Here is a 47,226-nt window from a genome sequence, read left to right as displayed (position 1 = left end):
ACACTGAGTAGGTCCATGTCGATCACTCCGATGCCTCCCGACTGTCAGCCGGAGGCGAGGAAAGCATGGGTCAATTCTCAGTGAAAATTTACGCCCCTCCCGGGTCAATTCTCAGCGCAACTCAACATAGCTCAACCATCTTTCGTCTCTGACCCATATTCGTCTTGCCGAGGCTCGTGCCACAAAATCGCGTTCCACCAGCTACTGACCGATCTTGGCTTTGCTGGACGCCTTCGCAGTATGGTCGTCACCGTCACAGGCGGGCCATGTCATCCATCGCCTGACACTTCCACGCGCCGATCATCGTGTGATGGACACCATGTTGGGCTGCCAATTCAGCCAGAGTCAGATCGCTCCGGATCGCGTTGAACTCTGCACTGTAGCGCTTTCTCGTCGTCTTCATTCCAGCCAGTCCTCAGGTCAGGCTGAGCTTGTCACCCTGTCCAAAAAAATCGGCACCACCTTAGGCCGAGGGGCTTAGCCGGCGCTGCAAGAGCGGATTGGCCCTATGCGGAGGCCTTCGCCGCATGGCAGGCTGAATTGATCCGTCAGGAATGCTGCAGTGCTTGCTATCGTTGACGGAACAAGAGCAATGCGCGGTAATCAACCCATTGGCGTCAGCCCAGGTAGTGAAGGGGCATCACCCTGTAACGCCTTATCTATTGCTTCGATCGATAGGGTTGGCGCCAATTCGCGCAGCAGTTCAAAGATGAAATCGCGCTGGATCCGGTCACCACGCAGCAGCGCCCATGTGATGCAGCCTGGGAACAGGTGTCCGGTGGGCAGGGCGATCAGATCTGCGTCCTGTTCGGTCAAGGCCATTTCTGCCATCACGCCCACGCCCAGATCCATGCGCACAAAGGTCTTCATTGTATCGGCATCGCGCGCGGTGCAGGCGATGGTGGGGTGAAGACCGGCTGCGTGAAAGCTGCGGCCCAGTTTGTAATCGTGGCGGGTGATGGTTTCGGCGGCCACCAGCGGCACGTCCGCCAATTCGGCCAAGGTGACTGGCCTCTCGCGCATGGCCCAAGAGTGGGCTGCAGGCACCACCAGCACTCTTTGCCATGAAAACAGGGGGATGGCAGCAAAAGCGGCGGGCCGCTCGCCTTCGGTGCTGACCAAAGCCAGATCGATTTCGTCGCGTTCCAGCATGGCGATACATTCGCCTTCCCCGCCGGGGTGGAGCCGGAATTGCAGATCGGCAAAGCGGCGCTTTAACCGGCGCAAGGCGGGCGGAAGGACAAAACGGCCTAGCGTTTGCGTGGCCGCAATCCGCATCAACCCGCGGGTTTCACGCCGATGGTTGGCGGCCAGCGTTTCAATATTGGCCATTTCGCCCAGCAATTTGCGGGCATGGCCCAGCACCGCCGCGCCACTTGGGGTGGGCTGGCCCAGGCTTTTGCCACGGCGCAAAAAGATCTGAAAGCCAAGCTCTTCTTCCAATTGCTTTAACTGGCGCGACAGCGCCGGTTGCGTGGCATTGAGGCGCGAGGCCGCCAGCGAGATGTTGCAATCGGCATCCATGATGGCCAGCAGGCTGCGCATTTGGGCGAGGTTCATGGGGGCAGCATAGGGTTTGCGGGGCAATCCGGCAATTGCCCGCCATTTATACCATCTGCTTATATCAATAGAGGTATATCGATATCCGGCATCGCCATTACCCAAGCGCGGCTCCCCTGCCTAAACAGCCCACAATCAAGAGGCCAAGGGAGATCCAAGCCATGGGTGAAGCACATTACGACATTGTCTGGCCGCTGGGCCGCACCGCGATCAAGGCCATCGAGGCCAAGCCGCGCATTGCCGATCTGTCCAAGGCGACAATCGCCCATTTGTCGCATTATGGCTTTCGCCATGACGAGATGATCCCGGTCATCGAGGAGACTATGTCGGCGCAATTCCCCGGCATCAAATTCATCGCTCCGCAAGTATTCGGCAACATTCACGGGCCCCGCCATGGCAAGGATGTGCTGCCCACGCTGGGTGAGAAATTGCATGAGCATGGGGTGAGCGCGGTGATCACCGGCATCGGCAGTTGCGGCACCTGCACCCCCGCCGTAGCCCGCGCCAGCGCCGTGGCTGAGCGTGCGGGCATTCCCGCGACCACGATTGTGGCAACCTCTTTCCTGCGTCAGGCGGTGGTGAATGCGCGTGGCGAGGGCATGGCCGATCTGGGCATTTCGGAATTCCCCGGCGTGATCATGACGCAGAGTGACGAGGAATTGCGCGCCAATGTGGCCAATGTGCTGGTGCCCAATATCATCCGCGAATTGACCAAGACCGTTACGGTCGAGGAAGAATTGAGCGAGCCTGCCGCCCGCGACGTGATCTTCTCGGGCGATTATGATGCGGTGCAGGATTTCCTTTACGCCAACCACTGGACCGATGGCCTGCCCGTCACGCCCCCGACCATAGAGCGCGTCGAGGCCTTTCTGCGCTATACCACCCGCGATCCGGGCGAAGTGCTGGGCGTGATCCAGCCTGCCAACCGTGAGGCGACCATTTGGGCCACTGCCGTCAATGGTGTGATGAGCGGCTGCCGCCCCGAATATATGCCCATCCTGATCGGCATTGTCGAAGCGATGTCCGAACCCAATTTCTATGCCCGCGACTTTGGCGCCACCCCCGGTCTGGAGCCGATGGTGATTGTCAGCGGGCCCATCGTGAAGCAGCTTGGCTTCAATTATGGCACCGCCGTGATGCGCGTGGGTCGCCAATCGAACACGTCGATCGGCCGCTTTGCCCGCATGTTCCTGCGCAATATCGTGGGCTTGCGCTTTACCCCCGATGAAAGCGACAAGGCGACCATCGGCCTTGGCATGAATGTGGCCGCCGCCGAAAACGAGGATGCCGTGACCGACATCGGCTGGACCTCTTTCGCGCAGGATCAGGGCTTTGCGCGTGAGGACAATGTCGTCACGGTGCAGAGCGTGATGTGCTCGTCGATCCCGATCTATTCGGCGGGCGATACGGCCAAGGAACATGCGGACCGTCTGGTCGAGATCTTTGGCGGCATGTGCGCGGGCTGGGCCCATACCGGCATCAAGAAGGCCAAGAACTTCCCGCTGTTGCTGATGAGCCCCGGCGTGGCCAAGATCATCGCTCGCGATGGTTGGTCGAAGCAGGATCTGCAAAACTACATCTGGGAAAACACCAGGATCAAGGTCAGCACGCTGTATCGCCACGCCTGGGAACTGGGCTATACCAGCTTTGACCTGAAGGAATTGCATGCCGAGGGCATGGTGTCCGACGCCTATGTGCAATCGGAGGATCCGGAACGTGAAGTGCGCGTCTTCGTGAAGCCCGAGGCCATTGGCATCGTACTGGCGGGCGACCCGGGCCGCAACCAGAGCCGTGGCTATGTCCAGAATCAGAGCCATGGTTATCCCACGGCCAAGAAGATCGTGCTGCCCGACAATTGGGAAGCGATGATCGCTCCGGCTTAAGCGCGAGGCGAACGGGACAGAATAGAAAAGGGGGAGCGTCAACTCCCCCTTTTTTGTTGGTTGGCATGGCGGTTTATTTAACCGCGCACCCCATGCTGTATCGCCTCGATCACCAATTGGCAGGCCGCGTTCAGCACGGCCCCGCGCCGCCGGATCAGGCCGATCTGACGCACCAGTCCCAAGGGGCCGACCGACAATTCGCAGACCAGCCCCTGTGTCATGTCCTGTGCAAAGGGATGGGGGGTGGTCACCGCCAACATATCGGTGCTTTGCAGCAACTGGCGCACAATGCTGACATCGCCGGTTTCAATCGCCACGACCGGTAAAGTCGCGCCCGCCTGCTCAAAGGCATGTTCGATCATCGGGCGGGCCAGCGCATTGGCGCGCGGCATGACCCAGCGTTCCTTGACCAATTCGGTCAGATCGACGGAAGGTTTCTGCGCCAGAGGATGATCGGCGCGTGCCAGAATGGCCAGTCGGTCGTCAAACAGGGGCTGCGTTACCAGTCCGTGGCATTGATGGCTGGGCCTCAATGCGCCCACCACCATGTCCACCTCGCCCTTGCCCAAAATCTCGACCAGATGGTTATAGGAGCCTTCCACCGTGGTGATCCGCAGGCCGGGGTTATCGGCAATTGCTTTGGCAATCGCCTGCGTGATGTGACCGGTGCGGCCCAGAGGTGTGGTGCCGATCACCACATTGCCCCGCACCTGCCCCGGTTCGGCGGCCACTTCGGCCTCCATATGGCGCAATTCGGCAAAGATACGGCGGGCATGCAGCACCAGTTTTTCCGCACTATCGGTGGCGATCATGCCGTCATTGCGGCGATGGAACAGCGCCTGTCCCAGCACTTCCTCCATCCGCGACAGCGCCATGCTGGCCCCGGCCTGTGTCATGCCCATCTTTTGCGCGGCCAGTGAAATGTTCCGTAAAGAGGCCAGATAGGTCAACAGCAGCAATTTGCGCCCATTGCACAGCAAGGTGCCGACCGCATGTGGGCTGTTGCTGAAACCGCGCGGCGAAGGGGTTAGAAAGGGTCGGGCGGCGGTCAGGATTTCCTCCTGAATACGGGTGGCCCTTTGCCTGACACTCTCGCCACAGGCGGTCAGGGTAATGCCGCGTGGTTGGCGCAGGAACAAGGCGCTGCCTAGCGCGCGTTCCAGTTCGGTGATCGAGCGGGTGACGGCCGAAGGTGCCTTGAACAATTGTTCGGCGGCGCGGGCCATGCTGCCGGCATTAGCGGCAAATAGAAAGACGCGCAGATTATGGAGTTGGTGGGCCATCGCCTCACCGGGGAAACCGGTGCTGGCTTGTTCATGGGCCAGCCTTTCAACGCGTGTCAGCCTGCGGGATTTGAAGGGCCGGGTTGGCTGGTCGAAAGCCTGCCGGATGCCGTCGCTATCGGGTTCCAAAGGCGCGGCTGTGGCGCAAGCCTGAATCATGGCAACTCTCTCCTAGGGCTTTTGGAGAGAGTTGCCGATGGTGGGTAAAATTGTCAACAATTATGGTATCAATTTGGCGTAGCCCTACAAAGTGAATGGTAACGAGCGCTGCCTATTTCCCGTGGCATCATACAGGGCATTGGCCAAAGCGGGAATGACTGGCGGCAAAGCGGGCTCTCCCAAACCGCCGGGCGGGAAGTCGGACGGGACGAAGGCGATCTCCACCGGCGGCAGGCGGTCGATCCGGCCAAAGGGGTGATCGTGGAAATTGCTTTGTGCCACGCGGCCGTTTTCGAAGGTGATTTTTGCTCCGTCCAAGGCCTGTGACAGGCCATCGAGGATGGAACCGCGCACTTGCGCCTCGGCGGCATGGGGGTTGACGATCTGGCGACCGACATCGCCCGCCGCCCAGACCTTGCGGACCTGCACATCCTTGCCCTTGACGCCCACTTCCACCACTTCGGCGAAATAGCCGCGATGACAGAAATAGAAGGCAAAGCCGCGCCCGATCCCTTTCCGGTGCGGCACCTTGCCCCAATCGCTCATCGCCATCACCTTTTGCACTACGGCGCGGGCGCGGGCGGTGTGGAAGGAACGGGGCGTTTCCCCTGCCTTGTCCGCCTCGCCATAGACTTTGTCCGTAGTGAACAGGTCGAGTATGAGGGCTGGCAGGCTCCGCCCGCCAGCACGAGCCACCTCGTCCAGAAAGCCTTGAAACACAAAGGCATGGGCATTGGATGTCGGCGCCCGCATTGCGCCCAGCGGCATCACGGTGGGGAACACCGAATGGGTCATCTCGATATCGCGCAGTAAGCCTTCGGGCAGATGGAAGGGCGCCATATTGGCAAAGAATTGCGGGTCCTGCGCAGGGCCGAAGGAGATGAAATGGTTGGTAAAGGCGGTCATCCGCCCCTGATCATCGATCCCCGCCTTGAACTCGTGCCAACCGGCGGGGCGGAAGAAGTCATGGGTGATGTCATCGCTGCGGCTATGCAGCACATTGACCGGACGACCGGACAGTGCGGGGGGCAAGGCCTTGGCAATGGCTCCGGCCTGCGCCATGAAATCGCTCATCAAACGCCGGCCAAAACCGCCGCCGATGCGGGTGACATGCACCACAATATCGGCTTCGGCCACGCCCACGCATTGCGCCACCAGCTTTCGCCCGTTTTCCGGCTGTTGCGCAGGCGCCCAGAAAGTAAGCTTGCCGTCGCGATATTGCGCGGTGCAATTATGCGGCTCCATCGTGTTATGGGCAAGGAAAGGGTAGTCGTAGCGCGCCGAAATCACCTTGGCCGCCTTGGCCAGAGCGGCTTTGGCATCACCTTCCTTGAAAGCCACTTTGCCCCCGCCTGCGTCCAGCAGGGCCTTGGCCCTTGCTGCATAGGCCTGATCACCATGGCCAAGCGCGGCGCTTTCATCCCATTCCAGCACCAGCTTTTCTTTTGCAGCTTGAGCATACCACCAATTGCTGGCCACAATTGCCACGCCATCGGTCAGGCTGTCGACGCTGCTGGCAAAAGTGCCCTTGGCTTGGACGCCTTTGATGGGGATAATGGCCAGAATGCCGCGCATGGCTTTGGCCTGCGTATCCTCCACTTTGCGCAACACCGCGCCGGGCGAGGGCGGCGCGACAAACACTGCGTGCAGCATATCGGGCAGGCGTGTGTCGATGCTGTAGAGCGGTTCGCCTTTGACGATTCGCGGCGTGTCCACGCCCTTGCGCTTCGTGCCGATGATGGAGAAGTCTTTGGGCGATTTGAGCCTGACCTCGGCGGACTTGGCAGGCGTCAGTCGTGCCGCTTCGCTGGCCACGGCGGCATAGGGCAGCGAAAGGCCGGACGCCTTGTGGTATAGCACGCTGGCCGAGGTGGTGATACCATCAACCGCCACGCCCCAGCGCGCCGCCGCCGCCCGCACCAGCATGTCGCGCGCCACCGCGCCTGCCTCACGCATGGGTGTATAGCCCATCATGGTCGACATGGACGCGCCCGAACCTTGCGGGCCGTAACGGGTAGGATCAAGATCGGCCTGTTCCACCCGCACTTGCGCCCAATCTGCGTCCAGTTCCTCGGCCACGATCATCGGCAGGCCGTTATTGATGCCTTGGCCCATTTCGGGGTTGCGGGCGGCAATGGTGATGGTGCCCGATGCATCAATGGCGACAAAGGCGTTCAACACCGCGCCGCTTTCTGCCGCTTCCAGCGGGATGGAAAAATCCACCAGCAATCCGCCACCCACCAAGGCCGAGGCGCGCAAAAAGCCGCGGCGCGAGAGTTCAGCCTGCATGCGCGGTCTCCTTGGCGGCCAGTTCGATCGCCTCCATAATGCGGTGATAGGAAGCGCAGCGGCACAGATTGCCGCTCATCGCCTCGGTGATCTGGGTGCGGGTAGGCTTGGGGTTGCTGGTCAGCAGAGCCGTGGCGGACATGATCTGGCCCGCCTGACAATAGCCGCATTGCGGAGCATCCACCTCGATCCATGCCTTTTGCACCGCCGCGCCCTTGGCGGTTTGGCCGATGCCCTCGATCGTGGTGATCCTGGCGGTCCCCACCGCGCCCACCGGCGTCTGGCACGAACGCACCGCATTGCCATCCAGATGCACCGTGCAGGCCCCGCAAAGTCCCGCTCCGCAGCCAAATTTGGTGCCGACCATGTCCAGTTCGTCGCGCAGCACCCAGAGCAGCGGCATATCCTCTGGCACGTCAACCTGACGCGCCTGTCCATTGATCGAGAGCGTATAGGCCATTTTACAGCCGCCCATATTGCGCCACTGCCGCCTTCAGGCTGCGGAAGCGTTCGATGAAGGGGTACATGGCATGTTCGACATTATCCAACTCGCGCGCCTTAGCCAGAACCTCGGCGGCTTTGGCTTTGGGCACCACCACCACGCCGTCCATATCGGCAACGATAATGTCGCCAGCCTCGATCCGCACCCCGCCAATGGTGACGGGGATGTTCGATCCGGCAAAGCGGAAATGGTTGACCGTGGTCGAGGGCACGACCGAGCGGCTGAACACAGGGAATTGCATTTTGGCCAAGGCGGGCGTGTCGCGCACCCCGCCATCGACAATCGCGCCTGCAAAGCCGCGCGCCTTCATCGTGGTGGACATCAAAGCGCCAATACCTGCGAAATCGTCTGCGCCATCCATGGCCATCACATAGACTGAACCGGGGGCGCCAGCATCAATGGCATCGATCATGCCTTGCTGGGCGGGGCTGCCTTCCTTGTGCTCCTCGCGTCTCAAATAAACCGTCAGCGCGCGACCGGTGAATTTGGCGGTCTGGTTGGGACGGAATTGGTGGGGCAGGTAATTCCTCAGCCCGTAAAGCTGTTCCAGCGCATCGGCCACGCTGGAGGCCTCGACGCGGTTGAATTCGTCGACCAGCGGGTCGGGCGTGACGGTGAGCGCGGGATAGGTGCCCGTCTCCGGCGTTGCGGCCTGCGCCCATGCAGGCGCGGCCAGAAGGGCAATCGCAAGGGTAAGTCGGCGCATGGTGTAGTCCTCTCCGCAGCGGTCAAAGGGCCGGATCGAGCCGGTCTTCGGGATTGATGAAAAGCCATGCCAGCGCGCCCAGCAGGCTGAGGCCAGCGGCAAAGACAAAGCTGGCGGTCCAGCCATAGGTGTCGGCCAGCCATGGTGTGAGCGAGGCGGTCACAACCCCGCCGATCTGGTTGGCCATATTCATCAGGCCCGAGACCGAACCCGCGCTTCGCCCGCCTAGATTGGCCGAGATGGTCCAGAAGGCGCTTTGCGACATGTATAGCGCGCCCGCCCCTCCAGCGAGGAACAAAGTGGCCAGACGTGCATCATCCACTTGCGTGGCCAGCGCAACGAACAGGCCCGCCACGCTCAGCGCGAGGCTGGCGGTCAGGCAGCGGCCGATGCGGGTGCCTTTGCTTGTGCTGATGCGGTCGGCGAAATAGCCGCCAAGGGGAGAGGCTATGGCCATGGCGATGAAGGGCAGCATGCCATAGATGCCGCTGCTTTTGAGATCGAGGCCACGCACGCCCGAGAGATATTTGAAAAACCACGTGAAGAAGATGTAGGCGACATAACCATAGGTGAAATAGGAGAAGGCCAGCAGCGCCAGCGTGCGGTTGCGCAGGATCTGCCCCCAGCCCATCGGCACGGCCTGCGGTGGGCTGCTGACGCCATCGCGGATATAGGCCAATTCGCTTGGCGAGACGGCGGCCATCTGTTCGGGCCGGTCCTTGACCGAGAGCAGCCAGAAGGCCAGCATCACCAAGCCGATCAGGGCGCTGGCGTAAAAGGCCGATTTCCAGTCGGCATGGATCAGAATGGCGGTGATCAGCGGCGGAGCAATCCCTGCGCCGACCCCCACGCCCGCAAAGATAATGCCATTGGCCAGCCCTCTTTCCCGTGCGGGGATCCAGTTGGCGACCATTCGGTTGCTGGCGGGAAAGATCACTGCCTCGCCAAGGCCGAGCAGGAACCGCACCGCGATCAGCAGCGCCATCGACCAACCATAGCCGGCAGGAACCATCGCGGTCGCGGCGGTCAGCGCGCTCCACCACACGATGCCGATGGCGATAACGCGGGTGGGGCCAAACAGGTCGGCAATCCGTCCCGCCAAAGGCTGCGCCAGAGCATAACCGGCGACAAAGCCGCTGAACACGACCCCCAATTGCACGTTGGACAGCGCAAAATCCTGTTGCAGCGCGGCTGCGGCGATCGAGATATTGTTGCGGTCAAGAAAGGAGACGGCGGCAATCGCGAACAACGCCAGAATGATCCGCCAACGCTGTTGCGTCTGCGGCTTTGGGGGCAGGGCAGGCACGGCCACTCCTCTCGTGTTTTATCCGTTTGGTCGGGGTGATAGCAAGTCTGCCCAAACCCTATCCCAACGGATCAGGCATTTCACAGAGGGCATAAAACATTCGCAAGCCTATCCTGCCGCAGGATCGGTTAGGGAAGGGACAAGAGAAATAAGGGAGTGCTTTGACCTATGGCGCTTAGGCTGTTGGCCGGTTTGGCGATAATGGGCGCGGCGTGCCCCCTGGCGGCAGCGCCAGAGGTGGCGCATAAAGACACGATGCTGGTCTATATCGGCACGCAGGCCGATGCCATCTGGTTGGCGCGGTTGGATCGGAGGCAAGGCAGGCTGTCCATAGTCGGGCAAGCGGCACCGGTGGCTCGCCCGACGTGGTTGACGGTGGATGCCGACAGCCACTGGCTCTTCTCGGTGAGCGAGACCGGCACGGATGGTTTCGAACAGGGCGGGGTGGTCAGCTATGCTATCAACCCTGCCGATGGCGCGCTGACCCGTTTGTCCCGCGTAACATCGGGGGGGAGCGGGCCGACCTATCTGGCCTATGCCAAGCGGCAAAAGACGCTGCTCGTCGGCAATTTCTGGGGTGGAGAGGTCACCAGCTTTCCAGTGCGGGGCGATGGCCGCCTGTGGCCCTATGCTTCCTTGATGCGCGATACGGGCAAGGGAGCAGTACCCAAGCAATCCATGCCCCATGCCCATGCCACGGTGCTGGACCCTACGGGACATTTTGTGCTGGTGCCCGACATGGGGGTGGACAGGGTGTTCATCTATCGCCTGGCGCCCAAGACTCATCAATTACAGGCTAGCCAGCCCGCCTTTGCCACCACGCCCCCGGGCACAGGGCCGCGCCACGGGGTGTTTTCACGCGACGGGCGGTTTTTCTATTTGCTGACCGAACTATCGGCCGAGATGCGCAGCTATCGCTGGGACGCCAAGCGGGGGCGGTTGACGGCAATGCAGGCGTTACCGCTTGATCCGGCAGGCACGCCTGTCTCGCAAAAAAGCGCGGCCGAGATCGCCTTGGGCAAGGACGGACGCTTTCTCTACGCCTCCAACCGTATCCGTAGCACGATTGTCACCTATGCGCTGAACCAGCGCACGGGCCTTGCCCGCCAGATTGGCGAAGTGCCCACCGGCGGTTCGCGCCCTCGCAGCTTTGCCATCGATCCTAGTGGCCAATGGATGATCGTGGGCAATCAGGAGTCGCAAACCATCAGCCTGTTCCGTATCGATCAGGTGAGCGGAGCCTTGCAGCGGACAGGCGAGCCGGTGCCCCTGCCCACCAAGCCGGTGGCCTTTGCCTTCTACCCTTGAGTGATCAGCCCGAGAGCGGGGTCAATCCGGCAAAGGGTTGCTCCGCCTCGGCCAAGGCTTTCATGGTTTCCTGCACATTTTGCGCATGGGCGCGCAAGGCTGCCTCTGCTGCGGCGGGATCACCGGCGCAAATGGCGGCGATGATTTCTAGCCAATAGGGCAGCGACACTTTCGCGCGGTCCTTGCGATAGGTCAGGCGATAGCGGTGACGGGTGTTGCGGGCGCGCAGCTTGGCCAGCACCTCGGCCGCGACCGGCTGGTTGGCCATACGTAGATAGGTTTCAAACACGCTGCGGGTGGTGTCGGCATAGCCATCGACATCGCCCTGTTCGGCCTTTTCGGTCAATTGTTGCGCCAAGGCCTGCAATTCGATGCGATCCTCAGGCGTGATTCTTTCAGCAGCGCGGGCAACGCACAGGCTCTCCACCGCCATGCGGACCTCGACAATATGCAGCGCCTCTTCCAATGGGACGATCCGCACACGGGCACCACGATTGGCGATGCGTTCGACCAGCCCTTCATGTTCCAGATCCATCAGGGCCGTGCGCACATTGCCACGGCTGGCGTTCAGCGCCTCGCAGATCTCGGCCTCGACCAGACGTTGGCCAGGCACAAGGCGGCCCTGAAAAATGCTCTGGCGCACCGCTTCTACCACAGCTTCGCGCGATAGGCTGGCCGCAGGGATTTTACCCTTGGTGGCGGGCGTCTTCGTGCTCTTTTTTGTGCCGGCAGATTTCATGGCGGCATCGGTCGAATTATTGGCCAAAACGGCGCTCTCCCCCATCGGGCGTTCCATCAATTATTGGTCCGTTTAGCAACCGGAGTTCTTTTCGACAACTCATGGTTGGTATGGGGTTTTGGCGGCGGGACACGGTATGATGCAGGCCGGAACCGGCGTTTCCAGCACATGTTCTGCCGCGCCCAGAGCACCGGTGGCCCGGTCGATAGGATGCCATGATAGAAGAGAGGAAGCCTGATGCGCCACCCATAGCCCGCCATCGGCCACAGCGCAGTCACGCGGGATCAGGCCATGGGCCGGTCTTGATCCTGCCAAAGTCAATAAGCCGCTGTCCTGATCGATCGCCAGCCAATACAGACCATCGACGCCCGGTTTGTCCGGCATGCCGCTCGATCCATGGCTGCGGGTGGTGGCATAAAGGAAGCGGCCATCATCGCCCCAAACCAGTTCCCCGCCCGAGCGGAGGCCGGAAAACTGGGCGGGCAGCAGGTCGATACATTGCACCAATCGAAGCCTGTGGGGCGTTTCTATGGCAACGACCATGATCTGCGCCGACATTTCCGCGATGATATAGGCCCATTGGCCCGATGGGCTGATCAAGGCATGGCGTGGGCCGGACAGAGGCGGCAGGACAAGTGCCGCTTCGGGCAGATGCCGCAAGGTCCCCTGAACGGCGTCCAGTTCGTAGACTTCGATTCTATCCGTCCCCAGATCGGGCACCAGCACCAGGCGATTGTCCGGCGTGATGGCGATGCCATGGGGATGGGGCGCGGTTTGCCGCTTGGGGTGCAGGCTGGAACCTTGGTGGCGGTTGACGACCACGGCTTCACCCAAAAGGCCATCGGGTGCCAGCGGGAACATTTCCACCATGCCGCCATGAAATGTGCTGACCAGCAAATAGCGGCCGGTGGCGTCGATGGCCCCATGGCATGGGTTGCCTCCAGTCTTGCGGCGGTTCAATTCGATCAGATCACCGCTGCGGGGATGGATGGCAAAGGCAGTGATCGCGCCGCCCGCTACGCCATCGACCTCGCGCAATTCATTCATGGCATAGAGGAAGCCGCCGCAAGGCGAGATGACCAGCCAGCCCGGTTGGGGCGTGGGTGTAAGCGCCGGACCGCGCCAGCCTTCGCCATCATGGTCCCAGCGATAAATCCCAAAGGCAGATGGATTTTCCTGGGCGTGATAGGCCTTTTGCAATGTTCCGACATAGAGCCTTGGCGGCATGGTTTTCTCCCGATGGCTGGTTGGCGGGGATAGAGGCAGCATCACGCGGGCGCAACCACTGTCACCAAATGTGTTGGCTAAATTGTTGACAATATCGAGCGCGAGGCGATAGGCAATCCCCAACTTGACCAGATTCCAGACGAGAGGTTTGTCACATCATGGCCGCACCAACAGCTCCCGACGCCGATTGGGATAACCTGTCCGATTCCGAATGGAACGAGAAGCTGGACCGCAAGATTGCCGAATTCAACGCCGGGCGCGGCGAGGTGAAGCTGCCTGTTCCGGTCCATGAAATCATGACCAATGAATATGAACGCGGCATTTTGAACGCGCTGGTCACCGAGGATCTGATCCGGCATTTTGCCGATGCGATCGGCGATCCCAACCCGATCTGGCGCAACCGCACCTATGCGCAGAACACGCGCTGGGGCGGGATCATTGCCCCGCCGCTCTATGAAAGCTGCATCTCGTTCGGCTCTTCGTTTGGTGGGCGTTTGCGTGTGCCGGGTGTGGCGCGTTTGGCGGCGGGCAACAAGCATGACTATTTCGGGCCGATCCGCCCCGGCGAGGAATTCCACTGCTATGACAAATACGGCGGCTTTGTAGAGAAGAAGGTCGAGGGTAAGCCCTATCGCATGTTCATTGAAAGCGTGCCGCGCTATTTTGTGAACCAGCATGACGAGGTGAAGGCCATTGCCACGGGTCGCAATATCTATCTGGCTACGCCCCCTTCGCGCCGCAAGCAGAAGGATGCCAGCGGCGGTGGGAAAGAGTCCAAGGTTGGCGCGAAATATGCGGGCAAGGAATACAAGCGCTATTCCGAGGCCGAGCTGAAGGACATCCATGATGACTTTGACGCACAGTTGGCCGGCATCAAGCGCCGCGGGGGCAAGACGCTCTATTGGGAAGATGTGGTCGAGGGCGAGCCATTGCCGCCGCTGGCCAAGGGCATCTATGACGTGTGCGATGCTTCGGCGCGTACGGTTGTGTCCTGCTATGTCTATTCCTTTGCCATCAAGTGGGCGGCGATGCGCGGCCACTTGCAAACCCATCCGATTGACGAGCTGACCGGCGAGCACCGTTTCCGCCGCGACTGGCACTATTCGGACCGTGCCGCGCAAATGTTCGGTTCGCCTTTGGCCAATGCGGGCGGCATCCATAACGAGATGATGCTGGTCCATATCGTCACCGACTGGATGGGCGATGATGGCTTTGTCGTGTCGATGGACAGTCAGGACCGCCGCTTCAACTTCTTTGGCGACAGCACATGGGTCAAGGGCCATGTGAAGCGCAAATTCATCGACGAGAACGGCCAGCGTCTGGTCGAACTGTTCGTCTATGCCGAAAACCAGGATGGCGACATCCACACCCAGGCCAATGTCCTGGTCAAACTGATCTCGAAGGCTGACTGATGAGCACGCTCCCCTCGCTTGAAACCATCGGCCTTGAACTGGTCGATGATATTGCCATTCTGACGCTCAACCGTCCGCGCGTGCGCAATGCGATTGACGATCAGATGCGCTTTGATCTGAAGGCTGCGGTGGATTACGTGGCCGATGAACGCGCCATTCGTGGCGTGGTGGTGACTGGCGCAGGGGCAGTGTTCTGCTCGGGCGGCGATATTCGTGGCATGCAGGACCGCGTGGATCAGGGCGCCCGGGCGGGCGAACTGGGCTGGTGGCGCCAAAAGGAATTCCACGAAACGCTGGGCAAGATTTTCCACATGGGAAAACCCACGGTGGCGGCGGTCAATGGCCCGGCATTCGGGCTGGGGCTGGATGTCGCTCTCACCTGCGATTTTGTGTTTCTGGCGCAAGGCGCCGAGGTGGCTGCCAATTTCGTGCGCCGTGGTCTGGTGTCGGATGGTGGGGGCTTCTTCCACATTCCGCGCCGGGTGGGCGTGGCGCGGGCCAAGGAACTGCTGTTTTCAGGCCGCACCGTTCAGCATGATGAGGCGCTGGCCATCGGTCTTGTCGACCGCGTGGTGGCACCCGATGCGCTGATCAGCGAGGCGGTGGCTTACCTGAAAGGCTTTGCCACCCATCCGCAAACCGCGCAGGCCATGGCCAAGTCGATCCTGAACCGCAGCCTTGAGCTGGGCTTTGACGAGATCAACACGCTGGCCAGTCAGGCGCAGGCCTACTGCTATTCCTCGCATGACCATCAGGAATCGGTGCGCGAATTTCTGGCCGAGCGCGAAAAGGCCCGTGCGGCCAAGGGCAAATAAGAAGAACTGGGGAGGGTCCATTCCATGGACAGATTGAAAGCCCGCGTGATTGAACTGGCCGATTTCGTGGCTGGTCCCTATTGCGGCAAGCTGCTGGCCGATTTCGGCGCCGATGTGATCAAGATTGAGAAGCCGGGCCGGGGCGATGATGCCCGCTATATCGGCCCGTTCAAGGACGATGTGCCCAATCCAGAAGCCTCGGGCACGTTCCTTTATCTCAACACCAACAAGCGTTCGGTCGAGCTGGACATCGAAACGCCGGAGGGCAAGGCCGCCTTTATCGAGTTGATCAAGACGGCTGATGTGCTGATCGAGGACAAGATGCCGGGCACGCTGGCCAAGCTTGGGCTGGGCTATGAGGATCTGGCCAAGGTGAACCCGCGTCTGGTGGTCACCTCGATCACGCCTTTCGGGCAAGTGGGGCCTTATAAGGACTACAAGGCCTATCACCTCAATCTTTATCACGCCTCGGGTCAGGGCTATCTCTTGCCAATGTGGGCGATCAATCTGGATGTGCCCCCCTGTCAGGGGCCGGGCTATCTGGGCCTGTTTGATGGCGGTATGGCGGGGGCTACGGCCACGCTGGCGGCTTTGTTCTGGCGCGATGGCGGTTTGAACGGGGCGAGCGGAACGGGCCAGCATGTCGATGTGTCGATCCAGCATGCGATGATGACGCTGGAACGTTCGCAATTGCGCCGCTTTACCGATGAAGGCGTCAACCCCAACCGCACCGGCAAGGGACGGTTGCTGGAAAGTCTGGTCGAATGCAAGGGCGGCGAATTCGCCGTGGTCATCCTGTCCAGCCAACAGCAGTGGGAAGGCCTGTGGCGGGCGATGGGTTGTCCCGAGTGGGGCGCGCAGCCGCCGTTCGACACGCAAAAGGGGCGCAGCGACAATTATGCCGAATTGCGCAAACGTTTGAACGAATGGTCGCGTACGGTCACGCAGGATGAATTGTTCCACGCCATCCAGAAGGAGGGCTCTGCCGCCGCGCCGATCCTGACGGCTGAGGGTGTGTTCAAGCTGGAGCAATTCCGCGAGCGGGGCCATTTCGTGACCATCGAACATCCCGTGGCGGGGGCGCTGGAATATATCGCCCAGCCTACGCGCCCTTCCAATGTCAACCTGCCGCCGAAGCGCCCCGCGCCTTTGCTGGGGCAACATACGCGCGAGATTTTGGCAGAATTGGAGATGGTGCCATGAAGGCAGCCCTGAACGGCATTCGCGTCATCGATTTTGGCCATGTGATGGCAGGTCCCTGGTGCACGATGCAATTGGCCTCGCTGGGGGCCGAAGTGATCAAGATCGAAACCCGTGCCCGTCCCGATGAACAGCGTGCCCAACATGGCAAGGGCGCGGTGGCCAATCTGGAGGCCAATTCGAATTTCTTTGAAATCAATCTGGGCAAGAAGAGCGTCAGCCTGAACCTCACCACAGAGGAAGGCCGCGCCTTGGCCAAGCAATTGGTGGCGACCGCCGATATCGTGCTGGAAAATATGCGCCCCGGCGTGATGGCCAAGCTGGGGCTGGATTATGTCGAATTGGTGAAGGTCAAGCCTGATCTCATCATGCTCTCGCTATCCGGCTTTGGCGCAACGGGCAAATTGCGCCGCTACGCCGCCTACAACCCATGCTTTACCAGCGTGGGGGGCACATCGCATCTGACCGGCTATGCCGAGAAGAAGCCCAACACGATGACCAATTCTGGCGGCGATGCCCGAGCTGGCACGGCGGCGGTGTTTGCGGCCATGGTGGCGCTCAAATTCCGGCAGGAAACCGGCAAGGGGCAATATATCGACTCCTCCTCCTCGGAAGTCATCAATTCGATGATCGGCGACCAGATGATGGATTACGCCATGAATGGCCGCAGCCCGCATCGCCACGGCAACAGCCATCCCACGATGGCACCGCATAATGTCTACCGCTGTTCAGGCGAGGATGAATGGCTCTCGATCGCGGTCGGAAATGAGCAGGAATGGCAAGGATTGGTGGCCGCGCTGGGTCATCCGGCATGGGCGGCAGATTTCCGCACCGCGCCCATCCGCAAGGCCAGGGAGGCCGAACTGGACGCGCTGATCGCCGCTTGGTGCGTGGACAAGAGCTATGTCGAGGCGATGCATCTGTTGCAGGCGCAAGGCGTTGCCGCCACGCCTTGCTTCAAGGCAGGGGACCTGTTCAACGACCCTCATGTGCTGGCACGCGGGCAGGTGCAGGAAGTGGATCACCCCGTGCTGGGCTGCCGCAAGACCATCACCTCGCCCTATCGTCTGTCACAGACGCCCACGGCCATTCGTGGCACGGCGCCCATTCTGGGGCAGGACACCGATGAGGTGTTCACCAGCCTGCTGGGTATGGATGGGCAAGAATTGGAACGCCTGAAAGCGGCCAAGGTCGTTTACTGAGCGCCCCGCGCCGCAAGAGAGGTTTTATGACGCATTCCAAGCTGATTATTCTGGGATCGGGCCCTGCGGGCTATACGGCGGCGGTCTATGCCGCACGCGCCAATCTGGCGCCGGTGCTAATCACGGGCGAGGTGCAGGGCGGGCAATTGACCACCACCACCGAAGTCGACAACTGGCCCGCCGATGCGCAAGGGGTGCAGGGGCCCGATCTGATGGCGCGGTTCTTTGACCATGCCGACCGGTTCGGCACACAGTTCGAATTTGACCAGATCCACACTGCCGACCTGTCCTCGCGCCCCTTCCGTCTGGAGGGCGATTCCGGCAGCTATACATGCGATGCGCTGATCATCAGCACTGGGGCTTCGGCGCAATATCTGGGCCTGCCGTCCGAAGAGGCCTTCTTTGGTCGCGGGGTTTCAGCCTGTGCCACCTGTGATGGCTATTACTTCAAGGGCAAGCCTGTCGCGGTGATCGGCGGTGGCAATACGGCGGTGGAGGAGGCCCTCTTCCTCACCAATATCGCCAGCCATGTCACCATCGTCCATCGCCGTGACAAGTTCCGCGCGGAAAAGATCCTGCAGGACAAGCTGTTCGAGAAGGAACGCGAGGGCAAGGTTACCATCATCTGGAACCACACGCTGGACGAGGTGCTGGGCGAGGACACGGTCTCGGCCATGCGCCTTGTTTCCACCCAAACGGGCCAGAGCCGCGAGGAGCCGGTGGAGGGCATTTTTATCGCCATCGGGCACAAGCCCAACACCGACCTGTTCGTGGGCCAGCTCGAGATGGACAATGGCTATATCGTCACCCGCGGCGGCCGCGCGGGGCAAGTTACCGCCACCAGCGTTGCGGGGGTTTTCGCCGCCGGCGACGTTCAGGACCAGATCTATCGTCAAGCCTGCACCTCGGCGGCCAGCGGTTGTCAGGCGGCGCTGGATGCCGAGAAATTTCTGGAAGGGCTGGCTTGATGCCGAAGCATTTTCACCATCAGGAGGTCTGTTCTATGCTGTTCCGATCTGTTGTTGTGCTGACCTTGGGGCTGGGGTCGGTTGCGCCCGTTTTGGCACAGGATGTGGTTTTCCCGCCCAAATGGGAGGAGCGCGCCTTTGAGGATGTCGAAGGCCCGCAGACCCAGAAGATGGCTGATTACCTCAATCAGGAATGCGCCCCGCGCGATCTGTCGGGTATCCAGATGTTCGCCATTCAGGGCGGCCATAACCAGCGCTTCAACCTGCATATCTATTGCCGCAAGGATAAGGCGCCCAAGGTGCATTACAGCGTTGAATTGCGCCGCATCGGCAAGGGGCAGTTCAATCAGGCTGCCGTGCCGGTGCTGGGCGATAAATCCGCCAAAATCGGGCCTTTCTACTTCGGCAATAGCGGTGAACAGGATGGCATGCTGATCCTGCGCAAGGATAAATAAGGCGCAGTGATAAATAACGCTCAGGGGCTTCTCACGAGAAGGGGGCGGCGGGATGATCTCGCCGCCCCCTTTTGCTATACCGGCTTCCGCGTTACCGGAACAGACGCGGCAAAAGGTCGGCCAGAGAGGCGCGGAAAGCCTTGTATTCATGGTCGCCCGGAACGATCTGGAAAACCGGATCAATTCCGTGCTTCTTGAAATCCTCATAGGCGGCGATCTGGTTGGGCTTGCGCGCGTCGTCCTTGCCCACCGACATGTAAAAAGGCTTCAGGCTGGTCGCAGGCGCTTTCAGCTTGGCATAGAGATCAGGCGTGATCGTGTCGGGGTTATAGGTCAGATAGGAGGCTGAACCTTCGCCCGGTTTCGATGTGCCAAACACGCCGGTGCCAAATTCGGCCACCGCGCCAAAGCGGTCCAGATTGCGCAGGCCGACAATCAAGGCCGTACCGCCACCAAAGGATAGACCCGCCGTGGCGCGATGGGCGCGGTCGTTGATCGTGCGATAGTGGCTTTCGATGAAGGGCATCAATTCGGCCTTCAATTCCTGCTCGATCACCTCGGCATTTTTGAAAGCGGGGGAGGCGAGCGGACCTGTGGTGTTATTGCCCATCACGATGATCATCGGTTGGGCCTTACCCGATGCGATCAGATTGTCGGCGATCACATTGGCATAGCCGGTGCGGACCCATTCGGTCTCATACCGCCCCGCCCATAGGTAAAGCACGGGGAAATGGCGCTTGGGCTGGGCATAATATTGGGCGGGCACATAGACATGCACACCGCGCATCCGTCCCTGCACCTTGGAATAATAGCTGTGCATGTTGACCGAGCCATGGGCTACGTCCTGCACCTGCCAAAAGGCGGGGGGATTGGACGGCACTTCCAGAATCGAGGGATGTAGGTCCGCACCATCCAGTTTGACCGAATATTCGTAAATATCCGGCTCGACGGGGGGCACGGTTGCCACCCATCGGCCATCGGCGCCTTTGCTCATGGGCAGGCTACGCCCCATTTGCGGTTCGCCAAACATCAACGCGGCCGAATTGGCATCGGGTGCGGCCAAAGTGAAAGTGATCGAGTGGTCGGCGTTGATCGTGTAATCCACCACCGGCACTTCCTTGGCCGACATACGCCATGAGGCGGGCGGTTGCTGGGCCTGTGCCGGTGGGGAAAGGCTGGCGGCAAGGGCTGCACTGGCCAGCAGAAGGGAAAGCTTGGTCATAATAGGCTCCCGAAGAAGATTTATCCGATGGCCAGATCGCTGCCAATGGCGCGCAGGTGGTTCTGGAATTCGCGGCTGCCGAAAAGGGCGTCGCGTTGGTTGACTAGTTCGATCCCGTTGCGCCTGATCCAGTCCTTCAGGCGCGGATCGCGCAGGGCGGCAACGTCCTGTGTGCGGTTGACGGTGAATTGGCGCGCGCGGGCACGGTTGGCACGTTCGCCCTGACGATAGACGTAATAATCGACATAGCCTGGATGCCATGCCTGTACGGCAATGACATCCTCGGGCAGGGTCAGGATACCGGCGCGATCCTGCGTGTAATAGAGCACCGGATCATAATGCAGTTCCAACTCTGTTTCAGAATCGGTCAAAACGTCAATATAGGCTTCGGTGCCGTCCAGTTGCAGGATTTTGGCATGGGCCCATTGCGGCTGCGCGGGCACTTCGGGCGCTCCCTTGGCGTTGTAATATTTGGCCCATTCCTCGCCCTTGGCCTGTGCCGCGCGGATTTTGGCCAGCACTTTGGCGCCGGTGGGTTGCACCGTGGCATAGCCCGATACGATACCGGCCTCGGCATTGACCGCATTCATCGCTCGGCCCCATGGGGTTCCATTGTCGGCCAGTTTGCCCGTATCGGGGACGCGCCCCAGAATGCGCTGGCATCGCTGCAACTGGGCGCGCAATTCGGCCACAGCCTCTTCGGCCACGACATCACTGGCCCGCGCCAGATCGGTGCGGAAGCGTCCATCAAATTCGCCGCCCTTGTCCACCAGCGATGGTACGCGCGATGCGGGCAGGATTGGCGCTCCCCACATATGCACATGCCAGCCCAGCGAGAGCCAGGGATAGGCCTTGAGCCGCTCCAGCGCGTCCACCGTTCCCGGGCTGTCGAGCATAATGTCCACCGAGGTGACCATGCCGCCGTCAATGGCTTCGAAGGTGCCGATATTATGGACCGGCGAATGGCCCACATCATCGACGCGGATCACTATCTTGCGATGGCGCGTGGCGGCATTGGCGATCGGGCCCAGCGCCAGACTGGCTGCGGCCGCGCCGCTGAAGGCCAGCCATTGGCGGCGGCTCATGGTGATAGTCTTGGTCATGGCTGCTTCCTCAAACCCTTTCGATGGCCATGGCGATGCCTTGGCCCACGCCGATGCACATGGTGCACAGCGCCAGACGCCCGCCGCTGCGTTGCAATTCTTCTGTGGCGGTGAGCACCAGACGCGCACCCGACATGCCTAAAGGATGGCCCAAAGCGATGGCGCCACCATGGGGGTTCACATGGGACGCATCATCGGGCAGCCCCAATTCGCGCAGCACCGCCAAGCCCTGACTGGCAAAGGCCTCGTTCAATTCGACCAGATCGAAATCGGCGATGGACAAACCCAGCCTTTGCGCCAGGGCCAGCGACGCAGGCGCCGGGCCGATGCCCATGATGCGGGGGGGCACACCGGCAACCGCCATACCCAGTATCCGCGCCCGCGGGGTCAGACCATATTGCTCGACTGCGGCCTTACTGGCGATGATGAGCGCGGCGGCGCCATCATTGACGCCCGAAGCATTGCCGGCGGTGACGGTGCCATCGGGGCGGACAACGGGCTTCAATTTGGCCAGCGAATCCAAAGTGGTGGCGCGGGGGTGTTCGTCCTGTGTCACCAGCAAGGGATCGCCCTTGCGTTGCGGGACGGGCACGGCGATGATTTCAGCGTCAAAGCGGCCCGAGGCCTGCGCGGCGGCGGCGCGGCTCTGGCTTATGCAGGCAAAGCGGTCTTGATCCTCACGGCTGATGCCGAAATCGCTGGCCACATTTTCGGCGGTCTCGGGCATGGAATCGACGCCAAAGCCCGCCTTCATCGCCTTGTTCACAAAACGCCAGCCAATCGTGGTGTCATATACCGCATTGCTGCGCGAAAAGGCGCTTTCGGCCTTGGGCATGACAAAGGGGGCGCGGCTCATGCTTTCCACCCCGCCTGCGATCAACAGATTGGCCTCGCCCGATTTGATAGCACGGGCCGCGATGCCCACCGCATCCATCCCCGAACCGCACAGGCGGTTGACGGTGGTGCCGGTGGTTCCTTCGCCCAATCCGGCCAGCAAGGCCGACATGCGCGCCACATTGCGATTGTCCTCGCCGGCCTGATTGGCGCAACCAAAGATCACATCCTCTATCGCGCCTGTGATTTGTGGGTGACGGCGCAGCAATTCAGCCAAGGGGATCGCCCCCAGATCGTCGGGCCGGATCGAGGCGAGCGCCCCGCCATAGCGCCCGATGGGGGTGCGAACCGCGTCGCAAATATAGGCGTCCGTCATAAATTGTCCCTTGGATAGCAGGCTGTCATCAAGGCGGTGATGCAAAGTGCGGGGGCGGGGGACAATTACGTTGCTGTGATGGAAAACTGCGATGATGTGATGAAATCGCGATAAATATCAACGTAAATCAATGATTTAAGGCAATCCCCCGTCTCGCTGAGGCTTGACGCGCGATGGATGGCGATGGTTGCCCCTGAGGCCTTGGGCAAAGGAGTGCGGCCATGGTGGAATTGGAACTGGTTGAAGGCGTGTTGCTGGTGCAGGTGAGCAACCCTCCGGTCAACGCCCTGTCTCAGGTGGAGCGGCAGGGATTGTTGGATGCCATGGCGGCGGCGCAGGCCGATGATGTGGTGGCGGTGGTGATTGCGGGGGCGATTGCGGGAGGTGGGCGCAATTTCATTGCGGGCGCGGATGTGCGCGAATTTGGCCAGCCCCCCTTGCCGCCGCATCTGCCGCAGGTGATCGATGCGATCGAGGCCTGCCCCAAGCCGGTGGTGGCCGCGATCCAAGGCGCAGCGCTGGGCGGTGGGTTGGAAGTGGCGCTGGGTTGCCATTACCGCGTGGCTGCCAAATCGGCGAAACTGGGTTTGCCGGAAGTGACGCTGGGTGTGGTGCCCGGGGCGGGGGGCACCCAGCGCCTGCCGCGCCTGATCGATCCGGCTGAAGCGGCGCGCATCATCGCAGGGGGTAAGCCCGTGAGCGCTGACAAGGCGACCCAACTGGGGCTGGTGGATCAGGTGATTGAAGGAGACCCCTTGCCTGCCGCTTTGGACTTTGCGCGCGGATTGGCGGGGCGTGATGTGCAGGATCGGCGCTTGTCTTGTCGCGCTGCGCGTGGGGGAATCGATGATCAGGCGGCATGGGACAAGCTGGCGGCCGAGATCAAGCGGGCCGCACGTGGAGCGAAGGCGCCTCTGGTCGCGCTGGAACTGGCCGAACTGGCGCAGGTCACGCCTTTTGCCGAAGGGGTAGCCAAAGAGCGCGAGCAGTTTCTGGCTTTGCGCGGCAGCGAGGAAGCAGCGGCCCTGCGCCATATTTTCTTTGCCGAGAAGGCGGCCGCCAAATTGCCGGAGGATTGCGCTACAGCACAGGTTCGGCCGATTTCCCATGTCGGGGTGATCGGCGCGGGAACCATGGGTACAGGCATCGCCATCAGCGTGGCCGATGGCGGCTATCGGGTCACCTTGGTGGAAGTCTCGCCAGAAGCCTTGCAGCGCGGTTTGGGAAATGTCGCCAAGTCCTATGCCGATAGTGTAGCCAAGGGGCGCCTTGCGCCTACTGTGGCTCAGGAGCGGCAAGCGCGTATCACGGGCAGCACCGATTATACCGCTCTGGCCGATTGCGATTTGATTATCGAGGCAGCCTTTGAAGACATGGGCGTCAAACGCGAGATACTTGGCAAATTGCAGAATGTCGCCAAGGCCGGTGCTATTCTGGCTACCAACACGTCCTATCTCGATCTGGACGAGATTGCTTGTGCCAGCGGCCGCCCGCAGGACGTGGTTGGCCTGCATTACTTTAGCCCGGCCAATATTATGAAGCTGCTGGAAGTGGTGCGTGGCGCGCAAACCAGCCCCACCGTTTTGGCCAGCGCCATGCAATTTGCCCGTAGCACCGGCAAGGTAGCGGTGGTGGCGGGCGTCTGCCACGGCTTCATCGGCAATCGCATGTTGCGGGCCTATAATAGGGAAGCCGGCCTGTTGCTGCTGGAAGGGGCGAGCCCTGAACAGATCGACGGCGCCTTGACCCGTTTTGGCATGGCGATGGGGCCATTTGCCGTGGCCGATCTGTCCGGCATCGACATTGGCTATAAGGCTCGTGCGGTGATGCCGGAGGGTAGTTTTGAACCCTTGGCCTTTGCGATCCATGACGCCTTGGTGGAGCGCGGTGATTTGGGGCGCAAGAGCGGCGCGGGCTTTTATCTTTATGAGGCAGGTTCACGCGCCACGGTGGTCAATCCGGCGCTACAATCCCTGCTGGATGTGGCCAGAGCCAAGGCCGGAGTGACCGCGCGGGCCATTGATGATGCAGAAATTGTAGAGCGGACCATGTTGGCTTTGGCCAATGAAGGCGGCTTTATCCTGTCCGAAGGCATTGCCGCGCGCGAAGGCGATATCGATACCGCCTATGTCCATGGCTATGGTTTCCCGCGTCATCGCGGAGGGCCGATGTTCTATGCGCGCCAATGCGGGCTGGCATCGGTGCGGGACAGGATCGAGGCCATGGCTATTGGCCGTTTCGGCCGTTGGTGGCCTGTCGCCCCGATTTTCGCGCAAGCCTGATTCCCTAAGCGCCGGTCTGCGGGCAGCGCTATCGGCGACCTATCGCCGATAGCGCTGTTTTTCTTAGAAAGACTGTGACTTGACTCTGTTTGCATAATTGTTCACAATTTTAGAAACATTAAGTGGCGCTTCATTAGAAAAGCGCTTTGCAGAGAGGGTATGGGGATGGCATCGCATAAAGGGCTTTTGCTGGGCGTCAGTTTGTGCGCGTTAACGGGAATCGTCGATCCTGCCTGGGGGCAAGAGGCGCCGGTCAAAGCCGCTGAGGCGGAAATCATCGTCACCGGATCGCGTGTCATTGCCAATGGCAACAATAGTCCGATCCCGGTCACTGTCGTGACAATGGAGGCTTTGCAAGCGACCAAGCCCAGTTCAGTGTTTGATGCCTTGCTGGATGTACCTGCCTTTGCCGGATCGCGCGGCGGGACGCAGTCCAGCGCCTCGGGTAACCAGGCAAGCAGCAACCAGATCAATGCGCTCAATCTGCGCGGTTTGGGGCCGGTTCGTACCCTGTTGCTTTATGATGGCCATCGCGTTCCGCCCACCCAATTGGACGGTTTGGTTGACGCCAATATCGTGCCGCAAATGCTGCTTTCCCGTGTGGATGTAGTCACCGGCGGCGCCTCGGCGGTTTATGGCTCGGATGCGATTGGCGGGGTGGTGAATTTCATCACTGATCGCAAGTTCAAAGGCGTGAAGCTGGAAATGCAACGGGGCATTTCGCAGCAGGGCGATGCAGGAACCTATCGGATTGGCGGCGCGTTTGGCGCCAATCTGTTCGACGGACGTGGCCATTTCATGGCCAGTTTCGAAAGCCTGCATAATGACGGATTGTTGGCCCGGCAAAGGCCGCAATTTGCCGGACGCTGGACGGTGCAGGGTAATGGTTCGCAGGCCAATCCCTTCACGCTCGTCAGCAATCTGGTCAATCCGGCGTATACTTGGGGCGGCAAGATCACTGGCCCTGCGACGAACCCGCTGCTCAATACCAGTTTTAACAGCAATGGCGTGTTGTCGCCCTTTGTGGCGGGCGCCAAATTGGGCAGTCTGGCCAGTGGCGGCGATGGGATCTGGGATACGACGCCATCCCTGATCCCTATGACCAACCAGACGCAGGCCTATGGCCGGTTCGATTATGATGTGTCGGACGCGTTGCATGGCTATGTCAGTGCTGCCTGGACGCAGGATCGCGCCTTTAACCTCTATGGAAATGTTAATAGCCAGAATCTGACGATCAGTGCGACCAATGCATTCCTGCCATCGGCCTATCAAATGCAACTGGCCGCAGCGGGTATCAAGACTTTCACTTTTTCCAAGAAATATGCCCAAGGGCTGGTGCCACCTTCCAATGTGAACAACAACACGTCGAACGTGCTGATCAACATCGGGTTGGACGGCAAGATCGGCGGGTTCAAATGGGATCTGGGCTATGTTTACAATCAGGTCCGGTTGCAGACCCTGTCCAATTACACGTTTAACAACGGTCGCCTTGCTGCGGCGCTGGATGCGGTGGTCGATCCGTTCTCGGGCAAGACTGTTTGTAACGTGACCTTGACCAATCCCGGACTTTATCCGGGCTGTGTGCCTATCAATGTGTTTGGTCCCAGTTCGGAAAGTCAGGCAGCGGTTGATTATGTAGGCAGCCGCGGTGAATTTATCACGCGATTGCCGTCGCATGATCTGGGCTTCAATTTGGCCGGATCGCCGTTTTCGACCTGGGCCGGTCCGGTGCAAATGGCCCTGTCCACTGAATGGCGCAAACAATCCCTATCGCTGACCAGCACCAGCCCGACGATTGACTTTGCTCCCCTTAATTGCACAGGATTGCGCTATAATTGCGTAACGCCAACCGCCACCAACCTGGGCTCGCCCACCTATAATGGTGCGGTGGCGCCCCGTCCTGAAGTCGGGATGACGGTGATCGAAGGCGCGCTGGAAGCCAATATCCCATTGTTGGTGGACAAGCCATTTGCCGATGCGGTCAATCTCAATCTGGCCAATCGCTATGCCCGCTATCGTGCGGAGGGCAATCCCGACCTTTCTGCTCCTGCACGTGTTACACGGTTTAATGCATACACGTGGAAGGCGGGGCTGGATTGGCATGTCTCCAAGGCCTTGACGCTGCGCGGGACGCATTCGCGCGACATTCGGGCACCCAACCTATATGAGCTCTATCAAACCAATGCGGTGACTTTCTCGAACAGCAATACCGACCTGCTGACCAATTCCAACCTGACCGGTGCGGGCGGATTGGTGCAGGTGGTCAATGGGGGCAATGTCAATCTTCGGCCAGAGGTGGCATCGACCACCACATTGGGGTTGGTGTTCAAGCCTTCAGCAAAATTCAGCCTCGCGCTGGATTACTACCACATCAAGGTCAGCGACTATATCACCCGTATCAACGGTTGGGACGTTGCCAGCCAGAATGCTTGCTATACGGGCAATGCCTATTTCTGCTCCTTGCAAGTGCGCCCCGGATCCTTGAGCGATACATCGAAAGCCAATGCCGTAACGCGCTGGTATTCGGTGCCCGTCAATGTTGCGGCGCTGACGACGCAAGGCGTGGATGTCGAGGCCAATTTCCGCTCTACTCTGGTGAGCAAACCGTTCTCGCTGCGGGCTTTGGTCACTTACCAGCCTCATATCTATTTTGTGCAACCGGGCGTGAACCGTCAGGATTTCGCCGGCGCGGTCGGGGCTCCGGCCAGCTATACGGCCGGTGCCAAATTCCGTGCGGCCATTTTCGCCCATTTCGAACCGAGCGAGCAATGGGCATTGGATTGGGAAACCAAGATCCGTGGCCAGATGCATCAAAGCCCCGATGCCACGCTGTATGCGACCCCCAACACCGACGTGCCTGCGGTGGCCTTCAGCAATTTGACGATTACGGCCAAGTTGAAGGGGCCTTTGGCGGGGCGCGCGCAGATGTATTTGAATATCAGCAATCTGTTCAACCAATCGGCACCGATTACCGCCAATTACGCCGATCAGGGTAGTCCCGGCCTGCGCGGTGGCTTCGCCTTGGGGGACGATCCTGTCGGGCGCTACTTCCGCATGGGGGCACGTTTACGGTGGTGATCGCGGGCAAGCGCCTTTTGCTATGCGGATGGGGAGCCTTGGCAATCGCTGGCGCCTCACCCGTCATGGGGCAAACCATCGTGGATCGCTGGGCAGAGGTTGCCATCCCCGCGCCGCCTGTGCTGGTGCCTGTGACGGTCAAGCCTGCACGCTCGGCTTTGCTGGTGCTTGATATGTTGGCGGTCAATTGCGTGCCGGAAAAAAGGCCCAGTTGCGTGCGCAGCATTGCCCCTGTCGAAGCTTTGCTCAAACGGGCGCGGGCAGCTGGGATGCTGGTGATATACAGCGCAGGTCAGGCTGGTTCTGTCGTGCCTCCTGATCCGGTGGCCCCGTTAAAACCTCTGGCAGGCGAGCCAATGGTGCGTGCCGGAGCCGACAAGTTCCTTCATTCCGATCTGGAGCAGATCCTGAAACAGCATGGGATCGACACGGTCATCATTACGGGCACCTCTGCTGAAGGCGCGGTACTCTACACGGCGAGTGGCGCATCGGGGCGAGGTTTTCAGGTTGTTGTGCCGGTTGACGGTCTGTCAGCGGCGCAAAACTTTGCTGAACTCTATACAGTGTGGCATCTCCAGCATGCTCCGGCCAGCATCACCAGTCGTATCCAGGTGACCAGCAGCGATCAAATAGCCATCGAACAGGCCAGACCGGATAAAGGGAGAATGCCATGATTGTTCAACGCCGCGATTTGGCCAGAGGACTGGCCGCTATCGCCGCCACCTCGGCTATGCCAGCCATGGCGGCGGTTAAGCCTCGGGCATTGGCGCTTTATGTAGCCACGGGTGCGGTGATGGAATGGCGTCTGATGCAAGGGGCGCAAGGGTCTACGGGCGAGGTGGGCAGCATTACGCTGCCCTCGGCGATCCAATATGCCTGGCCGCATCCTGATGGCCGTTTCCTTTATGTCGCAACCTCGGATGCGCCAGGGGGATCGGTGGGGGCGGGCAAGGTGCATCGCCTCTTGGCGCTGGCCATCGGGCGTGGTGGCGCTTTGACACCCCATGGCGAGGAGGTGGCCCTGGCGCAAAGGCCGGTGCATATGAGCCTTGATCCATCAGGGCGATTTGTGTTGGTGGCCTATAATGCGCCCGCCAATGCCAGCGTCCATCGCTTGCGTCCCGATGGCACGTTAGGCGCGAGAGTGGAGCAGCACGAGGCGCTGGATCTGGGGATTTTTGCCCATCAAATCCGTGTCATGCCGCGTGGTCGCTCGGCCATATTGGTGACGCGGGGCAACAATGCCACTCCGACCAGGCCCGAAGATCCCGGCGCGCTCAAAGTGATGGGTTTTGATCAAGGGCAGCTCTCGCCCTTGGCCAGCATTGCGGTGGGGGGCAAAGGCGGTCTGGGCTATGGGCCAAGGCATCTGGACTTTCACCCGACCAAACCTGTGGCCTATGTCGGGCTGGAGCGGCAGAACCAGTTGCATACCCATCGGATTGTGGGCGACACGCTGTCCCCTGAACCGGAACTGGTTTGCGCCACCACCGACCAACCGCCGAAAGGCGCTGACGGGGCCACCACGCTGGTCGGCGCGATCCATGTCCATCCGCGCGGCCATGCGCTTTATGTCACCAATCGCGCCAGTTCGCAGGTCGAGGTCGCAGGGCGCCGCGTCTTTGCCGGTGGGGACAATTCCATCGCTGTGTTTGCCCTGCATCCGCGCACCGGCCTGCCGCAATTGATCCAGCGGGTCGATCTGCGTGGGTTCCATGTGCGCAGCTTTGCCATTTCGCCCGATGGCACAATGCTGGCGGCCAGTTGCATGTTGCCGATGGATTTGCGCGATGGCACCCATGTCGCGGCAGGGATCAGCCTGTTCCATATCCTGCCCGATGGCCAATTGGCTTTCCTGCGCAAGATCGAAAGCCCGGCATCGGCAGAGCCTTTGATGTGGACCCATTTTCTGCCGGTTCCGGCATGACTTCCTTTCAGGAGACCTCCATGCGTTTTGTCTTGGCCTGCCTTTCTGTCACCTCCGCCTTGGCGCTGGGGGCAAACGCTCTGGCGCAGCAAGCCGCACCCAAGCCCGTCGCCAATGGTCCATTGACCGAGCAGCAGGCCGCCAGCGGCCAGTTCCGCCAAGTGGATCAGGGGACCAGCATCAAGGCGGGCGCCGAGCCCCATTTTGCCGCCGCCAGAAAAGCGGCCGGGAATGATTTCCCTGGCTTGCTCCTGCTGTGCAATCAGGCACGGCCAGAGGCTTTGCGCTGGGCGTTACCCAGCGCCAAGGTGCTGCGTCAGGGGCCGCTGCAAGAGGGTGAAAAGCCGCGTCCTGCCAAATTGTTCGATAATCTCTATTATCTGGGCGCGCCGAATGTCTCGGCCTATGCGATCGACACCAGCGATGGGATCATCCTGATCGACACGCTCAACAATGGCAAAGAGGCCGAGGATGTGATCGCCGGAGGCCTTCGCCAATTGGGGCTGGATCCGGCGCGGATCAAACATGTGATCATCACCCATGGCCATGGCGACCATTACGGCGGCGCGGCTTGGCTGCAAAAGACCTATCACCCCTCGGTCTGGATGAGCGATCTGGATTGGACACTCTCGCCTACCACGCTGGACAAGCCCTATTTCGATCCGGCTCCGCCGCGTGACAAGGTGATTACCGATGGGCAGGTGCTGAAGCTGGGCCAGCAGAGCGTGACCATGCATTTTACCCCCGGTCATACACAGGGCACCGTATCGCTGATCTTTTCGGTGAGCGACCATGGAAAGCCGCATAAGGTTGCCTTGTTGGGTGGCACCGGTTTCAATTTCCCTCATTCTCCGCTGCGTTTTGCGCAATATGCGGCGACCATGGGGCATTTTGCCGATCTGGCGCGCAAGGCGGGGGCAAATGTCATCCTGTCCAACCATCCTGAAAATGATCTGGTAGTGGCCAAAAGTATCGCCATCACCAGACGTAAGGCTGGCGAGCCCAATGCTTTGGTGGCGGGCGTGGGCGGTGTGCAGCGCTATTTCACCACGCTCAACCAATGCGCTTTGGCCTATGGTGAGCAGATGAAGTGATGGGAGGGCGCTTTGGGGGGGTCTGACGGGATCGGCTCCCCAAAGGCGTAAGTTTGATCGAAATTACTCCAAGCAGCTTGCGGTGGCAGGCTCGGCCTGGCGTGCCTTGGACTTCGGTTGCGCCGAATGCTGCTGCTGTCGCCATCCATCAGGACGGGCACATCGGCTGTCAGCGAGCATCGTTGGCACGCAGCACGGGCGCATAGAGCGCGTTAACTTTCCCATCTAGTGGTGCCCGCCTGATCCAAAGTCAGGTGGGATGTGTTGCACTTTTGCCACCCTGTTTGCAGCAGGCATGACAGAAATGGAATGCGTGGAATGCCGAAATTGCGCGCTATCCTGATCGGATAGCGTCCACCTTTCCCATCAAAAATTGAGAAGCTTATCCCCCGCCTCGGCAAGATTCAGCATGCTTGCATGGCCGCGTCAGCTTTATAATTGCGGGCTTTGCACGGCGGCTCTATCAAATGGGTAACAATATGAGAATCAATATTGTTTGCAAAATCCGGTTGGCCTTAGCAAACAGGCAGTTCAGGAAATGGGTGAGGGCAGGCGGGAAACCATCTTGCCAGAGGTGAGATGGGCCAGAGGCGAGATGATAAGGCCATTCGACGCCGCATTCGCCTTTATAGAGGCGTTTCGCGAACCTCCCCAAGCCCCAGTCCCTGCCGCCTGCATCGGCCAACGGATGGCATGTTTGGGTAACAGGAGGTCGAATTGAATAGCCTGATGGTGACAAGATATATGCTGGCGAGTGTCAGCTTACTGGCCTTGCCTGCTGCGGCCTTGGCGCAATCGTCAGCGCCTGAGGGCGGCGATGCCGGCAATCCTGCGAAGCCGGCAGAGATCATCGTGACCGGATCGCGCATTGCCACGGGCAATTCCAGCCCTGTGCCATTGACTGTGGTCACCACCGAAAATCTCCTCAATGTGCGTCCTTCGACGCTGGCCGATACGCTGCAATCGGTGCCGGTTCTGGCCGGGTCTCGCTCAACCCTGTCCAGCCCGACCTCGTTTGGCGGTTCAGGTGCAGGCAATGGCGCTGCCAATCAGGTGAACCTGCGCAATTTGGGGGCACAGCGCAATCTGGTGCTGATGGATGGCCATCGCGTGCCGCCGACCTCGACCACCAATGTGGTGGATATCGACATGGTGCCCCAGATGCTGCTCGACCGCGTCGAAACGGTGACGGGTGGTGCATCGGCGGTTTACGGCTCGGATGCCATTTCGGGCGTGGTGAATTTCATCACCAAAAAGAACTTCAATGGCCTCAAGACCAATCTGCAATATGGCATCTCGCGCTATGGCGATGGTCAGCAGGTTTCGGCGGGCATGGCCTATGGCACCAAGCTGTTCGATGGTCGCGGCCATTTTGAAGCCAGCTATGAATTCCGCGACGACAAAGGCGTGATGAGCCGGTCCTCGCGTCCGTGGTTCCAGCGTTTGACCACCTCGGGCGCGGGGACGGCGGCCAACCCGTTCTATGTGACCTATGGCGTCAATTCGCCCAACTTGCCATTCGGCGGACGCATTTCTGGCACCAGCAGCGCGCTTAATGGGATGTACTTCTCGGCCAATGGCGTGTTGAGCCCCTTCGTCAATGGCTCTTCGGTGATCAGCCCGGTGACCGGCGTTGCCGATGCAAGTCTTCAAGTGGGCGGCGCAGGCGGCTATTATGACACATCGCTCAAGGCATCCTTGCGCTCTCACCAGTTCTTTGGCCGCTTTGATTTTGATGTTAGCGACAGCCTGAAATTCTACATCACCGGCGCTGCCAATCTGAAGAAAAACCGCGCGCTGGATATTGATCTGACGCTCAACAATCTGACGATCCGCTCGTCCAACGCCTATATCGCGCAAATGGCTGGCGGCGCTTATGCCAGTGCTTTGGCTGCGGCAGGTTCGACCTTCAATTTCAGCCGCATCGTTCAGGGCGTGCCGCTGGACCAGAATACCGACTCCACCCAGATCTCCATCAACACCGGTCTTGATGGTGCCTTGGGCAAGTTCAAGTGGAACGTGAATTACACCCATGGGCAGACCCATCTTTATCTGTTGGCCCGCAACAATGTGAACGAGCAGAAGCTGCGCGCTTCGCTCGACGCGGTGAATGTCGGGGGCAATATCGTTTGTGGTATCAATGCCGATGCGATTGCCAGCAATGACGATGCTTCCTGCCGTCCATGGAACCCGTTTGGCCCCTCGGCCAGCGATGCATCGGCCATGGGCTATTTCCTGACCAATTCCACCTACACGCAGAACACCTATCTGGATGACCTGTCGGCCGATATTCATGGGCCTTTGGTCGAGGGCTGGGCCGGACCGATTTCGGGCGCCCTGTCGGTGGAGTGGCGTCAGGACCGCTTCAATTCCCATAGCTATATGGAATCGAACGATCTGGCCAATTGCGCGGGTTTGCTCAATTGTGTTCAGGGGCGTCAGGGCCTGTGGCGCAACAGCTTTGCCTCCAGTCCGACGGTGAGCAACCGCGTATGGGAAGTTTCGGCAGAAACCGAAGTCCCGCTGCTGACGGATCAGCCTTTTGCCAAATCGCTGTCGCTGTCGGGTGCGGCGCGTTACACCAGTTACAAGACGTCGGGCCAGTATTGGACCTGGAAATTGGGCGGTGTGTGGGAAGTGGACAATGACTTCCGCCTGCGCGGCACGCTCAGCCGCGATATTCGTGCGCCTACGCTCAATGATCTGTTTGCCCCGACATCCACCGTCACCAATGCCCAGACCGATTATCTGATCGCTGGCCAGCCTTCCTACGCCGTGGCGCAGGATACCAAGGGCAATCCCAATCTGACGGCAGAAGTCGGACATACTTTGACCGTGGGCGGCGTATGGCGGCCTTCCTTTGCGCGCGGCTTGAGCCTGTCGCTGGATTATTACCAGATCAAGATCAGCAATGCCGTGATCCTTTCGCCCGGCTTTTCGCAGATCTATCAACAGGCCTGCTATGCCAGCGGGGGCACATCGCCTTTCTGTTCGCTGCAAACCCGCGCGCTGGGCAATTATACCGATACCAGCGCCGCCAATGTGGTGACCCGCTGGAGCGTGCAGCCTTTCAACATCGGTTCGATCCGTACCTTTGGTCTGGATGGTGAAGTCAACTATACCACGCGCTTGGTTGGCCGTCCGGTGACCTTGCGGGTGATGGGGACCTATCAGCCGCATATCTATTATGAGCAGGCCGGTGTGCAGACCACCGATCAGGGCGGTGTCACCACCGGACCTGTGGGCATGGGCCCCGCGCCCAAGCTGCGCATCACCAGCACGATGAGCTACAAGGTCAGCGATGCCTTCCGCGTGGATGTCCAGAACCGCTGGCGCAGCCCGATGCATATCGATGCCAATCCGGCCAATGTCTATTACAACGGCATGGATCATGTGAAGGCAGGCAGCGTTACCTCGGTCAACCTGTCCTATACGATGAACAAGCCTGCGCTGGGCAATCCGGAACTGTTCTTTAACGTGCAGAACCTGTTTGACGCCGCGCCCGCCTATATTTCGGGCAGCAATCCGGCGGGTCGTATCGGTGGGTTTACCGTGGCCGATGATCCGGTTGGCCGCTATTTCACTTTTGGTCTGCGCAACAAATTCTGATGCGCTTGATCTAATAAAAAAGCCCGCCTGTCGCGCGACAGGCGGGCTTTTTTTATGGGCTGCGATGATCGTGTTCAGTCGATTAACCGGCCCAGCAATTCGCGCAGGCGCAGCAAGGCCGCGGCGCGGGCGATGGCATTGCCGGGGTTCTTCTCGCGCGGTTCCTCGCCCAATCGCATGAACATGTGGTCGGAATTGGGATAGATCACCGGTTCATAGGTTTTGCCCAAGGCCTTCATCGCCGCAATGGTGGCAGGCAGCGAGCGGGTTGGGCGGGCGTCATTCTGGGCGTAAAAGCCATAAAGCGGTGCAGTAATGGTGCCCAGCATCTCGGGCGGGGGGGCTGCGTCGTAAAAGGCGTAGACAGCGGACAGGTCATGGCGTTGCAGCGCAAAATACATGCCGCGTCCTGCGCCCCAGGCAAAGCCCAACACGGCCAGCTTGCCATTGGCCTGCGGCAAAGCCTTGGCGTAGTCGGCCCAGACGTTGAGATCGGCGCTCATTTGCGTATCCTTGCCCGCCATGCCGAAATGGGTGAGGAACACATCGCGCAGATTGGTGATGGAATCGCGCCCGCCGCCATTGGGGCCTTGGCCCGAGATAATGTCCGGCACCACCACGATCACCCCCATGGCTGCCACTTGATCGGCCATATCGCGGGCCCAGATGTTGAGCCCCTGATCCTCTGGCAACAGCATGACCACCGGAACCTTGGCGGGTGAGGGGGGCGTAGCTTTTTCGGGATAGATGACAAAGGCATTCAGCCGCCGACCATTGGCGTTGATATGGACCATCTCGTGTTTGCGCGGTGTCAGCTTGAAGCGCTCCTGACGCCAGGTGTCCGGCCCCAATTGCTCTTCAAAGGCGATGATCTCGCGTAGGATCTTTTCCTTTGCCGCGGCCTGTTCGGCGGCGCTGGGCATCGCTGTATTATTTTGCCCCGTTGCATTTTGTGCCGACGCGGCGGGCGCGAGCAGCAGCGGTGCCAGTGTCGCCATGGCGAGTGTAGGCAGCAAAAGCTTGGGTAAGGGCATGATCAGGCTCCGTTTGTGGAGAGCCCGCTGGCACGCGAATTTGGAACGCGGCGGCGGCTCTCTCTGTTTTTGGGAATGGTCAGCGCGCTGACGCGACGGCATTGCTTTTTATAACAATAACGTCAAACATATTATTGACAATCATTGGTCTCAGGTAAAGCATAGGCCTCATCACCCTAATGGAACCCCAATGGCAGGGGTTTCCGCAAGGGGCATCGGGTGAATTTCTGTTTCCGGAGAGGCAAAATGAACATACGATACCGCCATCCAGGCTGGACGACTCTGGCTGTTCTCACCGCCGGGTTGGGCACGATTGCCTGTGCCCCGATCGCCACAGCCCAAACGGATCCCGGCGCCGTCCCCGCCCCCATGCGCGGGCCGCAGACCTACGAACAGCAACAGCGCAATCAGGCTTGGGCCACGCGCAAGATTGCCCTGTCCCCCTTGCGCAAGGAATGGGTGACAATCCAGCGCGGCAACCGCAGCCTGAAGGCCATGGTGACCTATCCCGAGGGCCAACGCAAAGCGCCGGTGGTGCTGGTCGGGCATGAGGTGTTCGGCCTGACAGATTCAACGCTCAACACTGCGGTGGAAATTGCGCAGATGGGTTATGTCACTATCGCGCCGGATTACCTGTCGGGCTATGGCCCCAATGGCGGCGGCACCAGTTCCATGGGCAGCAAGGCGGGGGAAACCTCCACCTCGCTGGAGGATGCAGAGGTGGATGCCGATATCAATGCCTGGGCGGACTATGGGCTGAAATTGCCGCAATCCAATGGCAAATTCGCCATTGTCGGCCTCAGTTGGAGTGGCGGGGCGGCGTTCCGCTATGTGTTGGGGCCAAGTGCCAAACCGGAATTGAAGGGCGTCTTTGTGTTCTATGACGTCGGCCCGCCCACCACGCGTCAGGCCCGTTTCCACAGCACGCCCGAGCCGGGCATTTTGCCGGTCGGCCCGATCAAAGTGCCCGTCTTCGGCTTTTACCCCACGCAGGATACGCGCGTGATCAAGGCTTTGCCTGCCACGCAAGAGGCGATGCGCAAGGCGGGCAACCGGTTTGAAGCCATCATGCTGGAGGGTGCCGATCATGCCTATCTGCGGGTGGGCGAGGATCCGGCTGATCCAAACCCTGCCAATATTGCGGCAGTGAAGGCCACTCTGGCGCGGCTCAAGGTGGAATTGGGCAAGCTGTAAAAGGAAATGGCCTGTCCGCTTGAGTGTCGGACAGGCCATTATAATCATACTTGGATGATTTTTGGTGCCCATTCCGGCCGAAGCAGGATCCAAGTGCTGGCCGCCCCCACCACCAGGAAGGCAAAGATGACCATCATCGGCAGGTCATAGCCTCCGCTCACGTCCAGCAGCCATCCCGACAGGCTGGCCGATACGCCCCCCGCCAGACTGGTGGCCACTTGCTGGATGCCGGTCACCATACCTACGGCAGGCTTGGGGATCAGCGTCAAGCGGCACAAGGCCAGATTGTTGGCCGTGGCTAGGCCAAGGCAGGAAAGCGAAAAGACATTCCAGAACAAGGCCCATTGCAAAGAGGCCGACCACGCGCCCAGCAGCACGGTGCAGCCGCCGACGAAACCGGCCATTACAAACAGCTTGCGCACCAGAACGGCGTCTTTGCCTTTGGCAATCATCCGGTCGGCCACCCAACCGGCCACCAGCGCGACAAGGGCGATGCCAGCAAAGCTGAAAAAGGTGTAGAGGCCCGATTTGGACAGCGAAAGTCCCCGCTTTTCCACCAGATAGGACGGCATCCATGTCATGCAGAAAAAGGTGAAATAGCCATAGCAGAAATTGGTGATCAGCGCTCCCCACACCACCGGACTTTTCATGATGGCGCCCATGCTGATCGACCCGGCGGTACGTTTGGCGACGACCATTTCCTCTGCACTGGGCCAATCGTTGCGCACCATCACCATCCACGGCACCAGCCAAACCAGTCCGATCGCACCGGTCAACAGGAACATGGTTTGCCAATTATACTGGACGATCAACCATGCCGCGACAGGCGCGCCCAGGGCGGGGCCGAATTTGTTGCCCATGGCGAAAATGCCCACCGCCGTGCCGCTTTGCCCCTCCTTGAAATTGTTGCGGATCCAGCGATAGCTGGCCGGCATGACAATCGCCTCTGTCGCGCCGATCAACAGGCGCATGATCAACAATCCGCTGAAAGCAGATGTCAGGCCAGTGGCGGCCGTAGCACCGCACCAAAGCACGAAACAGACCGTGTAGGGCACTTTCACGCCATAGCGGTCCACCACATAGCCTGCGGGCATTTGCACCAGCCCATAGGTCCAGAAAAAGGCCGAGTTGAGCCAGCCGCGGTCCATATTATCCAGCTTGAAACTTGCGGCAAAACCCCTGTCGGCCAAAGCAGAAGAAATGCTGGTACGGTCGACATAGGCGATCAATACCCCCAGCGCGAGCAGCCAGAGAATGGACCACGCCTTTTGGCTGGATAGCCCGCTACTGGACTGGGGATCGTTGGTGGGGGGTGGCATGCAGGAAACCCTCTCTTAAAAATGTCATCAATGTTGTTATCAATATTGCAGCGCCCACCGCAACAGGCCAGTCCTATCACGAAATTGAGCATCGGCCGTTATCAGGATGCGCGGGCGGCCAACTCTCCTTGGGTCCCGCATAAGGCCGTGGGCCATGCCTTGCCTTTTCGTGATGGTTCGGTCGGTGCCGCTATTCACCACCACGCTGTGCCCAGCCTTATCCTCCTCGATTTGGGTTGGGTTTGGATTGTTGCGCTTAATTTCCCATCACAGAATCGCATGAGCACCATCGGCATGCATGGCTTGACGGCGTTGAAACGATTCTGTTAACAATATTGACAACGCAAATGGCGGCATTAGGCGATTGCCCGCGCAACAGGGCAACGCAAACAGGGAGAGAAGTCTGTGACTTTCCAACAGAGAGAGCGCGTTTGTGCGCGCATGGCAGCAGCAATCTTGCTGCTGGGGGCATCGCATGGCGCCATGGCGCAGACTGAGGCTGCGCCCAAGGATGCCGATATTATCGTCACCGGATCGCGGATCGTCCGTAATGGCGATAGTGCGCCGCAGCCGGTTACCTTGGTTCGTACCGAGGAATTGTTGAAGCAAACCCCGACCACGTTGGCCGATGGTCTGAACGCTTTGCCGGTGTTCGCCGGTTCGCGCGGGCCGGGCACTTCGGTGGCCACCACAGGAAATGCGGCAGGCGGCAATGGCGCTGCCAACCAGCTTAACCTGCGCAGCCTTGGCGCGATCCGCAATCTGATCCTGCTCGATGGCCAGCGCTTGCCAACCGCGTTGTTCAATGGCGTGGTGGACGTGGATATCGTGCCCGACATGCTGATCGAGCGCGTCGATGTGGTCACTGGCGGCGTTTCGGCAGTCTATGGTTCGGATGCCATTTCCGGCGTGGTCAATTTCGTGACCAATCGCAAATTCAATGGTTTCAAGGCCGAGGCCCAGACCGGTATTTCCCAGCGCGGCGATGCGCCGCAGTATAAGGCCGCCTTTGCCGCGGGTAAGGCCTTGGGTGACAATGCCCATATCGAGGCCAGCTATACCTATTTCTCGTCCGACCCGCTGTTCTATCGTACTGATCGCGATTTCGGCTATGACTATGCCTATGGCGGCCTGAAAACGCCAACCAGCACCTATGGTGCGGCGGGCACGATCAACAATCCCTATGTGCTGGTATCGGGCGCGCGCAATTCCAGCGCCACCTATGGCGGGAAGATCACCTCGGGCCTGTATAATAACACCACTTTCAACGCCAATGGCGTGCTCAGCCCGTTCAATGCCGGAACGGTGACGGCCTCGCCCAATCTGTCGATTGGCGGGGATGGTTTTTACAACAATGCATCTTTGGGCGCGACCCAGCGCAGCCATCAGGGCTTCACGCGGTTTGACTATAAGCTGTCCCCCGATGTAAATTACCACCTGCAAGGCTTGGTCAGCATCAAGGACAACACGTCCTATTCCAACTATGCTCAGTTCAGCAATTTCACCATCCGCGCCAACAATCCCTATCTGCCAACCTCCATGCAGACGGCACTGGCTGCGGCGGGGCAGAATTACTTCACCTTTGCCAAAGTGTTCAACAATGCCCAGCGCCTGACCGCAGATGTGCGTACCGAGCAATTTTATGTGAACACCGGCTTTGACGGTAAATTCGGCGGGTTCGACTGGGATGTCAGCCTCAATTATGGCAAGGCCAAGCTGAGCACGGCGCTGAGCGGTAATATCAATAACCAGCATCTGGCCGCTGCGGCCGATGCCGTGACCAATGGCAGCGGGCAGATCGTCTGTGGCATCAATGCCGACGCGATCACCAGCAATGATGATGCCTCGTGTAAGCCGATCAACCTGTTCGGTCCCACCGCCGCCAGTCAGGATTCCTTGAACTATATTTTGGGCACAACCCATCTGTGGTCCTATAATCAGGCCTTTGATATCGGGGGCCATCTGGGCGGCCGTTTGTTCGATCTGGGGGCAGGGGACGCGCGTTTTGCGGTGTCTGCGCAATATCGCACCAATTCCTTGCGCCAGACGGTCGATGTCGCCTCGTCGGACACGGCCAATTGCTCGGGTCTGGTGATCAATCCGATCAATACCGCCACGCAAACCACTTTTGCCAGCAATTGCGTTCCGGTCGGCGCATTGCAACGCAACACCAATGGCACCACCACCCCGCTGACCCCGACGGCGCTGTACCAAAACGCTTTCTCGCCCATGGCCGAAAAGGTGCAGAGGGTGAAGGAAGTGGCGGTCGAAGTGGATGTCCCGCTGCTCAAGGACTCGGCTCTGGGCCGTATGGTGGGTGTGACGGGCGCGCTGCGCTATGCCCATTATAACACCACGGGCAGCGCCTGGGTGTGGAAGGGCGGCCTTAACTGGAAGGTGACCGACGACCTGCGCCTGCGTGGCACGATCAGCCGGGACTTCCGTGCGCCTACGCTCAACGATTTGTATCAGGCGCCCACGGTGACGGTGGCGAATAATGCCGACCTTTTGACCGGCGCCTCCTTCCTGCAATCGCGCACGCAGGGCAATCCCAATCTGCGTCCCGAAGTTGGCCACACCTGGACCTTGGGCGCGGTGTTCAAGCCACGCTTTATGCCCGGTTTCAGCGTGGCGCTGGATTATTACAACATCCGCATCACCGATGCGATCCAGTCGGTCAGCGGCTTTCAGCCCGCGATCCAGCAGGCCTGTTTGTCGAGCGGCGGCGCCTCGCCTTTCTGCTCGCTGCAACCGCGCCCCAATGGCTACAGCGATACCAGTGTCGGCAATGCGCCCTATTACTGGCTGACCCAGAATCTGAACTTTGCCGAAATCACCACGCAGGGGCTGGACGCGGATATCAACTATGCCACACGGGTGGCCGGCCGTCCGGTCAGCCTACGCGTGATGACCACGTGGCAGCCCGAAATCATCTATGGCCAGCAACCGGGCGCCAGCGGGACGCCGGTTTCCTTCAACGCGGCGGGGGCGTCCAATGCCAATGGCACGGTCAATAATATCGCTGCCAAATGGCGCGTGAATGCCAATCTGCATGTCGAGCCGACCAATTGGATGACCACCGACCTGCGTGCGCGTTGGCGTTCGGGCTATCGCTATAATCCGGACCAAAGCACCTATTTCGCGCAGGCTGTGCCCGCCGCCATGTGGCTCGATACCTCGGTCACATTCAAACTGCCCGACAGCGACCGTTATCAGCTGTTCTTTAACGTGCAGAACCTGCTGGATAAGGCGCCGCCGCCCTATCAGACCGGCATTCTTCCGGGGCAGGGCTTTGTGCCGGGGGATGACTTCATTGGCCGCTATTTCCTGGCCGGTGTCCGCGTAAAATATTGATGCTTCTCAGGCGGGCGTTTGTTGCAGACGCCCGCCTTTTTTCTGGAAACAGGTATGAAACAGGCAATTGCCGGGGCCGGAATGGTCATACTGTCTTCGGCGGCCTTGGCCGGTGCGCCGGTGGGTATGACGCCCGTGGCCGGAGATCCGGTGCGGATAGCATCCGGCCTTGTCGCCGGAACCCATCTGGACGAAGGCGTCGACGCCTATCTGGGCATTCCCTATGCCAAGCCGCCCTTGGGCGATTTGCGTTGGCGGGCGCCACAGCCGGTCACATGGCAAGGCGTGTGGAATGCCGACCGCAAGGGGGCGCAGTGCATCCAGATGCTGCGCCGCCATGACATCAACCACTATTTCGGCGAAGAGGTCAGCGGCGAAGATTGCCTCAACCTCAACCTGTGGAAACCGGCCAGCGCCAAAGCGGGCGACAAGCTGCCGGTGATCGTCTTTATTTACGGCGGTGCAGGCACGATCGGTTCGGCGGGTATGGCCCATTATGATGGCGCGGCGGTGGCCCGCCATGGCGCGCTGTTCGTCAACATGAATTATCGCGTCGGCTTGCTGGGTTTTATGAGCCATCCCGAATTGAGTGCCGAACAGGGCGGCCATTCGGGCAATTATGGCTATTTGGATCAGAACGCTGCGCTGCGTTGGGTGCATGACAATATTGCCGCGTTTGGCGGCGATCCGGAAAAGGTCATTCTGGTGGGGCAGTCTTTCGGGGCGTCCTCGGTTGCCGCGCAGGTGATGAGCCCCTTGTCCAAAGGGCTGTTCCGCGGCGCTGTCCTGTCGAGCGGATGCAATCTGACCCGCGAGGGCGTGCCTTTGGCGCAGGGCGAGAAAACAGGTCTTGAGGTGCAAAAGCGACTGGGTTTGGCCAACCTGCATGCTTTGCGTCAGGCCCCTGCCGACCAGATCCTGAGCCAGCAGGCCGAAAGCCAGAACCTGACCGTGACAGCGGGTGTGGCCATCCCTCGCGTCATGGACGGCTATTTCTGGCCGGGCACTGTGGCGCAGGGTTTGCGCAACCATCAGGGTAGCGCCGTGCCCTTGATCGCCAATTCCAATAGCGATGACAATGATGCTTTACGCTACCCACTGACGCAGGCGCGCAATCTGGCCGAATATCGGGAATTGGCGGCAAGGATGTATGGCAAGGACGCCGAGGCATTCCTGCGTCTCTACCCCGTTCGCCAAGACAGCGATGTGCCCATTGTGTCGAGGCAGGCGGCGATGGAAAGTGGATTTCTGGCCGGATCGCGCGATTGTGCGGTGCTGAACAAGCTCTACAATCAACAGCCGACCTATGTATCCCTGTTTACCCGCCGCCATCCCTATCGGGCTGGTGTAGTGATCGCGGATCAGGATACCGCCAGCGTGGGTGCCTATCACAATGCTGATATCCCCTATTTCTTTGGAACGCTGGACGCTTTCAACCTGATCCGCCCTACGCGGGATTGGACCGCCGATGACAAGGCCCTGTCCGAGGCCATGTTGGGCAGCCTTATCGCTTTTGCCCGGACAGGCGTGCCTCCGATCGCGGGCAAAGCATGGCCTGTCTGGAACGAGAAGGCCCCCGACTATGCCATTTGGGGTGGCAAGGCGCCCAAGGCCCGAATGGATCTGGCCCGCATGGATTGGATAGCGGCTCACCCGCCTGCTGCGGTGGATGTTAAAAGCGGTGGTCTGCGGGCCAAGGACTGAATGCAAAGGAGAATGTCCATGAAATTCCGCCTATTGGCCATGCTGGCTGTGGTGGCCAGCCCCGCCGCAGCGCAGAATGTGCCCACACCAGCCCCAAAACCCACGCTGCCATTGCAAGTTGGCAATGGACCCAAGCGCATGCCTGCCGCTCCCCGGGAATATACGTCCGCCAAAGACATCGCCGCCCGTATTGCAGCCGCCGATGCCGCAGTGGCCGCAGGGCGCCCCTATGATGGTGAGCCCCTGTTGTTCCAGCAAGGCCATCGTGTAACGATGGAATATCGCAATGTGCCCCAAGGCGGCATCAATGTGCATCTGGAAGATGCCGAAATGTTTGTGATCATTTCAGGCACTGGCGCGATGACCGTGGGGGGCCATTTGATCGATCCTGTGGCGCAAAAGGACAATCCCTATGAAGGCCCGACCATCAGTTCACGCAAGGTGGAAGGCGCGCGGACCTATGAGGTAGGTCCGGGGGATATGATCATGATACCGGCCAATACGCCGCATACGGTCAGCCGAGTGGATGGTAAGCTGGTGCTTTATTCCATGATCCTGCCGCGTCCTGCCCGTCCTGTCACGGACATTCCGCTTCCGTAACGGATTGGCCAGACGGCTGAAATCTAAGAAATCCGGGCGGGCGCCTATTTCCGGCAGCTCGCCCGGATTGGTCATTTCAGGCCCTGTTCCATAGCCTTCGCGCCTTCCTGCGCACAAGTTTCGTCAACTTCGCCGGCGGGGCCGCCACTGACCGCAATTGCGCCAACCAGTTTCCCCTTTTGCATCAAGGGTATTGAGCCGGGGAAAAGGGTCATGTTGGGTTGCACCATGGCAAGTGTGGCGTAATCTTTTGCCCGCAGTCTGTCACGGATGGCTCCGCTGCGTTCGCCAAAGGCAACCGCCACCAGATTTTTGCGCATGGCATTATATACCCGTCCGGGATGGGCAGCGTCGGCTTGCAGGCCAAGAACGATGCCTCCTTGCGCATTGGCGACGGCTACTCCCACTTCATAACCTTGTGTATGACAATAGGCCAGGGCAGCCTTGGCGCCAATGAGGGCAAGTTCCAGCGGTGGAGCCGGTGGCAAGGCGGGCTCTTGCGCGCGTTGGATATTGGGATTGATCGCGCGGGGAGGCGCTAGCATGGCCGGCAAAGGCGGAGGTAGATTGTCACCGGGCAGGGAGATCGGGTCGCGCAAACCAGCGCTGGGCGGTGGCGGCGTAATCATCGGTTGAGCCTGAAGAACGCCGAGGTCATTTATAAAGAAGACGGCGATTAGGGTGGTGAGTGCTCTCATGAATTTTCCTTCTCCAAGCAATTTTGGAGGGGTTTTAGATTACGTTGCGCGGGAGGATCCCTTTCATTGTTATTGGCCTCACGTCTCGATTTGTTATGTGTAGGCACGATTTCGTGCCATTGCGCGGAATGAACCGCGCCGGGTTTTGCGTGCTTAGGATCAGGACTCGTTGATCACAGCCAGAAGAGCACGGTGGCGGCCAGAGCGAGGGCGGAGAAGTAGACTGTGGGACAGCGATCGTAACGCGTTGCCACGCGGCGCCAGTCCTTCAAGCGGCCGAACATGATCTCGATCCGATTGCGCCGTTTGTACCGGCGCTTGTCGTATTTGACTGGAAAGGAACGCGATTTCCGGCCTGGGATGCATGGCTTGATGCCCTGTTGCTCCAGCGCATCCCTGAACCATTCGGCATCATAGCCCCGGTCAGCGAGCATCCACTGGGCTTTGGGCAGATCATCAAGCAAAGCCGCAGCGCCCGCGTAATCGCTGATCTGGCCCGCCGTGATGAAGAAACTCAGCGGGCGACCATTGGCACCGGTGACGGCGTGCAGCTTGGTGTTCATGCCGCCTTGGTTCGTCCGATCAGGCGCCCGAGATCCCCTTTTTACCCCAAGGCTGGAAGCCGTGCGGTGAGCCTTGAGATAGGTCGCGTCGATCATGACAGTCTGGGGCTCCGCCCTCTGAGCCGACAGACCTTCCATCATCCGGGCGAACACGCCCATCGCCCCCCCACCGTTTTCAGCGATTGTATAATGTCTTGTGCGGCCCGTATTCCCTCGGCGCATCCCGCCAGCGCAGCCCGTTGCGATTGACGAAGATGATCCCGCTCAGCACACGCTGATCATCGACCCCGGGCTTGCCGTGGCTCTTGGGAAAATAGGGCGACAGACGAGCCATCTGCTCGTCCGTCAGCCAATATAGGTCGCTGATCATCAGTCTCCTCGCAGAGCCTGAATCACATCACCGCCTGACCATCAATTGGTCCTGAGCCTACGAAACCCGCCAGTCCGTTATCGGCCCAGTAGCAGTCGGAAATCAGGTACAGCGCCCAGACAGGAGATTGGCGGGTTTTGGAAATGAGCCCGCCACCAAAACCGTCTAGGGGGTAATGGCCGTAAAGTCCAACGATGCGGCACACTGTTTCCGGCAGAGCGTGACCAAGCTTCGTTGTGCAAGCTCCATGTGGCAAGGGGGCGCGGACGACTGGTTTCGATAACGATGCCTTGAATCCGACAATCGGTTCTGAGCGTAATCTCCAAAGTGAGAGCGGGAGGAATAGCTTTCGAGTTCCCTGAACCCGAAAGGATTTTCCATGCATCCCAACGCACTGGAGCCGGCAGCTTATTTAAACCAGCTTGCTGCCGCTTATCGTCGTTTAATTCCGCATCTATCCGCCGGCGAAAAACTCGGCAGACGGATTGTCAATCAGGTCATAGAGGAGGCCACCGGCTGCACTTCGGCCTCCGCGGCCTGGTCTCAGCGCGACAGCTTCCAGATGCTGGAAATGGCTGTGCTTTGCTGGCTCGCCGGGCAATCGGTCCCGTCATTGGCCGATCAGGCACTCCCATTCCTGCACAATCTCGAAGCGCGCCTCCCAACCCAGACTGTTCGCAGCGAAGAGCAGGTTGAGCATCAGCATTTCTCCACGCCACTGGGATTGGCGTAGCTGTCGTCCCATCTTGCCGACATCCAACCTGACGATGTGGTGCTCGAACCCAGCGCAGGCACTGGAATGCTGGCTGTCTGGGCGAAACAGGCCAGCAGCCTATACCTCAACGAGATCGACCCCGTCCGCCAGGAAATCCTGCGCCACATGTTCCCCGATGCGACCGTGACCCTCGAAGCACAGTGGGCGCCCAAGTTCACTCCGCTTGCCGAGACCGTGAAGCGCATCGGCCCCAAGTCCCGGCTGCTGCGCAATGGCCGCTCGTCGCGCGTGGCTGTGCTTATGCCAGATCGCACGCGCCTGATGGACGATGGCACGCCGGTGGCCAGTTTCACGCTGAACCGGCCTGGTGGGCGAAGCTGGCTCACCGCTGACGAACTCGCCGAGAGCCACTGGGATGATTGCGAGCGCGAGGCTTTCGAGCAGGCCTGGCAGGCTGAGGCCGATGATCTGGCGGCCAAACCCTATACCGAGCGCTTCTATCTCGCGACCGGCCGCCTGCTGCCGATCTGGAACTTGCTGGGCGATGAGGCGCAGGTGCGTCGCCTCGTCACCCAGGATGGCCGGTCTGTGTTGGGACGCATTGTGCCCGCCGAGGCGGTCAACATGCTGCTCGACAAGCTGGGCATCGGTGATCGGATTGCGCTGTCGCCTGAGCAACTGGTCGATGCGGCGCTGGGCGGCAAGGTGGTGCCCAGCGATGCCTTGTCCGGCACCAGCCTCAAGCGTTCCCGGGTCAACGGCGAGCAGCGGCTTGAGGTCATCGGCTTTGATCTGCGCGCTTTGCCTTCCCGGAAGGCCAAGGGCTGCTTCACCGAGATCATCGCCTATCAGACACGGCTCTTCATGCCGGTGAACAGCGCCCGCGAGATCGTGGAGGCGTTGGCGGCTTAGTCGTCCATCCTTTATTCGGTAGGGCAGGGGGCGCTTAATTGACAAAGTTTGCCAATCTTTGCTATTTTGAAGGCTTGGAGGTTCCCATGGCCACGATTGTTGAGTTGCGCTGAGAATTGACCCGGGATTTTCATTGAGAATTGACCCGGGTGGGTATGGGTTATGTGCTGCCCATGGCGGTCAAGGTCAAGCTTTGGGTTTATACCTTTCTGGATTTTGGGGTG

At 60.1% G+C, this 47,226-nt stretch carries 35 protein-coding genes and 2 pseudogenes; 20 read left to right on the top strand and 17 right to left on the bottom strand.

The genetic code is table 11. The features are described 5' to 3' along the window. Positions 1-262: 262 nt before the first annotated feature. Positions 263-403 (bottom strand): annotated as a pseudogene (locus tag EOE18_RS18550) (transposase); the annotation flags it as partial. Between the two features lie 200 nt (positions 404-603). Then, positions 604-1,560, bottom strand: coding sequence for a LysR substrate-binding domain-containing protein (locus EOE18_RS16980; protein ID WP_127711738.1), 957 nt, complete (start codon positions 1,558-1,560; stop codon positions 604-606). 161 nt (positions 1,561-1,721) lie between these two features. Between EOE18_RS16980 and EOE18_RS16975 the strand changes: the two genes are divergently transcribed. Beyond that, the gene (locus EOE18_RS16975) at positions 1,722-3,443 is read left to right on the top strand and encodes a UGSC family (seleno)protein (RefSeq protein WP_127711736.1); all 1,722 of its coding nucleotides are present in this window, start codon (positions 1,722-1,724) and stop codon (positions 3,441-3,443) included. A 77-nt stretch (positions 3,444-3,520) separates the two neighbouring features. On the opposite strand, the gene EOE18_RS16970 is transcribed toward EOE18_RS16975, so the two are convergent. The 5 genes from EOE18_RS16970 to EOE18_RS16950 form a co-directional block, all read right to left on the bottom strand. Further along, the gene (locus EOE18_RS16970) at positions 3,521-4,885 is read right to left on the bottom strand and encodes a LysR family transcriptional regulator (RefSeq protein ID WP_127711734.1); all 1,365 of its coding nucleotides are present in this window, start codon (positions 4,883-4,885) and stop codon (positions 3,521-3,523) included. 84 nt (positions 4,886-4,969) lie between these two features. Further along, on the bottom strand, positions 4,970-7,174 hold the full coding sequence (locus EOE18_RS16965; protein WP_127711732.1) for a xanthine dehydrogenase family protein molybdopterin-binding subunit: 2,205 nt from the start codon (positions 7,172-7,174) through the stop codon (positions 4,970-4,972). Next, positions 7,164-7,634 (bottom strand): (2Fe-2S)-binding protein, encoded by a 471-nt coding sequence (locus EOE18_RS16960; RefSeq protein WP_127711730.1) that lies wholly within the window; start codon positions 7,632-7,634, stop codon positions 7,164-7,166. The genes EOE18_RS16965 and EOE18_RS16960 overlap by 11 nt, the downstream gene beginning before the upstream one ends. 1 nt (position 7,635) lies before the next feature. After that, the gene (locus tag EOE18_RS16955; RefSeq protein ID WP_127711728.1) at positions 7,636-8,382 is read right to left on the bottom strand and encodes an RraA family protein; all 747 of its coding nucleotides are present in this window, start codon (positions 8,380-8,382) and stop codon (positions 7,636-7,638) included. A 22-nt stretch (positions 8,383-8,404) separates the two neighbouring features. Next, positions 8,405-9,688 carry an MFS transporter gene (locus tag EOE18_RS16950; RefSeq protein WP_220446036.1) on the bottom strand — a complete coding sequence of 428 codons (1,284 nt, stop codon included), beginning with the start codon at positions 9,686-9,688 and terminating at the stop codon, positions 8,405-8,407. 168 nt (positions 9,689-9,856) lie between these two features. Here EOE18_RS16950 and EOE18_RS16945 point away from each other — a divergent pair, with 168 nt between their 5' ends. Then, a complete protein-coding gene (locus EOE18_RS16945) occupies positions 9,857-10,996 on the top strand; it encodes a lactonase family protein (protein ID WP_127711726.1) in 1,140 nt (379 codons plus the stop codon). Positions 10,997-11,000: 4 nt separating this feature from the next. On the opposite strand, the gene EOE18_RS16940 is transcribed toward EOE18_RS16945, so the two are convergent. Both EOE18_RS16940 and EOE18_RS16935 read right to left on the bottom strand, forming a co-directional pair. Next, positions 11,001-11,780 (bottom strand): GntR family transcriptional regulator, encoded by a 780-nt coding sequence (locus EOE18_RS16940; protein WP_220446035.1) that lies wholly within the window; start codon positions 11,778-11,780, stop codon positions 11,001-11,003. Positions 11,781-11,834: 54 nt separating this feature from the next. Next, on the bottom strand, positions 11,835-13,085 hold the full coding sequence (locus tag EOE18_RS16935) for a lactonase family protein (RefSeq protein WP_127711724.1): 1,251 nt from the start codon (positions 13,083-13,085) through the stop codon (positions 11,835-11,837). Between the two features lie 35 nt (positions 13,086-13,120). Between EOE18_RS16935 and EOE18_RS16930 the strand changes: the two genes are divergently transcribed. Genes EOE18_RS16930 through EOE18_RS16905 form a run of 6 tightly spaced genes read left to right on the top strand, consistent with a single transcriptional unit; the run spans position 13,121 to position 19,014 of the window. After that, entirely contained in the window at positions 13,121-14,374 is a 1,254-nt protein-coding gene (locus EOE18_RS16930) for an FAS1-like dehydratase domain-containing protein (RefSeq protein ID WP_127711722.1), read from the top strand. Then, positions 14,374-15,189: an enoyl-CoA hydratase/isomerase family protein gene (locus tag EOE18_RS16925; protein WP_127711720.1), complete on the top strand. Its 816-nt coding sequence runs from the start codon at positions 14,374-14,376 to the stop codon at positions 15,187-15,189. The genes EOE18_RS16930 and EOE18_RS16925 overlap by 1 nt, the downstream gene beginning before the upstream one ends. Before the next feature lie 24 nt (positions 15,190-15,213). After that, positions 15,214-16,392, top strand: coding sequence for a CaiB/BaiF CoA transferase family protein (locus EOE18_RS16920; protein ID WP_127711718.1), 1,179 nt, complete (start codon positions 15,214-15,216; stop codon positions 16,390-16,392). Continuing rightward, a complete protein-coding gene (locus tag EOE18_RS16915) occupies positions 16,389-17,591 on the top strand; it encodes a CaiB/BaiF CoA transferase family protein (protein WP_127711717.1) in 1,203 nt (400 codons plus the stop codon). The genes EOE18_RS16920 and EOE18_RS16915 overlap by 4 nt, the downstream gene beginning before the upstream one ends. A 26-nt stretch (positions 17,592-17,617) precedes the next feature. Then, complete coding sequence (trxB, locus tag EOE18_RS16910; protein WP_127711715.1) at positions 17,618-18,559, top strand: thioredoxin-disulfide reductase; 942 nt, start codon at positions 17,618-17,620, stop codon at positions 18,557-18,559. A gap of 35 nt (positions 18,560-18,594) precedes the next feature. Next, the gene (locus EOE18_RS16905) at positions 18,595-19,014 is read left to right on the top strand and encodes a hypothetical protein (protein ID WP_127711713.1); all 420 of its coding nucleotides are present in this window, start codon (positions 18,595-18,597) and stop codon (positions 19,012-19,014) included. A 91-nt stretch (positions 19,015-19,105) separates the two neighbouring features. Here the strand turns inward: EOE18_RS16905 and EOE18_RS16900 are convergent, their stop codons facing one another. Genes EOE18_RS16900 through pcaF form a run of 3 tightly spaced genes read right to left on the bottom strand, consistent with a single transcriptional unit; the run spans position 19,106 to position 22,549 of the window. Next, on the bottom strand, positions 19,106-20,236 hold the full coding sequence (locus tag EOE18_RS16900) for an alpha/beta hydrolase-fold protein (protein WP_127711711.1): 1,131 nt from the start codon (positions 20,234-20,236) through the stop codon (positions 19,106-19,108). A gap of 20 nt (positions 20,237-20,256) precedes the next feature. Continuing rightward, positions 20,257-21,339 (bottom strand): ChbG/HpnK family deacetylase, encoded by a 1,083-nt coding sequence (locus tag EOE18_RS16895; protein ID WP_127711709.1) that lies wholly within the window; start codon positions 21,337-21,339, stop codon positions 20,257-20,259. 10 nt (positions 21,340-21,349) lie between these two features. Further along, positions 21,350-22,549 (bottom strand): 3-oxoadipyl-CoA thiolase, encoded by a 1,200-nt coding sequence (gene pcaF / locus EOE18_RS16890; RefSeq protein ID WP_127711707.1) that lies wholly within the window; start codon positions 22,547-22,549, stop codon positions 21,350-21,352. Positions 22,550-22,770: 221 nt separating this feature from the next. Between pcaF and EOE18_RS16885 the strand changes: the two genes are divergently transcribed. The 6 genes from EOE18_RS16885 (at position 22,771) to EOE18_RS16860 (ending at position 34,539) form a co-directional block, all read left to right on the top strand. Beyond that, positions 22,771-24,831 carry a 3-hydroxyacyl-CoA dehydrogenase NAD-binding domain-containing protein gene (locus tag EOE18_RS16885; RefSeq protein ID WP_127711705.1) on the top strand — a complete coding sequence of 687 codons (2,061 nt, stop codon included), beginning with the start codon at positions 22,771-22,773 and terminating at the stop codon, positions 24,829-24,831. Positions 24,832-24,996: 165 nt separating this feature from the next. Further along, positions 24,997-27,909, top strand: coding sequence for a TonB-dependent receptor domain-containing protein (locus EOE18_RS16880; RefSeq protein ID WP_164852804.1), 2,913 nt, complete (start codon positions 24,997-24,999; stop codon positions 27,907-27,909). A gap of 65 nt (positions 27,910-27,974) precedes the next feature. After that, positions 27,975-28,583 carry a cysteine hydrolase family protein gene (locus tag EOE18_RS16875; protein WP_127711701.1) on the top strand — a complete coding sequence of 203 codons (609 nt, stop codon included), beginning with the start codon at positions 27,975-27,977 and terminating at the stop codon, positions 28,581-28,583. Then, positions 28,580-29,836: a lactonase family protein gene (locus EOE18_RS16870; RefSeq protein WP_127711699.1), complete on the top strand. Its 1,257-nt coding sequence runs from the start codon at positions 28,580-28,582 to the stop codon at positions 29,834-29,836. Before EOE18_RS16875 ends, EOE18_RS16870 begins: the two co-directional genes overlap by 4 nt. Positions 29,837-29,856: 20 nt before the next feature. Beyond that, positions 29,857-30,930, top strand: a complete 1,074-nt coding sequence (locus EOE18_RS16865) for an MBL fold metallo-hydrolase (RefSeq protein WP_164852803.1) — start codon at positions 29,857-29,859, stop codon at positions 30,928-30,930. Between the two features lie 729 nt (positions 30,931-31,659). Beyond that, positions 31,660-34,539 (top strand): TonB-dependent receptor plug domain-containing protein, encoded by a 2,880-nt coding sequence (locus EOE18_RS16860; RefSeq protein ID WP_127711695.1) that lies wholly within the window; start codon positions 31,660-31,662, stop codon positions 34,537-34,539. Positions 34,540-34,613: 74 nt separating this feature from the next. Here EOE18_RS16860 and EOE18_RS16855 read toward each other — a convergent pair whose 3' ends face one another. Continuing rightward, a complete protein-coding gene (locus tag EOE18_RS16855; protein WP_164852802.1) occupies positions 34,614-35,573 on the bottom strand; it encodes a dienelactone hydrolase family protein in 960 nt (319 codons plus the stop codon). Between the two features lie 246 nt (positions 35,574-35,819). Between EOE18_RS16855 and EOE18_RS16850 the strand changes: the two genes are divergently transcribed. After that, the gene (locus EOE18_RS16850; RefSeq protein ID WP_127711691.1) at positions 35,820-36,767 is read left to right on the top strand and encodes a dienelactone hydrolase family protein; all 948 of its coding nucleotides are present in this window, start codon (positions 35,820-35,822) and stop codon (positions 36,765-36,767) included. Positions 36,768-36,811: 44 nt separating this feature from the next. Here EOE18_RS16850 and EOE18_RS16845 read toward each other — a convergent pair whose 3' ends face one another. Continuing rightward, positions 36,812-38,086, bottom strand: coding sequence for an MFS transporter (locus EOE18_RS16845; protein ID WP_127711689.1), 1,275 nt, complete (start codon positions 38,084-38,086; stop codon positions 36,812-36,814). Between the two features lie 441 nt (positions 38,087-38,527). Between EOE18_RS16845 and EOE18_RS16840 the strand changes: the two genes are divergently transcribed. From EOE18_RS16840 to EOE18_RS16830, 3 genes are read left to right on the top strand one after another with little or no spacing between them, the layout of a single operon-like run. Continuing rightward, positions 38,528-41,440, top strand: coding sequence for a TonB-dependent receptor plug domain-containing protein (locus tag EOE18_RS16840; RefSeq protein ID WP_127711688.1), 2,913 nt, complete (start codon positions 38,528-38,530; stop codon positions 41,438-41,440). Between the two features lie 54 nt (positions 41,441-41,494). Continuing rightward, positions 41,495-43,144 carry a carboxylesterase/lipase family protein gene (locus EOE18_RS16835; RefSeq protein ID WP_127711686.1) on the top strand — a complete coding sequence of 550 codons (1,650 nt, stop codon included), beginning with the start codon at positions 41,495-41,497 and terminating at the stop codon, positions 43,142-43,144. A gap of 18 nt (positions 43,145-43,162) precedes the next feature. Then, the gene (locus tag EOE18_RS16830) at positions 43,163-43,744 is read left to right on the top strand and encodes a cupin domain-containing protein (RefSeq protein WP_127711684.1); all 582 of its coding nucleotides are present in this window, start codon (positions 43,163-43,165) and stop codon (positions 43,742-43,744) included. Between the two features lie 71 nt (positions 43,745-43,815). Here EOE18_RS16830 and EOE18_RS16825 read toward each other — a convergent pair whose 3' ends face one another. After that, entirely contained in the window at positions 43,816-44,442 is a 627-nt protein-coding gene (locus tag EOE18_RS16825) for a GlcG/HbpS family heme-binding protein (protein WP_127711682.1), read from the bottom strand. A 173-nt stretch (positions 44,443-44,615) separates the two neighbouring features. Next, positions 44,616-45,372: pseudogene (locus EOE18_RS16820) on the bottom strand (IS5 family transposase). A 382-nt stretch (positions 45,373-45,754) separates the two neighbouring features. Between EOE18_RS16820 and EOE18_RS16815 the strand changes: the two are divergent. Both EOE18_RS16815 and EOE18_RS16810 read left to right on the top strand, forming a co-directional pair. Continuing rightward, positions 45,755-46,108: a hypothetical protein gene (locus EOE18_RS16815; protein ID WP_127711680.1), complete on the top strand. Its 354-nt coding sequence runs from the start codon at positions 45,755-45,757 to the stop codon at positions 46,106-46,108. Positions 46,109-46,174: 66 nt separating this feature from the next. Continuing rightward, on the top strand, positions 46,175-47,002 hold the full coding sequence (locus tag EOE18_RS16810) for a hypothetical protein (RefSeq protein WP_246027518.1): 828 nt from the start codon (positions 46,175-46,177) through the stop codon (positions 47,000-47,002). Between the two features lie 11 nt (positions 47,003-47,013). Here EOE18_RS16810 and EOE18_RS18700 read toward each other — a convergent pair. After that, positions 47,014-47,226: hypothetical protein (locus EOE18_RS18700; RefSeq protein ID WP_220446034.1), on the bottom strand; the 213-nt coding region annotated here is incomplete at its 5' end.

This window comes from Novosphingobium umbonatum (genome assembly GCF_004005905.1).
Lineage (GTDB): Bacteria > Pseudomonadota > Alphaproteobacteria > Sphingomonadales > Sphingomonadaceae > Novosphingobium > Novosphingobium umbonatum.
This window is presented reverse-complemented; position numbering and strand designations above follow the sequence as displayed.

What these genes read in the sequence shown, in the direction of transcription:
- EOE18_RS16810 (WP_246027518.1), top strand. Translation starts at nt 46,175, where the DNA reads ATGCTGGCTGTCTGGGCGAAACAGGCCAGCAGCCTATACCTCAACGAG.
- EOE18_RS16845 (WP_127711689.1), bottom strand. Translation starts at nt 38,086, where the DNA reads ATGCCACCCCCCACCAACGATCCCCAGTCCAGTAGCGGGCTATCCAGC.
- EOE18_RS16815 (WP_127711680.1), top strand. Translation starts at nt 45,755, where the DNA reads ATGCATCCCAACGCACTGGAGCCGGCAGCTTATTTAAACCAGCTTGCT.
- EOE18_RS16960 (WP_127711730.1), bottom strand. Translation starts at nt 7,634, where the DNA reads ATGGCCTATACGCTCTCGATCAATGGACAGGCGCGTCAGGTTGACGTG.
- EOE18_RS16825 (WP_127711682.1), bottom strand. Translation starts at nt 44,442, where the DNA reads ATGAGAGCACTCACCACCCTAATCGCCGTCTTCTTTATAAATGACCTC.
- EOE18_RS16885 (WP_127711705.1), top strand. Translation starts at nt 22,771, where the DNA reads ATGGTGGAATTGGAACTGGTTGAAGGCGTGTTGCTGGTGCAGGTGAGC.
- EOE18_RS16830 (WP_127711684.1), top strand. Translation starts at nt 43,163, where the DNA reads ATGAAATTCCGCCTATTGGCCATGCTGGCTGTGGTGGCCAGCCCCGCC.
- EOE18_RS16955 (WP_127711728.1), bottom strand. Translation starts at nt 8,382, where the DNA reads ATGCGCCGACTTACCCTTGCGATTGCCCTTCTGGCCGCGCCTGCATGG.
- EOE18_RS16875 (WP_127711701.1), top strand. Translation starts at nt 27,975, where the DNA reads ATGGGGCAAACCATCGTGGATCGCTGGGCAGAGGTTGCCATCCCCGCG.
- EOE18_RS16895 (WP_127711709.1), bottom strand. Translation starts at nt 21,339, where the DNA reads ATGACCAAGACTATCACCATGAGCCGCCGCCAATGGCTGGCCTTCAGC.
- EOE18_RS16880 (WP_164852804.1), top strand. Translation starts at nt 24,997, where the DNA reads ATGGCATCGCATAAAGGGCTTTTGCTGGGCGTCAGTTTGTGCGCGTTA.
- EOE18_RS16855 (WP_164852802.1), bottom strand. Translation starts at nt 35,573, where the DNA reads ATGCCCTTACCCAAGCTTTTGCTGCCTACACTCGCCATGGCGACACTG.
- EOE18_RS16925 (WP_127711720.1), top strand. Translation starts at nt 14,374, where the DNA reads ATGAGCACGCTCCCCTCGCTTGAAACCATCGGCCTTGAACTGGTCGAT.
- EOE18_RS16860 (WP_127711695.1), top strand. Translation starts at nt 31,660, where the DNA reads ATGGTGACAAGATATATGCTGGCGAGTGTCAGCTTACTGGCCTTGCCT.
- EOE18_RS16920 (WP_127711718.1), top strand. Translation starts at nt 15,214, where the DNA reads ATGGACAGATTGAAAGCCCGCGTGATTGAACTGGCCGATTTCGTGGCT.
- EOE18_RS16930 (WP_127711722.1), top strand. Translation starts at nt 13,121, where the DNA reads ATGGCCGCACCAACAGCTCCCGACGCCGATTGGGATAACCTGTCCGAT.
- EOE18_RS16870 (WP_127711699.1), top strand. Translation starts at nt 28,580, where the DNA reads ATGATTGTTCAACGCCGCGATTTGGCCAGAGGACTGGCCGCTATCGCC.
- trxB (WP_127711715.1), top strand. Translation starts at nt 17,618, where the DNA reads ATGACGCATTCCAAGCTGATTATTCTGGGATCGGGCCCTGCGGGCTAT.
- EOE18_RS16975 (WP_127711736.1), top strand. Translation starts at nt 1,722, where the DNA reads ATGGGTGAAGCACATTACGACATTGTCTGGCCGCTGGGCCGCACCGCG.
- EOE18_RS16850 (WP_127711691.1), top strand. Translation starts at nt 35,820, where the DNA reads ATGAACATACGATACCGCCATCCAGGCTGGACGACTCTGGCTGTTCTC.
- EOE18_RS16940 (WP_220446035.1), bottom strand. Translation starts at nt 11,780, where the DNA reads ATGGGGGAGAGCGCCGTTTTGGCCAATAATTCGACCGATGCCGCCATG.
- EOE18_RS16980 (WP_127711738.1), bottom strand. Translation starts at nt 1,560, where the DNA reads ATGAACCTCGCCCAAATGCGCAGCCTGCTGGCCATCATGGATGCCGAT.
- pcaF (WP_127711707.1), bottom strand. Translation starts at nt 22,549, where the DNA reads ATGACGGACGCCTATATTTGCGACGCGGTTCGCACCCCCATCGGGCGC.
- EOE18_RS16905 (WP_127711713.1), top strand. Translation starts at nt 18,595, where the DNA reads ATGCTGTTCCGATCTGTTGTTGTGCTGACCTTGGGGCTGGGGTCGGTT.
- EOE18_RS16915 (WP_127711717.1), top strand. Translation starts at nt 16,389, where the DNA reads ATGAAGGCAGCCCTGAACGGCATTCGCGTCATCGATTTTGGCCATGTG.
- EOE18_RS16900 (WP_127711711.1), bottom strand. Translation starts at nt 20,236, where the DNA reads ATGACCAAGCTTTCCCTTCTGCTGGCCAGTGCAGCCCTTGCCGCCAGC.
- EOE18_RS16835 (WP_127711686.1), top strand. Translation starts at nt 41,495, where the DNA reads ATGAAACAGGCAATTGCCGGGGCCGGAATGGTCATACTGTCTTCGGCG.
- EOE18_RS16945 (WP_127711726.1), top strand. Translation starts at nt 9,857, where the DNA reads ATGGCGCTTAGGCTGTTGGCCGGTTTGGCGATAATGGGCGCGGCGTGC.
- EOE18_RS16840 (WP_127711688.1), top strand. Translation starts at nt 38,528, where the DNA reads ATGGCAGCAGCAATCTTGCTGCTGGGGGCATCGCATGGCGCCATGGCG.
- EOE18_RS16865 (WP_164852803.1), top strand. Translation starts at nt 29,857, where the DNA reads ATGCGTTTTGTCTTGGCCTGCCTTTCTGTCACCTCCGCCTTGGCGCTG.
- EOE18_RS16970 (WP_127711734.1), bottom strand. Translation starts at nt 4,885, where the DNA reads ATGATTCAGGCTTGCGCCACAGCCGCGCCTTTGGAACCCGATAGCGAC.
- EOE18_RS16965 (WP_127711732.1), bottom strand. Translation starts at nt 7,174, where the DNA reads ATGCAGGCTGAACTCTCGCGCCGCGGCTTTTTGCGCGCCTCGGCCTTG.